47 protein-coding genes and 1 pseudogene (2 of these 48 running past the window's edge) are annotated in these 57,671 nt (G+C 44.7%); 25 read left to right on the top strand and 23 right to left on the bottom strand.

Going from position 1 to position 57,671, the window contains the following annotated elements:
* Nucleotides 1-653: the 5' portion of a DEAD/DEAH box helicase gene (locus tag R7Q46_RS15075; RefSeq protein WP_031780833.1), read on the bottom strand. The gene continues 586 nt to the left of window position 1, outside the view; the window shows 653 of its 1,239 coding nt (coding positions 1-653); the start codon lies at nt 651-653; its stop codon lies off the left edge, out of view.
* Between the two features lie 264 nt (nt 654-917).
* Entirely contained in the window at nt 918-1,919 is a 1,002-nt protein-coding gene (locus R7Q46_RS15070) for an arginine deiminase-related protein (protein WP_005383547.1), read from the bottom strand.
* 404 nt (nt 1,920-2,323) lie between these two features.
* Here R7Q46_RS15070 and R7Q46_RS15065 point away from each other — a divergent pair, with 404 nt between their 5' ends.
* The gene (locus R7Q46_RS15065; RefSeq protein ID WP_005374597.1) at nt 2,324-4,174 is read left to right on the top strand and encodes an ABC transporter ATP-binding protein; all 1,851 of its coding nucleotides are present in this window, start codon (nt 2,324-2,326) and stop codon (nt 4,172-4,174) included.
* 592 nt (nt 4,175-4,766) lie between these two features.
* Nucleotides 4,767-5,474, top strand: a complete 708-nt coding sequence (locus tag R7Q46_RS15060; protein WP_005374596.1) for a DUF445 domain-containing protein — start codon at nt 4,767-4,769, stop codon at nt 5,472-5,474.
* A gap of 103 nt (nt 5,475-5,577) precedes the next feature.
* On the opposite strand, the gene R7Q46_RS15055 is transcribed toward R7Q46_RS15060, so the two are convergent.
* Both R7Q46_RS15055 and R7Q46_RS15050 read right to left on the bottom strand, forming a co-directional pair.
* On the bottom strand, nt 5,578-6,054 hold the full coding sequence (locus R7Q46_RS15055) for an Lrp/AsnC family transcriptional regulator (protein ID WP_005374595.1): 477 nt from the start codon (nt 6,052-6,054) through the stop codon (nt 5,578-5,580).
* 292 nt (nt 6,055-6,346) lie between these two features.
* Entirely contained in the window at nt 6,347-6,595 is a 249-nt protein-coding gene (locus R7Q46_RS15050) for a hypothetical protein (RefSeq protein ID WP_005374593.1), read from the bottom strand.
* Nucleotides 6,596-6,953: 358 nt separating this feature from the next.
* On the opposite strand from R7Q46_RS15050, the pseudogene R7Q46_RS15045 reads away from it, so the two are divergent.
* Both R7Q46_RS15045 and R7Q46_RS15040 read left to right on the top strand, forming a co-directional pair.
* Nucleotides 6,954-7,229, top strand: a pseudogene (locus R7Q46_RS15045) (GNAT family N-acetyltransferase); the annotation flags it as partial.
* Nucleotides 7,230-7,234: 5 nt separating this feature from the next.
* A complete protein-coding gene (locus R7Q46_RS15040; protein WP_054575372.1) occupies nt 7,235-7,669 on the top strand; it encodes a hypothetical protein in 435 nt (144 codons plus the stop codon).
* A gap of 91 nt (nt 7,670-7,760) precedes the next feature.
* Here the strand turns inward: R7Q46_RS15040 and R7Q46_RS15035 are convergent, their stop codons facing one another.
* The gene (locus R7Q46_RS15035) at nt 7,761-8,000 is read right to left on the bottom strand and encodes an RNA recognition motif domain-containing protein (protein WP_005374587.1); all 240 of its coding nucleotides are present in this window, start codon (nt 7,998-8,000) and stop codon (nt 7,761-7,763) included.
* Between the two features lie 148 nt (nt 8,001-8,148).
* Here R7Q46_RS15035 and R7Q46_RS15030 point away from each other — a divergent pair, with 148 nt between their 5' ends.
* The gene (locus tag R7Q46_RS15030; protein ID WP_213866655.1) at nt 8,149-8,682 is read left to right on the top strand and encodes a GNAT family N-acetyltransferase; all 534 of its coding nucleotides are present in this window, start codon (nt 8,149-8,151) and stop codon (nt 8,680-8,682) included.
* A gap of 124 nt (nt 8,683-8,806) precedes the next feature.
* Here the strand turns inward: R7Q46_RS15030 and putP are convergent, their stop codons facing one another.
* The 4 genes from putP to R7Q46_RS15010 all read right to left on the bottom strand — a co-directional run bounded on the left by putP (nt 8,807) and on the right by R7Q46_RS15010 (nt 15,506).
* Entirely contained in the window at nt 8,807-10,300 is a 1,494-nt protein-coding gene (gene putP, locus R7Q46_RS15025; protein ID WP_005374582.1) for a sodium/proline symporter PutP, read from the bottom strand.
* A 136-nt stretch (nt 10,301-10,436) separates the two neighbouring features.
* Complete coding sequence (locus R7Q46_RS15020) at nt 10,437-11,144, bottom strand: delta-1-pyrroline-5-carboxylate dehydrogenase (RefSeq protein ID WP_005392153.1); 708 nt, start codon at nt 11,142-11,144, stop codon at nt 10,437-10,439.
* A gap of 11 nt (nt 11,145-11,155) precedes the next feature.
* Entirely contained in the window at nt 11,156-14,287 is a 3,132-nt protein-coding gene (gene putA / locus R7Q46_RS15015; RefSeq protein ID WP_213866654.1) for a bifunctional proline dehydrogenase/L-glutamate gamma-semialdehyde dehydrogenase PutA, read from the bottom strand.
* Between the two features lie 406 nt (nt 14,288-14,693).
* A complete protein-coding gene (locus tag R7Q46_RS15010) occupies nt 14,694-15,506 on the bottom strand; it encodes an AraC family transcriptional regulator (protein ID WP_025768702.1) in 813 nt (270 codons plus the stop codon).
* Between the two features lie 972 nt (nt 15,507-16,478).
* Here R7Q46_RS15010 and R7Q46_RS15005 point away from each other — a divergent pair.
* On the top strand, nt 16,479-17,198 hold the full coding sequence (locus R7Q46_RS15005; RefSeq protein ID WP_081008340.1) for a PAS domain-containing protein: 720 nt from the start codon (nt 16,479-16,481) through the stop codon (nt 17,196-17,198).
* Between the two features lie 73 nt (nt 17,199-17,271).
* Here the strand turns inward: R7Q46_RS15005 and pdxH are convergent, their stop codons facing one another.
* Nucleotides 17,272-17,907, bottom strand: coding sequence for a pyridoxamine 5'-phosphate oxidase (gene pdxH, locus R7Q46_RS15000; RefSeq protein ID WP_005374570.1), 636 nt, complete (start codon nt 17,905-17,907; stop codon nt 17,272-17,274).
* A 115-nt stretch (nt 17,908-18,022) separates the two neighbouring features.
* Here pdxH and R7Q46_RS14995 point away from each other — a divergent pair, with 115 nt between their 5' ends.
* From R7Q46_RS14995 to R7Q46_RS14960, 8 genes are all read left to right on the top strand, one after another.
* On the top strand, nt 18,023-19,897 hold the full coding sequence (locus tag R7Q46_RS14995; protein WP_054578584.1) for a sensor histidine kinase: 1,875 nt from the start codon (nt 18,023-18,025) through the stop codon (nt 19,895-19,897).
* The gene (locus R7Q46_RS14990) at nt 19,890-21,113 is read left to right on the top strand and encodes a sigma-54-dependent transcriptional regulator (protein WP_005383565.1); all 1,224 of its coding nucleotides are present in this window, start codon (nt 19,890-19,892) and stop codon (nt 21,111-21,113) included. The genes R7Q46_RS14995 and R7Q46_RS14990 overlap by 8 nt, the downstream gene beginning before the upstream one ends.
* A 173-nt stretch (nt 21,114-21,286) precedes the next feature.
* The gene (locus R7Q46_RS14985; protein ID WP_005374562.1) at nt 21,287-22,678 is read left to right on the top strand and encodes an HlyD family type I secretion periplasmic adaptor subunit; all 1,392 of its coding nucleotides are present in this window, start codon (nt 21,287-21,289) and stop codon (nt 22,676-22,678) included.
* A gap of 114 nt (nt 22,679-22,792) precedes the next feature.
* Nucleotides 22,793-23,476 carry a transglutaminase-like cysteine peptidase gene (locus tag R7Q46_RS14980; protein WP_005374561.1) on the top strand — a complete coding sequence of 228 codons (684 nt, stop codon included), beginning with the start codon at nt 22,793-22,795 and terminating at the stop codon, nt 23,474-23,476.
* A 5-nt stretch (nt 23,477-23,481) separates the two neighbouring features.
* The gene (locus R7Q46_RS14975; protein WP_005374560.1) at nt 23,482-25,395 is read left to right on the top strand and encodes an EAL domain-containing protein; all 1,914 of its coding nucleotides are present in this window, start codon (nt 23,482-23,484) and stop codon (nt 25,393-25,395) included.
* Nucleotides 25,396-25,410: 15 nt separating this feature from the next.
* Nucleotides 25,411-27,525, top strand: coding sequence for a type I secretion system permease/ATPase (locus R7Q46_RS14970; protein WP_005374556.1), 2,115 nt, complete (start codon nt 25,411-25,413; stop codon nt 27,523-27,525).
* 493 nt (nt 27,526-28,018) lie between these two features.
* Entirely contained in the window at nt 28,019-28,612 is a 594-nt protein-coding gene (locus R7Q46_RS14965) for a mechanosensitive ion channel family protein (protein ID WP_258658510.1), read from the top strand.
* 135 nt (nt 28,613-28,747) lie between these two features.
* Nucleotides 28,748-29,338 carry a flavodoxin family protein gene (locus R7Q46_RS14960; RefSeq protein WP_318077579.1) on the top strand — a complete coding sequence of 197 codons (591 nt, stop codon included), beginning with the start codon at nt 28,748-28,750 and terminating at the stop codon, nt 29,336-29,338.
* Nucleotides 29,339-29,401: 63 nt separating this feature from the next.
* Here the strand turns inward: R7Q46_RS14960 and R7Q46_RS14955 are convergent, their stop codons facing one another.
* A complete protein-coding gene (locus R7Q46_RS14955; RefSeq protein WP_054576528.1) occupies nt 29,402-31,027 on the bottom strand; it encodes an ABC transporter substrate-binding protein in 1,626 nt (541 codons plus the stop codon).
* 141 nt (nt 31,028-31,168) lie between these two features.
* On the opposite strand from R7Q46_RS14955, the gene mpaA reads away from it, so the two are divergent.
* A complete protein-coding gene (gene mpaA, locus R7Q46_RS14950) occupies nt 31,169-31,879 on the top strand; it encodes a murein tripeptide amidase MpaA (protein WP_258480384.1) in 711 nt (236 codons plus the stop codon).
* Between the two features lie 19 nt (nt 31,880-31,898).
* Here mpaA and R7Q46_RS14945 read toward each other — a convergent pair whose 3' ends face one another.
* Nucleotides 31,899-32,750: an SIS domain-containing protein gene (locus tag R7Q46_RS14945; RefSeq protein WP_318077578.1), complete on the bottom strand. Its 852-nt coding sequence runs from the start codon at nt 32,748-32,750 to the stop codon at nt 31,899-31,901.
* 242 nt (nt 32,751-32,992) lie between these two features.
* Between R7Q46_RS14945 and murQ the strand changes: the two genes are divergently transcribed.
* From murQ to R7Q46_RS14930, 3 genes are all read left to right on the top strand, one after another.
* A complete protein-coding gene (gene murQ / locus R7Q46_RS14940) occupies nt 32,993-33,895 on the top strand; it encodes an N-acetylmuramic acid 6-phosphate etherase (protein ID WP_318077577.1) in 903 nt (300 codons plus the stop codon).
* Nucleotides 33,896-33,923: 28 nt separating this feature from the next.
* Nucleotides 33,924-35,378 carry a PTS N-acetylmuramic acid transporter subunit IIBC gene (murP, locus tag R7Q46_RS14935; protein WP_005500182.1) on the top strand — a complete coding sequence of 485 codons (1,455 nt, stop codon included), beginning with the start codon at nt 33,924-33,926 and terminating at the stop codon, nt 35,376-35,378.
* Nucleotides 35,379-35,526: 148 nt separating this feature from the next.
* A complete protein-coding gene (locus R7Q46_RS14930; RefSeq protein ID WP_318077576.1) occupies nt 35,527-36,600 on the top strand; it encodes a porin in 1,074 nt (357 codons plus the stop codon).
* 71 nt (nt 36,601-36,671) lie between these two features.
* On the opposite strand, the gene R7Q46_RS14925 is transcribed toward R7Q46_RS14930, so the two are convergent.
* Both R7Q46_RS14925 and R7Q46_RS14920 read right to left on the bottom strand, forming a co-directional pair.
* Nucleotides 36,672-37,337: a peptidase E gene (locus R7Q46_RS14925; RefSeq protein WP_046875642.1), complete on the bottom strand. Its 666-nt coding sequence runs from the start codon at nt 37,335-37,337 to the stop codon at nt 36,672-36,674.
* A gap of 37 nt (nt 37,338-37,374) precedes the next feature.
* Complete coding sequence (locus R7Q46_RS14920; protein WP_017635661.1) at nt 37,375-38,286, bottom strand: LysR family transcriptional regulator; 912 nt, start codon at nt 38,284-38,286, stop codon at nt 37,375-37,377.
* An 88-nt stretch (nt 38,287-38,374) separates the two neighbouring features.
* On the opposite strand from R7Q46_RS14920, the gene catC reads away from it, so the two are divergent.
* Nucleotides 38,375-39,034: a type C chloramphenicol O-acetyltransferase gene (gene catC / locus R7Q46_RS14915; protein ID WP_054575282.1), complete on the top strand. Its 660-nt coding sequence runs from the start codon at nt 38,375-38,377 to the stop codon at nt 39,032-39,034.
* A gap of 55 nt (nt 39,035-39,089) precedes the next feature.
* Here catC and R7Q46_RS14910 read toward each other — a convergent pair whose 3' ends face one another.
* The 4 genes from R7Q46_RS14910 to R7Q46_RS14895 all read right to left on the bottom strand — a co-directional run bounded on the left by R7Q46_RS14910 (nt 39,090) and on the right by R7Q46_RS14895 (nt 45,353).
* On the bottom strand, nt 39,090-40,769 hold the full coding sequence (locus tag R7Q46_RS14910; protein ID WP_167415796.1) for a DUF342 domain-containing protein: 1,680 nt from the start codon (nt 40,767-40,769) through the stop codon (nt 39,090-39,092).
* A gap of 251 nt (nt 40,770-41,020) precedes the next feature.
* On the bottom strand, nt 41,021-43,048 hold the full coding sequence (locus R7Q46_RS14905) for a tRNA(Met) cytidine acetyltransferase TmcA (protein WP_213866648.1): 2,028 nt from the start codon (nt 43,046-43,048) through the stop codon (nt 41,021-41,023).
* A gap of 105 nt (nt 43,049-43,153) precedes the next feature.
* Nucleotides 43,154-44,128, bottom strand: a complete 975-nt coding sequence (locus tag R7Q46_RS14900; protein WP_005374504.1) for a ParB/RepB/Spo0J family partition protein — start codon at nt 44,126-44,128, stop codon at nt 43,154-43,156.
* Nucleotides 44,129-44,135: 7 nt separating this feature from the next.
* Nucleotides 44,136-45,353, bottom strand: coding sequence for an AAA family ATPase (locus tag R7Q46_RS14895; RefSeq protein ID WP_005374503.1), 1,218 nt, complete (start codon nt 45,351-45,353; stop codon nt 44,136-44,138).
* Between the two features lie 1,238 nt (nt 45,354-46,591).
* Here R7Q46_RS14895 and R7Q46_RS14890 point away from each other — a divergent pair.
* Nucleotides 46,592-48,562: a replication initiator protein RctB domain-containing protein gene (locus R7Q46_RS14890; protein ID WP_005374502.1), complete on the top strand. Its 1,971-nt coding sequence runs from the start codon at nt 46,592-46,594 to the stop codon at nt 48,560-48,562.
* Between the two features lie 289 nt (nt 48,563-48,851).
* Here the strand turns inward: R7Q46_RS14890 and R7Q46_RS14885 are convergent, their stop codons facing one another.
* From R7Q46_RS14885 to R7Q46_RS14875, 3 genes are read right to left on the bottom strand one after another with little or no spacing between them, the layout of a single operon-like run.
* Entirely contained in the window at nt 48,852-49,319 is a 468-nt protein-coding gene (locus R7Q46_RS14885; RefSeq protein WP_047102478.1) for a hypothetical protein, read from the bottom strand.
* Complete coding sequence (locus tag R7Q46_RS14880; protein ID WP_318077575.1) at nt 49,319-50,251, bottom strand: ATP-binding cassette domain-containing protein; 933 nt, start codon at nt 50,249-50,251, stop codon at nt 49,319-49,321. The genes R7Q46_RS14885 and R7Q46_RS14880 overlap by 1 nt, the downstream gene beginning before the upstream one ends.
* 2 nt (nt 50,252-50,253) lie before the next feature.
* On the bottom strand, nt 50,254-51,102 hold the full coding sequence (locus R7Q46_RS14875; protein WP_005374497.1) for an ABC transporter ATP-binding protein: 849 nt from the start codon (nt 51,100-51,102) through the stop codon (nt 50,254-50,256).
* A gap of 361 nt (nt 51,103-51,463) precedes the next feature.
* On the opposite strand from R7Q46_RS14875, the gene R7Q46_RS14870 reads away from it, so the two are divergent.
* Complete coding sequence (locus R7Q46_RS14870) at nt 51,464-51,661, top strand: PA3496 family putative envelope integrity protein (protein ID WP_005374493.1); 198 nt, start codon at nt 51,464-51,466, stop codon at nt 51,659-51,661.
* A gap of 238 nt (nt 51,662-51,899) precedes the next feature.
* A complete protein-coding gene (gene ribA, locus R7Q46_RS14865; protein ID WP_017635221.1) occupies nt 51,900-52,961 on the top strand; it encodes a GTP cyclohydrolase II in 1,062 nt (353 codons plus the stop codon).
* 68 nt (nt 52,962-53,029) lie between these two features.
* Here ribA and R7Q46_RS14860 read toward each other — a convergent pair whose 3' ends face one another.
* The gene (locus R7Q46_RS14860; RefSeq protein ID WP_005383196.1) at nt 53,030-53,785 is read right to left on the bottom strand and encodes a substrate-binding periplasmic protein; all 756 of its coding nucleotides are present in this window, start codon (nt 53,783-53,785) and stop codon (nt 53,030-53,032) included.
* Between the two features lie 68 nt (nt 53,786-53,853).
* Between R7Q46_RS14860 and R7Q46_RS14855 the strand changes: the two genes are divergently transcribed.
* The 3 genes from R7Q46_RS14855 to R7Q46_RS14845 all read left to right on the top strand — a co-directional run bounded on the left by R7Q46_RS14855 (nt 53,854) and on the right by R7Q46_RS14845 (nt 56,914).
* Nucleotides 53,854-55,752, top strand: coding sequence for an ATP-binding protein (locus tag R7Q46_RS14855; RefSeq protein ID WP_042522309.1), 1,899 nt, complete (start codon nt 53,854-53,856; stop codon nt 55,750-55,752).
* A gap of 100 nt (nt 55,753-55,852) precedes the next feature.
* A complete protein-coding gene (locus R7Q46_RS14850) occupies nt 55,853-56,062 on the top strand; it encodes a DUF3283 family protein (protein ID WP_005374484.1) in 210 nt (69 codons plus the stop codon).
* Nucleotides 56,063-56,197: 135 nt separating this feature from the next.
* Nucleotides 56,198-56,914, top strand: a complete 717-nt coding sequence (locus tag R7Q46_RS14845) for a YebC/PmpR family DNA-binding transcriptional regulator (RefSeq protein ID WP_005374482.1) — start codon at nt 56,198-56,200, stop codon at nt 56,912-56,914.
* A 72-nt stretch (nt 56,915-56,986) separates the two neighbouring features.
* On the opposite strand, the gene rodA is transcribed toward R7Q46_RS14845, so the two are convergent.
* A protein-coding gene (gene rodA / locus R7Q46_RS14840; RefSeq protein ID WP_065275570.1) for a rod shape-determining protein RodA crosses the window boundary here: on the bottom strand, nt 56,987-57,671 show its 3' portion. It continues 398 nt past the right edge of the window; 685 of the gene's 1,083 nt are visible here — the last part of the coding sequence; the start codon falls outside the window, past its right edge; it ends in the stop codon at nt 56,987-56,989.

Here is a 57,671-nt window from a genome sequence, read left to right as displayed (position 1 = left end):
ACGAGGTACAGCGTTTCAGCAATATCTTGGTTGGTGCTGTTTTCTTGATGCGCTGCAACTTGCTTTGGTGCCTGCATAAGCAGCTTCGCTTTACCCTTCAACTCATCTGAAAACGTTGCCGAGAACATTGCGGTTTGACGCTGGTTTGAAATCAGCCCCGCAATATTTTGCACGTCAGGCCAAAAGCCCATATCCAACAGACGATCCGCCTCATCCAACACTAGGTAATGGATATTGCTTAAGTCTAAACCGTTGTTTGCCAGATCAACCAAACGACCTGTCGTCGCGACAAGGATATGAGGATTTGTCGCTAGCGCCTGCTGTTGTTGCTCTTTATCAACGCCGCCACACAAACACACTGCGTTGAGTTCAAGAACTTGACCAACTTGGTTAATTGCTTCACTCACTTGCATTGCCAGCTCACGAGTTGGCACAAGAATCAGCGCTTTTTGCTCTGGATTGACACCCAGCTTTTCCAACAAAGGCAAACCATAAGCAAGGGTTTTGCCGCTGCCTGTATTTGCCAAAGCCAATAGATCTTGACCAGCCAACAGCTCAGGAATGGCCAACGCTTGAATATCGGTCGGTTTCTTGAAGTCTTTTGGCAGGGCGTGAATCAGCTCAGAACTCAATGAGAGAGTAGAAAATGGCATTAGCGAAACCTTGTACTTTTGGTTGAAGAGGCAATAAAAACAATGAAGATGCGGTAAAACGCAGGCGCGGACTTTACCACAATCTGCTAGGTGAACCATCCTATTTTAGGCGCTTAAACCAAGCGTCGCCTACGCAAATCTTCAGAAAACTAAAAAGCGCAAAAAAGCCGTTAGTCTGTACTGCCACAGAGCTAACGGCTAAAAACCCTTGAAGAGAACGCTTCGTCAGCCTTTCACTGCGGCTGAAAAGAAATGTGCAGTTTATTAAAGCACAGCTTTACGATTCGGTAAGAACACTTCACCCAACATGCAACGAACCGAACCACCACCAATAGATTCTATGGTAGAAACGTCGAATGGCAGCAATTTACCGTGCGTTGCCAATTGGTTTCTTTGTGCTGGTGAGAATGCATCGTACGCCGATTGCGACATCGCAATCACCTTGTCGCCGTTGATCGTTTCCAGTTGCAGAATGTTACCGCAGAACTGGTTCATCTGTTCAAGCGAAATTGAGATGACTTGCTTGTCTTTGGCGAGTGACTTCATTACAAAACGACGCTCAAATTCTGGGATCACTTCGTCACAAATCACGCAAAACTGTTCGCCAACCGCCATCATCACATTGGTGTGATAAATCGGCGCACCAGACGGCAAACGAGTTTGGAAAGAAATCACTCGTTCATAGCCAATACGATCGGCGTAATCTTCTAAAACCAGACGATCACAACGTTGTGAGAGTGCGGCATAGACCGTTTTATTTAGGTGGTCAAACACCATCACACCCGTGCTTTCTAAATACGCTTGCTCGTCAAGATATTCAGTTAGACTGCTGCGTCGATGAACTTCTCGCCCTGCTTGCGCTAGTGCTGCCACAAGCGCATCGGGACGTACTTCTTTTTGACGGTTTTCACAGGCCATTGGAAAGGTGTACAACGTGCCATCTGGCGTAGTGCTAAACCAATTGTTTGGAAATACCGCGTCTGGCGTCGCAACATCTGAAGTTGGATAATCAAACTCAACAACTTGAACGCCCTCTTGACGCAGCGTTGCAACCATACTCGCGAACTCGGCCATTACTCGACGTGAGACTTCTTCTTGGCTGAGTGACACTTTATGTTGGAACTCATTATCTTGTGCGGTTTCTTCATTAAAACGAAACTCTTTCGGTGGCACCATCACTACGCAGTTTGCGGTTTGGCGCTGAGCACTTTGCGTGCTTTCTTCTTTCCCATTAGCAAATTGGGTCACTGATTCGTGTAATAGCATCCAATATATTCCTTATCACTAGAATGAGGAGATTGTAAATTTATTGTTAACTTCAGTTTTGCTGTTTTGACAATTAATTTAATTGCACAAAAGTGTTTTTTGCTGCATTAAGTTTATTTTTCCCTAAATTTTATTGTCACTTTGCAGGTTTAAGATTTTATGGCACCGTGATGAACATGATAAGAATTCATCATAAGAATCAGAACCATAGACAATCACACTCATAACCAACTAGTTACATTTAAGACACAATCGGTTAGACTATTTTTTCGCCCCTCTCGTCAATCGGTCTGCTTTATCGAGGAGCAGGCAAAAAACTCTCATACACGCGGTTTCGTCCAAAGCAGCGTGAATCGATGGATTTAGCCACCCCAAATGGCACTGTTTTAACTTTAGGATGAGTTATGTTTAAACGATTTGAAGGCTTTACAGAGCCGTTCCCCAAATCTACACCGGATCAGCCTCCTTCAGGGATGTTCGCTTTTCTGCGTTATTACACTCGTGGTTATGAAAAGCCTTTGATCATCATGTCTTTGATGGCCACAATTGTGGCTGTTGTTGAGGTAATGTTGTTTGGCGCCATGGGACAATTGGTTGATTGGTTGTCTACCAGCAATCCAGAAACGTTCTTACAAGACAACAAATCGGATTTGATTTTCTACGGAGCCTTATTGCTGGTTGTCATGCCTATATTGGTGATCTTGTACTCGTTGCTCGTTCATCAAACGTTATTGGGCAACTACCCAATGTCTATCCGCTGGCTTGCACACCGGTATTTGCTCAATCAAAGCTTGAACTTCTATCAAGATGATTTTGCAGGTCGAGTCGCAACGAAAGTCATGCAAACCTCATTAGCTGTGCGCGAAACCGTGATGAAAGCTATGGATGTGTTTGTTTACGTTACGGTTTACTTCACCAGCATGATCATTATGTTAGCGACGGCAGACTGGCGTTTGATGATCCCAATGATCGTCTGGCTACTCGCTTACATCGCTATCCAAATCTATTTTGTCCCTAAGCTCAAAGACGTCGCTTCAGCGCAGGCCGATGCACGTTCGACAATGACAGGGCGTATCGTCGACAGTTATACCAATATTCAAACCGTCAAACTGTTTTCTCATAGCCAGCGCGAAACCCAATATGCCGAGCAAGGCATGAAAGGATTTTTGAATACGGTCTATCGTCAAATGCGCCTAGTGACCGGCTTCGACGTCGCTGTAGAGATCTCAAACTATATTTTGGTATTTTCCGTTGCTGCTTTATCGATTTACCTGTGGTTGGATAGTGCCATTAGCGTTGGCGCGATTGCGATTGCTGTTAGTCTTGCATTGCGCGTAAACGGTATGTCTATGTGGATAATGTGGGAAGTTGGCGCCCTCTTTGAAAACATGGGAACCGTTGTCGATGGAATGAAAACGCTCTCTAAGCCTATTGATATTAAAGATAAACCAGGCGCAAAAGACTTGGTTGTCACTGAAGGAGGCATTCACTTTGATAACGTCAGCTTCCATTACGGTGAGAACAAAGGCGTGATTAGCCATCTCGACCTCAACATCAAACCAGGAGAGAAAGTAGGCTTGGTTGGGCGCTCCGGCGCCGGGAAATCGACTTTGGTGAACTTGTTACTTCGTTTCCACGATGTCGAAGACGGCAGCATTAAGATCGATGGACAGAACATCTCAGAAGTTACACAAGACTCTTTGCGCTCAAAGATCGGTATGGTGACCCAAGATACTTCTCTGTTACACCGTTCAATTCGAGACAATATTTTGTATGGCAATCCAGATGCGACAGAAGAAGATTTGCTGAAAGCCACTAAGCAAGCGCATGCCCATGAGTTTATCGAAACTCTGACCGACCCATTTGGTAATGTCGGATACGATGCGCAAGTTGGTGAACGTGGTGTGAAACTGTCTGGCGGCCAACGTCAGCGTATCGCAATATCTCGTGTGCTACTCAAAGATGCACCATTGCTGGTATTGGATGAAGCAACATCGGCTCTGGATTCAGAAGTCGAAGCAGCGATTCAGGAAAGCTTGAATGAATTAATGCAAGGGAAAACGGTTATTGCTATCGCTCACCGATTATCGACCATCGCACAAATGGATCGCCTCATCGTGCTAGATAAAGGCAGCATCGTTGAACAAGGTTCTCATCAAGAACTCATTGCGAATAACGGCATTTACGCCCAGCTTTGGGCGCATCAAACTGGCGGATTTATCGCTGAAGAACTAGACAATCAACACGCTTCTTAACGAGTGATAAGCTCAATAAAAACGGCGCTTTAAGCGCCGTTTTTTATTTTAATCCATGGCTAGACGCTCATATAGCCATTGTGGTTTCTCATATATGAAACACTCTCCATGATAAAGCTCACACTTTTTCTGCTAATATACCGCCTCGTTGCGTATCCATTGCAATGAACACAATACAGAGTATTGAGCCGTCTTCATTTGTCATTTCACTTTTTGAGAAACAGCTATACTCAATAGATGGCTTAGTTATTATATTAACAATAAGGTAATTAGCTTATGTGTAAATGTGGTTCAATGCAGATCGTACAACTCAAACCAAGTTGGGCTGACAAGCTATTTGGCTACTCAGAAAGATGGAAATGCCAACTTTGTTGTAAGATCTACCGCATCTAAAATTAAAAATAGAATCTTAGTTTTTCTAAGAAAAAGCAGTGGCCCGACAATGATTGTCGGGTTTTGTTTTTCTGAGCATTCATTTTTTGTCCCTTCTCTACAAGACTACTCATCACGGCAAAACCTAGCATCTTAATGTGACTTAGGTATAGAATCAGGCCCACTTATTCTTTCCGATATTCATATATAACTGGTCACTATGAACAAAAGTTTGCTAACGAATGTCCTCGCTATCGCTTTGATGGCTGGAGGTCATCAATTACAAAACGACTATCTTTGGTATGCAGGGCTGTTTGCGTTCTCAGGCGCCATCACCAACTGGCTTGCCATCCATATGCTGTTTGAGAAAGTGCCTGGATTATACGGTTCTGGCGTGATCCCAGCGCGATTTGAAGAGTTTAAACTGGCTATCAAAAACCTGATGATGGAACAGTTTTTTACTGAAGCGAACATTGACCGATTCTTGAATAAAGAAATGGCGGGCGGTGTGAACATCGATCTTCAACCAGTAATTGAGAAAGTAGATTTAAATCCAGCATTTGATTCCCTAGTGGAAGTAATTGAAGGCTCTCAGTTTGGTGGCATGCTAGCGATGTTTGGCGGCTCGGAAGCGCTACAACCCATGCGCCAACCTTTCGTCGAAAAGATGCAAGAATCCATCATTGAGTTGAGCAAGAGCGATAACATCAAAGAAGCACTGAAAGAGCAATTCGAATCTCCTGCAATGATGGATGAGATAAAGCAGAACATTGAAGGTATCATCGATCAACGTTTAAGCGAATTAACACCGGCATTAGTTAAAGAAATGGTGCAAAAGATGATCAAAGAACACCTTGGCTGGCTAGTCGTTTGGGGCGGTGTTTTTGGTGGTTTAATTGGCGTCATCAGTACCTTTATCGGGGCATAATCGCTCACCGATTTATTAAAAAAGGAGCTTCGGCTCCTTTTTTAATCGAGAAAAAGTAATATACCAAGCCACGCTAAATAAGGAGGCTCAACACATGCCTCGCCTAACCAAGGAGCTCGGGATTAACACCAAATCCCGTTTTATGTTCTTCTATGACCACTTCACTACGAGTTTGAATCACGCCCGGAAGCGTGCCTAACTTGCTCGACATAAACTCCTGATACGCTTTCATGCTCTTAACACGAACTTTTATCATGGTATCGAAATCTCCAGAGAGCGAGTAGCACTCTTCAATTTCAGGCATCAATTCCACCGCTTTCGCAAACTTTTCAAAAATAGAAAAACTGGTTTGGTCTAAACGAATATGGATGAATACTTGCACATCCAGCCCCAACTTTTCCGCATTCAACTCCGCATGATAACCATTGATATACCCTTCTTTTTCTAGCCGCTTTACACGATCAGAACATGGAGAAGTCGTTAAGTTAATCAGCTTTGCTAGTTCTACAACCGGAATTCTGCCTCTCGAATGAAGCACTCTCAAAATATGTAAATCAATCCGGTCCAATTGATAACTCATTAACCCACTTCCTTGTAACCACTTAGAAAGCATCACATTAATCGTTGCTCAAACAATTGCAAACCATCAAATGCACAGCATGTGAAATTCAGCAGAGAATAACCAGAAAACAACGAAGGAGGGAAAGAGCTATGATTATTGCCGCTCACTTAGTAACCGTGATATGAAGAGAAAAAGCAACCTAGCGGCTCCCGCGGAGTCGCAAATTTGAAAGCGCATGACACGCCTGTATAGATATGTCGTTCGGGCAACACTGCCCTATTTAGCCATTAATCATGGCTATCACTCAGAATTAGAGTGCGGCCGATGTATGCCGTGTAGGATGTGGAACAACCTCTCCAATTGCACGATGATTACAACAACGGCAGTAGTATTGAGGCTCCATCTCGTAATAATGTTCACCTGATACAAATTTCGCCATCAGCTGTGTAAAACTCACCATTTTGCCTGTTAACGAGTCAACAGACTGAGGCTCGCAACGCTTCATAATCACTTTATGTTGCGTTGATTTTCTACAAGCTGCGCAATATATATCCGGCATTTCTCTTCTCCCTACTTTTTCGTCCTACTGACAATTGACATATTTTGTTCAAAATAATTCCACAATTAAAAAGCTCCTTTAATTTTTTGTGCCCTATCTTCAAAAAATTGAACGAAAGTATCAAAAAACTGAGACATTGGTCAGACCTCAACTTTTGTACCATCAATATGAGCAAACGTGCTTATGTGTGTAATAATACGACACATTACACATAAGCAATTGTTCGGGCTTATTATTTAGTAAGGCGCATGACAACTTTACAGCTGGCTAGATCGAGCTTTCGAGACGCCTTGTTATCTCGATTTACCCCGCAAACCAGTTGCTAGCAGCTATAGCCGTCTCATCAAGGAAGAAATGCATGACGATACAACCGATTCTCACTACCGAAAGACTCGTCCTCCGGCCATTCAATATCGATGACTGCCAACAAGTGGCTTTACTCGCTGGAGATAAGCGAATTGCCGACATGACAGCAAACATCCCTCATCCTTATGAGCGACCGATGGCGCAAGCATGGATAGATAGGCACGATCCGATGTATCAGCAGCATCAAGGCGTGGCGTACGCTATTACCTTGCGAAACACTGGGGAGTTACTTGGTGCAGTGAGTTTACCGCGTATCGAAGAGGGATATGTCGGATGATCATCCATGAAACTTCACAAAATCTGCCCAAGAACAACCCTTTCTTGCTAGGAACTGTATTGTTGTCGCTGTTCTATTTTTCCTACCTAGCAGACAAGGTCGTCGAGTTTGGACTCGTAGCACTCACAATAATAGGATTGAAACTGCTCTCAACGTACTTCACGCGCCGCGCGTTCAATCCTAAAACGCTAGATATCGATGCAAGCACCAACACCTTGAAGTACCGCCAGGGCTCAACGGTTTACTTCCGTCTACCTCTTGATGACATTGTCAAAGTCCAAATACAGAAAGAGTTCTTCTCTAGCAAAAGTTTGATGCTCTACACAGTCAACGACGCTTACCAAGTGCCGAATTCAGACAATTTCGATTCTCTACAGTTAAAGGATTTAATGAAACAACTTGAAGAGAGAATTGATGATCAATCTCGCTAAAACGAAAAGAGAAGACATTCTAGAATGTTGCCAATTTGGTCTCTAAATAGAAAGACAAAAAAGCCAGCAATAACGCTGGCTTTTCTCTGTGTTAGTCTTGTGCGACTTTCACGCGAATTTTGCTTTTTTCTACGTTCGTCAAATTCAGGGCTTCAAGAGCAGAAATGGCTTCTGCTTCGTCCGGCATGATGACAAAACCGAAGCCTTTCGACAAACCCGTGTCTTGATCAAGCACTAGCGAACACAGTTCTACTTTGCCGTACGCTGAGAATAATTTGCGGATATCTTGCTCGGTCATGTGACGAGCCAAGTTTCTTACTAAAAGTTTCATAATGAACCTAGTTGGTTTGATAACGGTTCGATTCTCTCAGTTTCTCTCTGGCAAACCAAGTGAATAATATGACGGCGTTGACTAGATCATTCTAAGTACATCTGTTTAAATGATTTTCCGTTCATTTTTCACCCATAGGAGAGTCGGCATGGAAACGAAACGTCTCAAACTCATCCCTGCTTGTTTAGAACGAGCCGAAGAGGCGCATCAAGCTGTCGTTCGTAGCCAAAAAACTCTCGAAGTCTATCTGCCGTGGGTGCCTCATGTGCTGACATTAGAAGCGATGATAGAAGGGACAGAGAAAGCCATCGCAAACTTTGAAAACTTCGAAGAAGAGCTGCGTTACTACATGATTGAAAAGGAAAGCGATCGCTTACTGGGTGCGGTCGGCCTGATGATTCGAGATCCCGACGTACCATCCTTTGAGATAGGTTATTGGTTAGATAATGCTGCCGTTGGCAATGGTTATGTTGCCGAGGCTGTGCTCGAAGTTGAGCGCTATGCGTTTGATGACTTGGGCGCCAAGAGAGTCGCAATTCATGCTGATAGCACCAACCAAAAGAGCCGGGCTGTAGCCGAGCGCTGTGGTTATGAGTTCGAAGGAGAGCTCAGAAACGAACGTCTGACTACATCGGGAGAGTTGAGTAACACCGTTATTTACTCCAAAATTCGTCGCGACTAACACTCCAATCTAACCGAGCAATGCTAAGCTCTGATCTCAAGCTACCACCATTAACGTTAATTAAGTTTCAGATAAAACAAAGCCCGCTAAAATAGCGGGCTTTGTGTTCATATACGGGAAGTTACTAGTCTAGTTCAACCAGTTTTTTCTCGAACGACTGGTGTTGGTCTAACACGTCTTGCGCAGCACCACCCGTTGCTTTACTTACCACAATGATAGCAAGCGTAGAGAAGATGATGCCCGGTACGATTTCGTACACATCAAACCAACCGCCAGTTAGCTGCTTCCAAACCACGATAGTGATACCACCAACAAGAATACCTGCTAACGCACCGTTACGGTTCATACCGCTCCAGTAAAGGCTAAGTACAACCGCAGGACCAAATGCCGCACCAAAACCAGCCCAAGCGTAAGATACAAGACCAAGTACTGAGCTATCAGGCGTCATCGCTAGGAATAGCGCAACAAGCGAAATAACGATAACACCGATACGACCAATCATTACGATTTCTTCAGAAGACGCTTCTGGCTTGAATACTTGCTTGTAGAAATCTTCTGCAAGCGCTGAAGATGAAACAAGGAGCTGTGAGTCAGCGGTACTCATTACCGCCGCTAGGATTGCTGCTAACAACATACCCGCAACGACAGGGTGGAATACTGCGTTAACCAATAGCATGAAGATCTTCTCACCGTCCTCTAGTTGAGTACCCGGATGACCCGTAACCCAAACCAGACCAACAAGACCAACAAGCATTGCACCAACCATAGATAGTGCCGTCCAAATCACTGCGATACGACGTGCAGTCGTTAGATCTTTGTTTGAACGAGACGCTTTAAAACGCGCTAGGATGTGTGGCTGACCAAAGTAACCAAGGCCCCACGCCGCTAGAGAGATAATGGCAATCGCAGACAATGGTTCGCCTTTCGCGTCATTCCATAGCGTTGCAAGTTCTGGGTTGATGTCATGTAGATCAGAACTTAGCTGACCTAAACCACCGTCCATTACCGCTATAGGAACAATCATTAGCGCAGCCGCCATTAGCAGACCTTGCACTAAGTCAGTCCAAGATACCGCTAGGAAACCACCGAATAGTGTGTAAGAAACGACACACACCGTACCGATGATAACAGCGTAGGTATAATCTAGACCGAATACCGTCTCAAACAGTTTGCCCCCTGCGACCAAACCTGAGCTGGTGTAGAAAAGGAAAAATAGAAGAATGAAAAACGCAGAGATTGTCTGAATCAGTTTCGACTTATCGTTGAAGCGACGTGACAGGAACTCTGGCAACGTTAGCGCGTCAGTTTGGATACTGTAGGTACGAAGGCGTTTTGCACTGATGAGCCAGTTTGCCCATGTACCAAGAAGTAGACCGCCGGCTAACCAGAAGGCCTCGATACCCGCAGCGTACGCATAGCCAGGCAAGCCTAGCAGCAACCAACCACTCATGTCTGAAGCACCTGCAGATAATGCAGCAGGCCACGGACCTAGGCTACGGCCACCTAGGAAGTAGTCAGATGAATTGGAAGTCCTCTTATACGCGTAAACGCCAATAGCAACCATAATCAGTAAATACGCCACAAAAGTGGACGTGATAGCAAAGCTATTTTCTATCATTAGATAGTCCTCGTTATAATTATTTCCTTCCTTGCCTGCCCTGATATTTTACCGTCTCAGCAATACATCAGAGTATAAAAAACCAATCTGGACCGGCTCTCAGTCCAGTTACTCCAGATTGGCATTACAAGTCAGGTTAGTGAGTTTCGTTCCCCAACTCGAGTAGAGTTGCGTTACCACCCACCGCGGTAATATTTATCGTTCGAGTGCGCTCAGTAATGAAGCGCAACGAGAGATGAGGATCATGAGCCAATTTCGGTGACTCTAAATCCGTTTCAGAAACTAAGCCGACGATTGCACCGTCACGCTTAGCTAGTTGAAGATTGAGCGCATGCTCAATCTGTGAACGCCCAACATAACCCACACTACGTACATCGCTCTCAAGCAACGGGGCAGACGCATCGTACGCAACAACCTGGACTAAGTTAGATGGGAAGTTTGCCAACGCTACAGCTTGCTTAACCAGTTGGTTTAGCTCTGCATTGTCACTGCAAACGACCACACTGTTGCCTGCAATTAAGGCACAGGTGATCATCGCAAAAGCACTGTATAACGCATTATCAGCAGGCTCGATGTTGTTTTCACAAATCACCAAAGCCACACCACGTCCTGCGGCATACAGTTCGTTAGTTTCCCCTGTAGGGCCAACTAACTGGTGAGTTTCTGCAAGAAGAGCTGATGCTTGTTGCAAGTGGTAAGAAACCACCTTGGCAACGGTAGACTGCTGCCCTTCTAGTGCAGATTTAAATGCCAGAACATGCTCGCATTTGTAATCAAAATCAGTCAGATTCCACTGCTCCCACGCAGAGAATGCATCTTTAAAATAGGTGATCTGATGAACCATAATGCGACTCCTTATGCGTTTTCTGCTTGAGCAAGAAGATGTTGAGTAAAGCGGAATAGGTAGTGTGGACCACCAGCTTTCGGGCCAGTACCCGACAAGCCTTGACCACCAAACGGCTGTACACCAACCACAGCGCCAACTTGGTCTCGGTTGATGTAGCAGTTACCTACTCGTGCATGTTTCTCAATCCAACGGTACGTGGTTTCGTTACGGCTATGGATACCCATCGTCAAGCCAAAACCCGTTCTGTTGATCTGCGCAACCACGTTCGGTAATTCAGACGCTTTAAAGCGAATAATGTGCAAGATTGGACCAAATTGTTCTTCTTTCAGCACATCGATGCCCGAGATTTCAAACGCACTTGGTGAGACAAAGTCACCATGCTGGCACGATTCATCCAGCTGTAGCTGAGCGACTTTAGTCTGTGTTTTGCTCATTTGCTCAAGGTGAGCGAGGAGTTTTTGTTTTGCATTGCTGTCGATAACCGGACCAACATCTGTTTTGTGTAGGTAAGGTAAACCAACATGCAGTTCATTCATCGCACCCTGAATCAGGTTGATCATACGGTCTGCTACATCTTCTTGTACAAATAGAACACGAAGGGCAGAACAACGCTGACCAGCAGATGCAAACGCCGAACGAATCACATCACGCACCACCTGCTCTGGCAATGCAGTACTGTCCACAATCATTGCGTTTTGGCCACCTGTTTCCGCAATAAACGGAACTGGTTTCGCGCTGCGCTCCGCGAGCGTGACGTTAATGCGTTGCGCCGTTGCCGTTGAGCCAGTGAATGCCACACCAGCAATAGCATCATGAGAAGTCAGTGCATGACCGATCTCAGCGCCGCGACCAGTAAGTAACTGAATCACACCTGCAGGGAAGCCAGCATCAAGCATTAGTTCAATAGCGCGAGCGGCAATTAAGCTTGTTTGCTCAGCAGGTTTTGCAACCACTGTGTTACCCGCAATCAGTGCTGCCGTCACCTGACCAAGGAAGATAGCCAACGGGAAGTTCCAAGGGCTAATACACACAAACACACCAAGACCTTCACGGCTAGAAATGCGTTTCACACCATCAAAGCCTTCTAGCTCAAATGGCTGTAGGTTTTGCGCTTGTTTCGCGTAATAACGACAGAAATCCACCGCTTCACGAACTTCATCAATGCTATCGTGAATCGTTTTACCCGCTTCTTTGTGGCAAATCGCCACCAGCTCAGCTAGGTTTTCTTCCATTAAGTCAGCAAGCTTTTCTAAACAAGCCGCTTTTTGCTCAACAGGAACGGCTTTCCAATCAGAGAAAGCAGTTTGCGCCGCATCAATTGCAGCGGAAACGTGATCAAGAGTTGCAAATGCCACTTTGCCGACTTCAATTCGGCGATCGTATGGTGCGGTGATGATCTCAGCCGCATTTTCCTTGATCATGCTTTCGGCAAAGCGCTCACCATTGATCATCGGGCCTGCAACCCACTGATTGTCCATGAAGCTTTCGACCTGCGCTTCAAATGGCTTCGCCTCACTGTCGATATCAATGTTGACGCCGTATGAGTTCTTACGCTCAGGGAAGATGTCGGCAGGTAATGGGATCTTGTCGTTGTGTAGCGTGTCAAAACCCGTCAACACATCCACAGGGTGATGGGTCAACTCATAAATCGGACAACGCGCATCAACTAGACGGTGTACAAACGAGCTGTTCGCACCATTTTCAAGCAGACGACGAACCAAGTACGGAAGAAGATCAGCATGGCTACCGACAGGAGCATAAATACGTACTGGCTGACCGTACATTTTCATAACATGGTTATACAGAGAATCACCCATACCATGCAGGCGCTGGAACTCGTATTCTTTGTGCTCCGCCATGACAGCAATTGCCGTCACCGTGTGAGCATTGTGGCTTGCAAATTGTGGGTAGATATTACCGCGAACACCTTCGCTAAGTAGGAAACGAGCACAAGCTAGGTATGCAACGTCCGTCGCTTCTTTGCGAGTGTATACTGGGTAATTTGCATAACCCGCTTGTTGAGACCACTTGATTTCGCTGTCCCAGTACGCGCCTTTAACCAAACGCAGAGGAATAACGTCACCTTGCTCTTTTGCGAGTGCATTTAGCCACACCAAGACTGGTAGCGCACGTTTTGAGTAGGCTTGAATAACCAAACCAAACTTGCCCCAACCTTTCACAAGATCGCTACGGTACACTTTCTCAAATAGCTTCAGAGAAAGCTCAAGGCGATCCGCTTCTTCTGCATCGATTGTGATTGCAACGTCGACTTCAATTGCACGTTTCAATAGCTGCATTAGTGAGTCATACAACTCTGTCATTACACGTTCTTCATTTGCGACTTCGTAGCGCGGGTGTAATGCAGAAAGCTTGATGGAAATCGAAGGCGCAGGGCTGGTGTCGTTACCGTAAGTCTCGCGACCCACCGCTTCGATCGCCATTAGGTAATCTTTGAAGTACTTGTTCGCGTCCGCTGTAGTTAACGCCGCCTCACCCAACATATCAAACGAGTAGGTGAAACCTTTGTCGCGCATTGGACGACCGTTCTTCTGCGCTTCTTCGATCGTGCGACCACGAACAAACTGGTGACCCATGATCTTCATTGCCTGATACATGGCTTTACGAATCACAGGCTCAGAGAATTTATTTACCAGACGGTTTACAGCCTGACCTGGGCTCTGGGTGCCTTGCTCACCAAGACCAACCACTTTACCTGTTAGCATGAGGCCCCATGTTGATGCGTTAACAAACACAGAGTCAGAGTTCTTCAGGTGAGATTTCCAGTCTGCGACACTCAACTTATCTTTAATCAAAGAATCTGCTGTCGCGGCATCTGGGATGCGCATTAATGCTTCTGCAAGACACATCAGCAAGATACCTTCTTGAGTATCTAAGCTGTATTCCAGCAATAAAGCATCAATCATCTGGATTGACTTCTTATCGGCACGAATGGCTTCGATAAGGTGGGTCGTTTGGGTAGTGATCGCCGATTTTTCATCCTCTGTCGGCGTCGCTAGTGGCAATAGTTGCTCTAGCCATTGAGACTCGTCCACCATATATAATGGCGAGATCAGTGACCACAACTTATCAAGCGGCTGCCCGATAAATTCCGGTGTCAACACGTTCGTAGCTGTAAACATGTGTGTTCCTCAATCTCACTCCTCGAAAACCGCTTCGAGGATTATCAATGGCTGGCAGTGTATTTTGAGGCCGATAAGAATACTTGTCAAAAACTACGACATTTTTGCCAAAAACTCGCTTTTATAACAAAACATCCACATAGTCACATTCAAATAGGTAATATTTTGTGTTGTAAATTTTAATTTTTTCATTGCATTCACAACAAAATATCAAGAATATCAATAAGATTTTTGTGAAGAGCTCGTTCTAAGAGAAAATGTAGGATCAAGTGGCATATCAACCACTGCAAAGAACAGAGAATTTAAAAAAACGAGAGATAGGTCACGTGAATAAAACATAAAAAAACCATGCATAGTGCATGGCTTTATTCTGATTGATGATTATTTGACCTAAAAAAACGCGTTGTTATCCAACTTGTTTTTTATAACGGGAAGGTGATATTCCCTGTAAGCGAGTAAAAGTATGAGTAAAAGTACTCTGGCTTGAGAAGCCAGTAAACTCGGCAATTTGCCCTAAAGAAAGGTGCCCTTGCTCGATTAATTCACGAGCCATGTCGATACGCTTTCCGAGAACATATTGATGAGGTGTAATCCCCATCTGCTCTTTAAACAAGCAATGGAACTGACTTTCCCCAAGAAACACTCGCCCGGCCAATTGAGCCACACTAATCTTATGACTCAGGTGCTGCTCAATGTAACGATCAATCGCCTCCAAATCAAAGCGCGACTCTTTTCGACTGGTCTCAAATGCCGAGATATGGCGCTGCATTAATGCAATCACAGTGTCGTTACACGCACGACTTAACAGCAGGTCATCCGGATGGTTTCGCATTTCCTGAACCAACATCTGTATCAGCTTCTGAATTTGACTATCTAACTGGAAGTAGACATGGTCTCTCTCCAGGTTATTGATTTTTTGAAGCATTTCAGGATCATCATTTGTCGGTTTGGGCATATTCAGCACCAAAATATCCGATTGATTGATGACGCCACCGAAAGCATGATCAGAGCATGCGGTAACCACACAACCTTGACCAGGGCCGACAAGATTACCTCGCCCGCGCACTTCAAATTCGGCTTGCCCTTTTAAACCAATCACGATCTGCGTATAAGAATGATCGTGGCAATCCATATAAGACGGAAGTGTGATCAGCTCCGCCGGCTTTGGCAGCATAATCTCTTGATATGAAAGGATTTTTTGGTTATCTGAGTCACTCATTTTAAACAGTCGTCTTTACACGGTCAGCTTACGTCTTCGCATCATATACCTTCTTTGTTGGGTTGCAACTTTTACCCAACTCAATCGACAAGATCAAATCAGCATGATTAAGTTCATTTACATGATCATAGTTCCGGAACGATGATCATGCGAGGTTAATTTACGGTCAGTGAGCAACCAATTTTATTAACAAAAACGGATAGATAGGCAACACCTTACGTATACATAATCAATCAATGTAAAGATCCTTATTACCGAACAATCCGTTATTTTGTAAAACATCGTGCTCCATATTAGATAGGTCGTCCCTGAAACGGATCGAAACCCACGCTTAAACTCAACATAGAGGGATTTCCCCCCTTACTAATATGCTTCTGATTCAATACATTAGTTATCGAGCTTTAAGATGCATACGATCTAAAGCTCTCGGTATCTCATTGATACCTCTAACTTACTTAGCAGACCCTCGCTAGGTAATTTAGAACCTCTTCTACACGTCGACAAGATTATATCTTGTGTTGCCAGCCCGTCTTCAGGCTGGCTTTTTTTTCGCTTCTCAACAATGAAAACAATGGCATAAGCTGATATCATAGCTTTTGTCTCACTGTCCCTCTCATATGCTTAGGTGCTGCTCTTTCACTCACAAGTGATATGAACGTCAACCACACTACAACTGAGTTGTAGGAAGCATGATCAAGGACGATACGAGTTGTAAGCCGAACATTAGGCGGACATCCGTGAGCGCACATATCTGTAATGAAACAGACCATTTTCCCAATTAAACTCTTCGTTCCATTTCGTCGTTGTCTATGACTACCTGACGAAAACATCGAACACCATGAATTTAATTGGATTGAGCGCCAATCAACGAACGTGTTCTAGCAACGTAACTGCCTACTTGGCAACATCAATACGAGCCATATAACACGGACGTCTCTGTATTGGTATAAGCAGTATGTAGTGAGTCCTTTTGTGAATATTTCAGTCGATACCATAGAACAATCCCTCCTTAAACAGCTACCAGGTTGTTGGGGATGCAAAGATAAAGATTCGGTATTCCTATACGTAAACCAGGAATACGCAGAACTGTTAGGGCACACATCGCCCGAGGAGTGCTTGGGTAAAACTGATTTTGATATGGCCAGCCCAACCACTGAATGCGCGCAAGAATTTCAACGCCAAGATAAACACGTTCTCGAAACTGGCGAGTCACTAAAAATTCTGGATATCCACCCTTATCCAGATGGCCGCTGGCGAGCACATATATTTACTAAAACACCGTGGCGAGATGACAATGGCGACATTGTAGGCACCATTTTCTACGGAAGAGAACTCACCGACACTGCCGTGATTGAAGTCGGGTATTGGGTTTGTCGTGCTATCAGTACCAACCCAAATCAACAATCCATCTTTCGTTTCTCTGACTTACAACCAAAACCAGAGAAGCTCACATGTCGCGAGCAAGAAACGCTTTTCCTCCTGCTCTACGGCAAGAAGCCACAATTCATCTCTCAGGTCATGGACATATCAACAAAAACCGTTGAAGGTCACGTCGCACGCTTACGTAATAAGTTTGCAGCGAACAGCAAGAACGAACTAATAGATAAAGCAATGGAAGCAGGCTACGGCTCTGTTGTACCCAAAACGCTGCTTAAGCATCAATTATCGGTTGTGTTGAATGGAGAGCGATAATTCGCATCGCTTCCACCTACAAAAACACCGCCCCAATTCGGCGGTGTTTGTTTATTCATGAGGGACCATAAGCCTATGGCGCTAAACGATCAATGTCCCAACTTCCATCATGCTGGGAGAAAAGAAAACGATCGTGAAGGCGATGTTCGCCACCTTGCCAAAATTCGATGCTCTTTGGTTTTACGCGAAAGCCACCCCAAAAGGTTGGTACTGGTATTTCACCCTTAGCAAACTTCTGTTTTAGCTCTAAAAACTTACCTTCCAACACACCTCTGGCAGAGATACGGCTACTTTGTTTGCTCGCGATTGCGGCCAACTGGCTCTCTTTAGGACGAGAAGTAAAGTATTTCATATTCTCTACGGCGGTAAGCTTTTCAGCCACACCAGTAATATGAACTTGGCGCTCTAACGGGTGCCAAGGGAAGTGCAAACTAATATTGCTGTTATGCTCTAGCTGCTGGGCCTTGCGACTGCCTAGGTTGGTGTAAAACACAAAACCATCTTTGTCGACGTTTTTCAATAGAACAATGCGTTGAAACGGCATGCCATTTTCATCAACCGTTGCAACTGTCATCGCAGTCGGGTCCGTTAAACCCGCTTCAACTGCTTGCTCTAGCCACAGATTAAATTGATCAATAGGATCAGCTTTCAAATCTTTACGACGCAGCCCACCTTTGGTGTACTCACGACGAATATCAGCAAGTTCCATCTTTACTCCTTCACTCGTTTTTGTCGATTGTGCTCCCGATACTGAGGAAATACAAGGACATCATTGTGCTTGTTATCGTTGCCGCTCACAGCATCACAGTGCGTCATTTGATACCATGACACAAAAAACCAGTGAGCCGATCGTGAACTTACTCAACCCCAAAGCCCTACGTCATTTTTTACTGCTACTGTGTGCCGTCGGCATTTCAGGGCTTGCGCTTACTCATCATTACGCAACTCAATACCAACATGATCAATGGCAACAAAAGCTAGAGAGACAAGCCGCGCAAGTGTCACAAGAAGTGGACTACGAACTGGCAAAGTTTGAACAGATACCAAACCTATTAAGTCACGACCCAAGACTACTCAAAGCAGTAGAGCGCGGAACGCCCTCTCAAGAGCTCAACCTACTGTTATCAGATTGGTTGAAGCAAAGTTTGGCCGATACGATTTACGTTCATGACCGCACCGGGTTAGTCATAGCCTCAAGTAACTTTCAGCAAGAAGATACGTTTGTTGGCTCTAGCTTTAGCTATCGCCCCTATTTTAAAAATGCGCGACGCGGTGAGCCCGCTCAATATGTTGGATTAGGCGTGCGCTCGAATAAACGTGGGTACTTCTTCTCATCTCCGCTGTGGGTAAATGAGGAAGTCGTTGGCGTGATCACAGTAAAAGTGAACTTGGAGCAATTAGAACAGCGCCTTTCGCAAACCACGACTGACGTACTCATTACAGATAAACACAATGTCGTGTTTATGAGCAATTTACCAGACTGGCGCTATCGTGCACTTTTCCCACTGTCATCGAGTGCAATAATTGAACTTACCGAAACGCGTCAATATGGCGATACCTTGCCCGAATATTTTGGTGAGTTGACGGCGCACAGTGGTGTCACGGAGTTTGATGACAATCAATTGCTTCTATCACCGAATTACCTCGCATACGCAACACACTTATTGGATAAAGGGTTTCGCGTCGTTGCCTTAATTAACCACAACAGCGTTCTTGCCGCCGTTTTACAGGCCGATATCGTCTTCCTGATCTTATATGCGCTCATTGCTCTAATTGCATTAGCGTGGTTCCAAACCCTAGTTAACAAAGCACGCCTTGCCCATCTCAATGTGAGCCTAGAAGAAAAAGTAGTGCAACGGACACTAGTTCTGAGTGAAGCCAACCAAAAACTACAACAGACCATCCGTCAATATGAGCAAAGCCAACAAGAGCTTAAACAAACACAACAAGAACTGACGCAAGCCGCGAAATTGGCACTGTTGGGCGAGCTATCAGCCAGTATTAATCATGAGATAAATCAGCCACTTTCCGCACTAAGAACCTATACCGAAAACTCGCAGCGTTTGTTGGCAATGGAAAAATACCCAATGGTCGCCGACAATTTGGGCAAAATGCTGACACTTAATGACACCATTTCGGAAGTCATTGCCCGCTTAAAAGTCTTTACTCGGAAAGCCACGCACGATTCACACAATGAAATCTCAGTACTGCACGACGCGGTACATACTGCCACCAGCATTTTGAGCAACAAGCTTATTAAGCAAGGAGTAACACTAAAAGTTCCGGCCATCGACTATGATGTGAAGCTGGCCATTCACAGCGTTGAATTAGAACAAGTGCTGATCAATCTCTTCCACAACGCGGCACAAGCGATGGAAAACCACTGTATCGATCCGCAAATATCCATTGCTGTTCAGTGTCATGATGACAGTTGCGACATTCTTGTTTCCGATAACGGACCAGGGATGTCAGACGAAGCCCTAGCAAAAGTGTTCGACCCATTTTTTACGACTAAGCCGGAGGGTCTTGGATTAGGTTTAACAATCTCCAAGCGGATTATAGAGAGCTATCACGGCTCCCTCTGTGCCTATAAACATCAGAACACAGAACAACAAGCAGGAGGGATGACCTTTATCGTGACGCTACCAATAGTCAATCAGAATAAACGTACCCCAGAAGTGGAAAACGACCATGAATAACCCAGTTTTCTTTGTTGATGACGAACCACACATTCGTGATGCCGTGTCTCAAGCCCTGCTGATTGAAGGGATAGACGTCACCTGCTTACCAAACGCAGTAGAAGCCTTACGCGTAATCGACTCAAATACACCTGCGATTATCATTACCGATATCCATATGCCCGTGATGGATGGCTTGGAGTTTATGCGAACTTTGCGAAGCAAAAACGATCACTTTCAATTCATCGTACTTACTGGACATGGAGATGTGAAAACCGCGGTAGATGCGATGAAAAGCGGCGCGTACGACTTTCTAGAAAAACCGTTTTCAACGGAACAGCTCATGAAATCGCTCAACAATGCCAGCGATAAACTGAACTTGTTGCAAGAAAACATCTGGCTTAAGAAAGAGCTCGACATGCAAACTCATGTTGGTCCGAAAATGATTGGTCACAGTAAGGCCATGGTGAGCATTCGTCGCGCCTTGATCAGTGCGCCTACAAGCCAGCCGCTCATTTTTGTAGGTCAAGATGGTACGGGTCGGCGACTCGCTGCACAATTTGCCCACGACATACATGCAACACCAGATAGTGAGCTAATCGCCGCTTCTGGTGAAGACCTCTATGAGCTTTCATTAGAAGCGCTCGACAAAGCCATACACCGCTTAAGTGAAGGAAAACGCCACTGCAGTTTGTACTTACATAGCGCAGAGCATGTATCATTTGAACAATGGGAATACTTGTTCAAGCACCCGAAACTTGAACGTGTTTTTGGCGCGACCACCCAAGCCGAGCCACCTCTAAAATCCCTGGCGACTCTAATTCACTTACCGACGCTCGATGAAAGAAAGGAAGATATAGGGCCTTTATACAAGCACTTTGTGCGCCACACAGCGAGCCGATATCAGTTACAGCCGCCACATATCAGCCTAGAAGAGGTCAAACACCTCACCAGTCTCGAATGGCCAGAAAACGTTAAGCAGCTACGCCAATTTGCTGAACTTCGTGCCCTCAAGCCAGATACTTTTAGAATGGAAGATTGGAACAGTGAGAAAAGTCTTGAAATTCAGAGTATGACTCAGCGCACAGAATACTTTGAATATTGCTTGTTATTCGATGCATTGCAAAGACATCGCGGCAGACTCAAAGAGGTTCAACTAGAATTACAGGTATCACGCAAAACCTTGTACGACAAACTAAAAAAACATCAGTTGGATAAAGCCAAGTTCAAGGCGTAATAGCTATACTCCGGCGCTAATTATGCTTTTGTTTGATTTAGAAAGTGTAAGAAAGCTCATTTGAAGAGAGAATAACCCTCTTCTCATATTTTATTAGCCGAGCATGCTGACACGATCGGTTAATAATAATAAGATCAAAAAGATAATCCGTAATTATATAAGCAGGGACTGTGATGAGCCGAGATAACTACAACAAACTCAACGATGAAGAGTTGGATTTTGTTGATGACAAAACTGCAGCATTGCTCCTCAATACCCCCAACAGCGCGCGTTTTATGCTTTGGGTTATGGTGCTATTTTTCATTGCAGCAATAGGTTGGGCATCTTGGGCTGAAATCGACAAAGTCACGGTTGGTCAAGGCAAAGTGATTCCCTCCTCACAGATACAAGTAGTCCAAAACTTAGAAGGTGGCTTAGTCAAAGAAATCTTGGTCAAAGAAGGTCAGTTGGTTGAAAAAGGCCAACAGTTACTGCTTATCGACGACACCCGCTTTCGCTCAGATTTTCGTGAACGTGAGCAACAAGTTGCCAACCTTACCGCATCTGTGCTGCAACTATCCGCTTCTATTAACAGTGTTGCCGTTAATCGTGATTTTGAAACGGAAAACTGGCGTCAAAGTGTACTACTTGATTACGGTAAACTGACCTTCCCACCAACCTTGGAAGAGACTCGACCTCAACTCACACAGCGTCAAAAAGCAGAATATCGCGAAGATCTAGATAATTTACGCAACCAACTTTCTGTTATTGACCAACAAGTGCAGCAAAAGCAGCAGGACTTGGTAGAGATCCAAGCACGAGTAAGGAACTTGCGTCAAAGCTACCAATACGCGAAAAAAGAACTCGATATCACCAAACCTTTGGCAGACGAGGGCGTTGTTCCTCGTATTGAACTGCTCAAATTACAGCGCCAAGTCAACGATACCCGTCGTGAAATGACGTCCAGTGAGCTCAAGATTCCCGTATTGCAATCAGCGATTCGAGAATCCATGCTCAACCGTATTGATGTTGCACTCAAATTCCGCTCTGAACAGCAAGAGAAACTCAACAGCGCCCAAGACCAGTTATCTGCTTTGGTTGAATCAGCGGTGGGCTTGGAAGATAGAGTAAACCGAACGGTTGTGAATTCGCCAGTAACAGGCAAAATCAAAACACTGAACATCAATACTGTCGGTGGTGTTATCCAACCTGGTATGGATATCGTCGAGATCGTACCAACAGAAGACACACTATTGGTAGAGGCGAAAATTGCGCCAAAAGACATCGCATTTTTACGCCCAGATCTTCATGCTATCGTGAAATTTACAGCTTACGACTTCACAAAGTACGGCGGTTTAGAGGGAGAGTTGGAACATATCAGCGCGGATACCACTCAAGATGAAGAAGGCAACAGCTTCTACATTGTTCGTGTACGCACCGAAAAAACAAACTTTGGTCAAGATGCAGATTTACCAATCATTCCAGGAATGACAGCATCGGTCGATATCATCACAGGGAAGCGAACCGTTTTGGAATATCTACTTAAGCCTATCTTAAGTGCCAAAACGAACGCCTTGAAGGAGTAAACCACATTAAGATACTCGCGATAGGGAGTATTGAGCGATAAGTGATTAAATAAAAAGCACTTATTTCTCACTGACGAACTCTCTAGAAGAGTATACTTGTGATACGAGTCGAATATGCGATCCAATTTGCAGCGTAAAGTTACATTATTAATCAGCTTAAGTTGTTTGTCGTTCCAACTTGGTGCGCTGAACAGTAAAGAACAACGATGGGTCAATACGGTCACAGCGGTGTACGGCGAACGTGCGGGATTGCGCGTAAATACATGGCGAAAGAACCTCGACTTATTTAAACAATTAGAGACTCATGAACAGCTCGCTGGCGTTAACGACTTTTTTAATCAGCTGTATTTCGTTGACGACATAAAACTGTGGGGAAAGACAGATTATTGGGCTACGCCACTCGAATTTTTAGGGAGTAACGCAGGAGACTGTGAAGATTTCACTATTGCTAAGTACTTCTCTTTACTCGAGCTAGGAATACCAGATTCAAAGATGCGGTTAATATACGTAAAAGCCATCGAACTGAATCAGTTTCACATGGTATTAGCTTACTACCCTACCCCAAGTTCTGAGCCGCTCATTCTCGATAATATCAATCCTGACATTGTCCGAGCCTCTAAGCGTAGCGACTTGCTACCGATATACAGTTTTAATGGTACAAACCTGTGGTTGATGAAGTCATCTGCTAGCACTGGAGAGCTGGCAGGGAAAGCATCACGGTTGAGCCTTTGGAATGACTTACGCTCGCGCGAACGTAAGTTGCAGTTAAATAAACCTAAAATTAACTATGACGAGTGAGAAACATGACCCTATATAAGAAGCTTGTGGTGGGGATGGTTACGGTCTTTATACTCTTGTTGGCATCAGTATTCGTAATCCAATTCAACACGACTCGAGACAGCTTGGAGCAACAGCAACGTTCAGAGGTCAACAACACTATTAACACCGTAGGTTTGGCACTGGCTCCTTACCTAAAGGACAAAGATAAAGTCGCGGTTGAGTCCGTGATTAATGCTCTATTTGACGGCAGCACCTACTCCGTTGTTCGTCTTACAGCATTAGATTCTGACTACCAGATCGTGCGTACTTACCCAGTTAAACCAAGTACGGTGCCACAATGGTTTATCGACATGAATCTATTTAAAGCGATTCACGATAAGCGTGTTGTGACCAGTGGTTGGATGCAGCTCGCCGAAGTAGAAATCATTAGCCACCCAGGCGCAGCTTACGAGCAGCTCTGGCAAGGTTTTATTGGGTTGCTGTCTGTATTCAGTGTCATTTTTCTGGCTGGTTTAGTGGCAATTTCATACATCCTACGTCGCTCGCTAAAGCCGTTAACGGCCATCGTAAATAAAATGCATGAAATCGCGAATAACCAATTTGGTGAACCGCTTGCTCGTCCAAGAACCAAAGATCTTATCGCGGTGGTAGATGGCATTAACATGATGTCTGCTCAAATCGAGCTATCATTCAAAGAGCAAGCCAAAGAGGCGCAACGTCTGCGTGCTCAGGCTTACCTCGATCCTATATCTAAATTGGGTAACCGCTCATTCTACATCAACCAAATCGACCAATGGCTTGCAGAGCAAACGCAAGGGGGTATCGCGCTACTCCATGCTGAATACATTGGGGACATTTACGAGACCAAAGATTACCAACGCGCAGATGCCCACGTTAAAGAACTGTCTCAACGTTTGAAAAACACCATTGATGTACCGGGTGCCACGATTGCTCGCTTGTCTAGTGATGAGTTCGGCTTGCTTTTCCCTCATATGGATGAGAGCGAGTTACGCATTTTATCGGACAGCATCGTCAATTGTGTGAACGGCCTAAATACTGACCCAACAGGCTTAGCAAAACCTAAAGCGTCACTAGGGGTTGCACACAGCAAAGATCAGAAAACGCGTTCTGAAATCCTCTCGATGGTGGACAACGCACTATCGAAAGCCAAAGCGCAACCAGACAAGCCATACGGCTTCATTGGCAGTGATACACCTTCTAGTTTGATGGGTAAACAGCAATGGAAAGCGTTGGTTGAAGAAGCCATTCATAGTGATTGGGTTAAATTCCGTTTCCAAGCTGCGAAAAACACATGGGGTAAAGTATTCCACAACGAAGTATTTTCAAGCATCGAAAAAGATGGTGAAACGTATCGTGCGAATCAATACCTATTCGCACTAGAACAGTTAGACGCCACCAACATCTTTGACCAGTATGTCATTGAATCAATGATTAAGATGCTAGAAAATGGTGAACTTAATGACCCAGTCGCGATTAACATCGCGCAAAGCAGCTTGTCTCAACCATCGTTTATTCGCTGGACAACGAGCATGCTAGAGAAACACGCCAAAGTAGCCTCTAAGCTACATTTTGAAATTCCAGAGGAATGCTTTATCGATCAGCCTCACCACACAGCACTGTTATGTAATGCCATTCGCCAATCAGGTGCTGAGTTCGGCGTAGATAACTACGGACGTAACTTCCAATCTTTGGAATACATCCAAGAGTTCCGCCCGAACTATGTGAAGCTCGATTACCTATTCACACACAACTTGCACGACGAAAAACAGAAATTCACGCTAACGTCGATCTCTCGTACTGCCCACAACCTTGGTATTACGACTATCGCATCGCGTATCGAAACTCAAATCCAGTTGGATTTCCTCACTGAACATTTTGTTGAGGTATTCCAAGGATTCATCGTCGACAAGGAATAAAAAGGTTTATCAACGATGAAAGACCCTTTACTGAATTCGCTCATCTACGTTAGCCGTTACTATGGGTTAGCTAACTCGCCAGAAGCGCTAGTCAACGGACTACCGCTATCTGACGGTAAACTGACCCCATTTTTGCTACCAAGAGCAGCGGAAAGGGCCGGATTGGTTGCCAAGGAAAACCGCGCAGAGCTGGAGAGCATCTCCAGCCTAATTCTGCCGGCAATCTTAGTTCTTAAAGGCGGTGACTCTTGCGTTCTCAACAGCATCAATATGGAGAAACGCGAGGCCGAAGTCACCACCCTAGAAAGTGGAATGGTGCCGATCTCTATTCCATTAGAAGACCTACTTGAGCAATACACTGGTCGGTACTTTTTAGTTAAAAAGCAATTCCGTTTCGATGAGCGCTCTCCCGAAGTGCTCAAAACCAACGAAGGCCACTGGTTCTGGTCCACCTTGTGGCAGTCAAAACGCATCTACCGTGATGTTTTAATCGCATCACTTCTCATCAACCTCTTTGCGGTTGCCGCTCCGCTATTCACTCGCTTGGTGTACGACAAAGTGGTTCCGAATCTTGCGTTTGAAACCCTATGGGTACTAGCAAGTGGCATCTTTGTCGTGTTCCTGTTCGACTTCATTCTCAAGTCGCTGAGAAATTACTTCATTGATGTGGCGGGCAAGAAGTCTGACATTCTGATTTCATCCAAACTGTTCAGCAAAGTGATGGGGATTAGAATGGAATCGAAGCCGCCTTCGGTCGGTGCCTTCGCTCGCCATTTACAAGAATTCGAATCTATTCGAGAGTTTTTTACTTCAGCGACCGTCAGTGCTCTCATTGATTTGCCTTTTGCCATTCTGTTCTTAGTGATTATATGGCTAATGGCTGGCGATCTTGTGTATGTACCGATGGTGGGCGTGGTCATTTTGATTATTCACTCGCTACTGATACAAGGGCCGCTGCGCCGCTCCATTGAGGAGGGTTCACGCCTAGCATCGCAAAAATATGCCAATTTGATAGAGAGCTTGGCTGGGTTAGAAACCGTAAAAATGCTCAGTGCGCAAAGCCAATTCCAATACCGCTGGGAAGAGGCAGTTGCGCACATGGCGAACTGGAATATAAAAAGCCGACGAATTACGGATAGCATTCAAAACGCGGCGGGTTTTGTGCAGCAAAGTAGTAACGTAGGGATGATCATCCTAGGCGTTTACTTGATTGCAGAAGGCGACTTAACCATGGGTGGTTTGATTGCCGCAACCATGCTTAGCGGCCGCGCGATTGGTCCTTTGGTTCAGTTATCCTTACTCTCTACGCGCTACAACCAAGCGAAGTCTTCTATGACAATTATCAATCAAGTCATGGAGATGCCGGATGAACAAGAAGAAGGTAAGCGTTACATTCACCGCCCAATAGTACAAGGCAAAATTGAACTTGAACGCGTGACCTTCCACTACCCAGACTCACCGGTGGCGTCGATTCGAGATTTGAGCTTGACCATTAACCCAGGCGAAAAAGTAGCGATCATAGGCCGTATCGGTTCGGGTAAAACCACGTTAGAGCGTCTCATCATGGGCTTGTATCAGCCGACGGAAGGTCATGTTCGCATTGATGATACCGACATCGCACAACTGCATCATGTCGACATTCGCCGTAATATTGGTTGTGTGCCGCAAGATTCGAATCTGTTCTTTGGTTCTATCCGCGACAACATTACGCTAGGTCGCCCATTAACCGATGACCGTGACGTACTAGACGCAGCGAATCGTGCCGGTGTTACTGCGTTTACGCAATCTGACCCAGCGGGCTTAGAACGCCAAGTTGGTGAAGGTGGTGCAATGCTTTCGGGTGGTCAACGTCAAGCAGTCACGATCGCTCGTGCATTTTTGGGTCGTCCTCCTGTTCTACTCATGGATGAACCAACCAGTGCGATGGATAATCGCTCAGAGATGCACATTAAACATCAATTAGCACAGTTGAAACCTAGTGAAACGCTGATTCTGATTACGCATAAAACGTCTATGCTCGACATCGTTGATCGCGTAATTGTGATGGAGAAAGGCAGCATCATCGCAGATGGCCCTAAAGCGCAAGTGCTGAACGATTTGAAACAAGGCAAAGTGCGTGCGGTTAGCTAGCCTGAATTCACATTGATAAAAGACAAGGGCCCCGTTTAACTTGTGTTTAACGGGGCTTATTTTATTGTGAGCCCGAGATAATTAAGTTCTTCAAGCGCGACCCAAACGAGTACAAGGCCAACAATCACGAATAAAATCATAATCGCCTTTTCATCTTCTTCCATTTTTCAACGCCCTAAAAGCTATTTCAATTAATACACCTTAGGTTATCAGGACAAAAGTCATATTCAGCTCGTTTATAAGGAACTAGCATCATAGAATGTCGGATATGGGATACAGCTCAAAGATTGCTCTTTTCAAAATCACGTCAGCTTTGGTTGAATATAAGTAATACAGCCAAAGAGTTCGCAATGCTCACTAAGTCTTTGATTAACCAATATAGTACTCTGTGGTACCTCAACACAGAGACAAATGGTGTAAAGAAAAATTGTGATTACTTACAGCAAAAAATCAGCTATAAAAGCCGCTTTCTAGATATCGTCGAGATGAAGAAATGAATGATTGGATCCAATTAGAGCAAGTGAGCCAGTATTTCACTATGGGCTCCCTCGGTTACAAACTATTGATGGGCATTTTTGTCCTGATCGCGTATCGCATCCTGAAGAGGATTGTAAATCGAGCCATCCTAAATTTGGCAACAACGAAAGGTGTAAAAAAGGCTCGTTTGAGTTTTATTCAGCGCTGTTTCAATGTCGCGCTGCTATTTTTGACCGCCTCTATTTTTGCCATTGCCACAGGTATTGGCTATGGCGATGTGTCTTTGTTCCTATCGTCCATTTTTGCCGTATTAGGTGTGGCGTTTATTGCGCAGTGGTCAATTCTGAGCAACATCACTGCCAGCTTTTTGATCTTTTTTGTCTTCCCATACCGAGTGGGTGACCGAATTAAAGTCGTAGATAAAGATGAAGACATCTGCGGTGAGATTCAAGAAATCAGTATGTTTCACGTGTTAATTAAGCACGACAACGGTAACTTGATCACTTACCCAAACAACCAGATTTTGCAAAAAGCAGTGCTAAAGCTGGCGAAAAACAAGCCAGAGCCAAGTAAAGCAAAATCTCGGATTTATACTCGCAGAAAGAAATAACCCACTAAAAAGCCGATGTATCTACATCGGCTTTTTAATGCACTTCTTTTTAAGTTTTAGTGTTGACCTCAACTTAGCTTGAGGTTTTAGCCTTAGTCGCACGATTAAAAATCAACAATGAAAAAAGGAACCATTGTGTCCAAAATTGCGATTATTTATTTCTCTAAAACCGACGTTACTGGTCAGCTTGCTCGCGCGATTGCCGCAGGTGTTGAACAACAAGGCATTAAGCAGCAAGATGAATGTGAAATCCTCTCTCACCGAATTGAAGGCAGTGAGATTATTGAGGGACGTTTTGTGAACCCTAAACTAATGGATGAACTTGCTGAGTGTGATGCGATTATCTTTGGCTCACCGACCTATATGGGCGGTGTAGCAGCGCAGTTTAAAGCATTTGCCGATGCAAGCAGTGAATCTTGGTATTACCAAAAATGGGCGAGCAAAATCGCGGCTGGCTTTACCAGTGGTGGGGCAATGAATGGCGACCAATCTTGCACATTACAATATCTACAAACGCTCGCTAACCAACACGGCATGATGTGGATCGGGTTGGATAAGATCAGCAATTCTGGGGAGCAAAACCTGAATCGTTATGGTGTACAAGGTGGTATTGTTGCACAAGGTGATGAAGGTGGTCAGTTGCATGTGCATGCTTCTGATGTTGCAACAGCGGAGTATCTTGGCAAACGAGTCGCTATGCTCGTGAACAAGCTCTCCACTCGCTAACAATAAAAAGAAGCCCCGTAAGATACATCTTCGGGGCTTCATATTTATCGCTTGTTTTGAGCGCTACTTCTTGATGTAGAGGTCTTTCGAGTAGATACGACCTTCTACGTTGTTCTTGGCAAAACCGCCAACCGTAGGACGAACCAAACGCGCTTGCATGTAGTAGTAAATCGGTGCGATTGGCATATCCGCCGCCAACAATTGCTCGGCTTGATCATAGAAACCTTGGCGCGCTTTCTCATCGGTTGCGGCCAATGCACTGTTCATCGCGTTGTCGTACGCTTCATTGCTGTAACGTGCAAAGTTACCCGAAGAACCTGAGCGAAGTAAGCTCAGGAAAGTAGACGCTTCATTGTAATCACCACACCAGGAAGCGCGCATCACATCGAAATTGCCTTGTTTACGCGCCACTAAGTATGACTTCCACTCTTGGTTTTCTAACTCCACGTGTGCACCGAGATTTTTTTGTAGCATCGACGCTATCGCAACCGCGATCGATTTGTTTGCCTCACTGGTGTTGTACAGCAATTTAAAATCGAGCGGCTTGTCTTGGCTGTAACCCGCTTCTTTTAACAACTGACGCGCTTTCTCGTCACGTTGTTGCTGACTCCACTTACTGTATTCAGGCGGCGTCGCATCAAACCCTGCGGTGTACTGATGCGCAAAAGTATAAGCAGGAAGGTTGCCCACTTGCGTGACACCATTCGTAATCACATCGCGCATGATGGAGTACGACACCGCTTGACGCACTCGCACATCATCAAATGGCGGACGAGTGGTATTGAACGCGTAGTAATACGTACACAATAATGGCACTACCGTGTAAGCCTGCTTGTAATCTTGTTTAAGCTTCTGCGCCATATGAGTCGGCACATCGGACGTGATATCCAGCTCCCCTGCCGCATAGCGATTGATCGACGCGTTTTGGTTTTCAAACGGAATGTAAGTCACTCTGTTTAGATGCGTATCTGCGCTGTCCCAGTAACTTGGACTCTTAACCAGTTCAATGCGTTCATTCACGACCCACTTATCCAATGTGAATGCACCGTTGCTAACAAATTGGTCTGGTTCGCTCCACGGCTTGTCGCGGTTTTCCACTGTCGCTTGATGCACTGGCATCATGGACGTGTGCCCAGTCATAGCAACAAAGTACGGCACTTGACTGTCCAACTCAAAACGTAGGGTGTATTTATCCACTGCCTTGATACCGAGATCGTCCAAAGGCTTTTTGCCCTCTGCTACATCGGCGATGTTTTTGATCTTGGTGAGTTTGAGATACCAAACATTTGGAGAAGCGGTCTTCGGATCTACCGCTCGGCGCAGTGAATAGACAAAATCATCCGCTGTCACAGGCTCGCCATTCGACCATTTCGCGTCTTTGCGAAAGTGAAAAGTAAAAGTTTGGTTGTCCTTGGTTTCCCATGATTCTGCCACACCGGGAATAATGTTTCCGTCACGATCTTGAATCACAAGCCCTTCAAATAAGTCACGAATCACATGCATTTCTGGCAGACCTTCGGCTTTCGCTGGGTCAAGCGTCGCCGCCTCTGCGTCATTCGCACGTACTAAATGCTGTTCTGCGGCAAGTTGAATGCCTTTAGGTAAGGTCTCCGCAGCAACTGATGTAGCAAGAAAAGGGGTGAATAAAGAGGAAATCAGCAACGCCGTTGAATGTTTTTTAAAATCCATATCGTTTTTCGTTCTCCTAACGCGTCTTGTGAAGCAAGTGCCACAATTAACATTTCAACCGTTGACGAGTTTAAACGGTTCAGTTTAGCTAGGTGTAATTAGCTTAGATATTGATACTACTTCATCAATCAGGAGATTACGGTGAGTCTAATTCCAAGAACGGAAAGAGCGGCATTTTTAATTCGGCCAACATCATACGGTCAATCCGTGCTTGGTGCGCCATTACTGTATTTTCCGGCTCAAGTCGAAAGTGCTTCACGAGGTTTGATTTTGGCAGGCACTCACGGGGACGAGACGGCCTCGATTGCAGGTTTGTCCTGCGCGCTAAGAAGCTTGCCTGCTGAAAACTTACGACATGATGTGATTCTGTCAATGAATCCTGACGGCAACCAGCTAGGCACACGCGCAAATGCAAACCAAGTGGATCTCAATCGCGCGTTTCCAACCCAAAATTGGACTGAGCATGGCACAGTGTATCGATGGAGCTCTCACACACCCGTTCGAGACGTACAGGTGAAAACCGGCACTAAAAACCAACTAGAGCCTGAAGTTAGCGCGTTAATTAACTTGATTGAACTGCGCAAGCCAAAGTTTGTTGTGTCGTTTCATGAACCGCTTGCGTTTGTGGATGATCCCAAACATTCCGACCTTGCCAAATGGCTCGGCGAGCAGTTCCAACTGCCAATCGTTGACGATGTCGACTACGAAACACCCGGCTCATTCGGCACTTGGTGTAGTGAACGTGATTTACCTTGCATCACGTTGGAATTGCCCGCGATTTCTGCCGATCTCACCATTGAAAAACATCTCTCTGCTTTTATTGCTTTGCTGAGGCACGATCCGGCTCTCTAGTCCGCTGTTAAACAAGCGATCATGTGAGGATCTGTTTGATGTCGGTACTGATATCGCTGATCAACTGACGGGCACTGTCGTCTCTTTGCTGAACCAAGATGATAAACAGCAAATCGGTGATCACGTTTTGCGCGGTACGCGAAGCAATGGATGAGCTGCGATGTTCCGTTTCATTGGCAATCGTATCAAACGTAATATCGGCAATACCGCGCAAGCGACTTCTTCCAGGCGCAGATAACGCAATCACCTTCGCGCCCTGCTCTTTTGCCGCTTCTGCCGCGACGAGAATTTCTTTGCGCTCACCCGAAAACGAGATTGCGATCTGAACATCTTCTGGAGAGAGCGTGCGGGCAACAGCAATCTGCACGTGGCTGTCTTGTTCAGAAAGCGCCGTAATACCAAGTTTAAGCAGTTTAAAGCTTAAATCCTTCGCGGTCAGTGCAGAGCCCCCAATCCCGACCACTTGCACTCGACGCGCTTCACTCAACCATTTCACCGCTTGGTGACACGCTTCGTAAGACAGCGTATTGGTGGTTTGAAACATAGCGTCGGTTTTCGCTTTCACCAGTTTCTGTGAAATAACCGCAATGGGGTCGTCAGCCAAAATATCACTGTGCAGCGGTGTCGACTGCATCGCATGCTTACGGCCAATCTCTTCATTCAGAGCTAACTTAAACTCGCTGTAACCTTTAAAGCCGATACGCTGAGTAAATTTCACAATGCTCGATTGACTCACTTTTACTTGCGCCGCAAGTTCTTGGCTGGTGAGCAGCGCCGCCTTTTCTGCGTTTTCAACAATCCAATCGCCAACCAAACGACCACTTTGCGAAAGCTGAGTACGCCTCGTGACTATCTTATTGATAACTGACACAACAAAAACCTCAAAAATTTTAAATAAATTATTCCAAATCAGAAATAATAGGCGTTTGATTTAACCTCCTGATTATTCTAACCAAGACAGTTAATCCCGGACGTAATAGACGTATATTTTCTCTCATTATTCCAAATTTCTCCTGCATAAAGAATAACCTCAAGTGTGATTTTTATCACCAAACCTGAATATTTTATTCCATAAAATCGCCCTCAGATTGAACATTACGAAGAGTGCAAAACATGAAAATTGATTTAAGCAGATTGGTGACAGAAAGCCGTAACCCAGCCAGTGCCGAGATCGATACGCTTTCGACCATCGAGATGCTGCAAGTCATTAATGAAGAGGATCAAAAAGTCCCGCTCGCGTTAAAAGCGGTGCTACCACAAATTGCAGAGACAGTTGACGCAATTACCCAAGCTTTTGCAAATGGTGGCCGTTTAATTTACATGGGAGCTGGTACGTCAGGTCGCTTAGGCATTCTTGATGCAAGCGAGTGTCCTCCTACCTACGGCACGCATCCAGATATGGTGATTGGCTTAATTGCTGGTGGACATCAAGCGATTTTAAAAGCGGTAGAAAACGCAGAAGACAACGCGAAAATGGGTCAAGACGACTTAAAAGCGCTTCACCTCACCAAGCATGACGTGGTTGTAGGCATAGCTGCAAGTGGCCGCACGCCTTATGTGCTAGGTGGTTTGGAGTACGCTAAATCCATCGGAGCTACGACCGCATCTATCGCCTGTAATCCAGAATGTGCCATGGCAAAAGCGGCCGACATCGCGATTCTGCCGATAGTTGGCGCAGAGGTTGTCACTGGATCTTCTCGCATGAAAGCCGGCACCGCACAAAAACTGGTGCTAAACATGCTCACGACAGGCGCAATGATTCGTAGCGGTAAGGTATTTGGCAACTTAATGGTGGATGTAGAAGCCACTAACGCCAAGCTCATCCAACGCCAAACCAACATTGTTGTGGAAGCAACCGACGCATCAAAAGAAGAAGCAGAGCGAGCATTAAATGCCTGCGGTCGCCACTGCAAAACCGCCATCTTAATGATTTTGGCCGATTTGGATGCCGAACAAGCCAAATCACGCCTCGCCGCGCACAACGGCTTTATTCGCGCAGCACTAAATAATAACTAAATAATCCGAGTTCTGAAGGATAGACCCTATGGCAAAAATAACTTCAAACACAGTATCGCAGTTGCTGTCCGCAGTGGGTGGCAGTAGCAACGTAAGCAAATGTGGTAACTGTATGACGCGTTTGCGTTTATCGCTCGCCAACAATGGCTTGGCTGATCAATCAGTTATCAAGCAAATTCCCGGCGTAATGGGTGTGGTGGAAAGCGATGAGCAGTTTCAGATCATTCTCGGTCCCGGAAAAGCTCAACAAGCGGCTGAGATGATGAATCAATTGATCGACAGCTTAACCTCTGGTGACAGTGAAGAACCAGATATGCCGCAACAAGATCTTTCTGCCGTCGCAGCCGAGCAGAAAAAGCAGATGAAGAGCAAACAAACCAGTGCGGTTCAGCGTTTTTTAAGCAAGTTTGCCACTATCTTTACGCCGTTGATCCCTGGTTTTATTGCCGCTGGTTTGTTGCTAGGTTTTGCGACGTTATTGGAACAAATGTTTGTTCTCGACCAGACACCAAGCCAGTTTATGTTGGATTTGATCGCCTACATGAAAGTCTTTGGTAAGGGTCTGTTTGCTTTCCTAAGTATTCTGATTGGTTACAACGCGCAGCAAGCGTTTGGCGGCTCTGGTGTTAATGGTGCCATTCTCGCCTCTTTGTTTGTGCTGGGTTACAACCCAGAGGCGACATCCGGCATTTACTCTGGCATGAACGAGTTTTTCGGCTTTGCGATTGATCCGCGCGGCAACATTATCGGCGTACTTTTGGCAGCGATCATCGGTGCACAAGTCGAGCGTAAGGTTCGTCAATACATGCCTGATGATCTGGACATGATCTTAACGTCCGTTATCACTCTATTGATCATGGGTGCGGTAACCTTCTTGATCATCATGCCGATCGGCGGCGAGCTGTTTAAAGGGATGTCTTGGTTGTTCCTCAACTTGAACGATAACCCATTAGGCGCTGCAATCTTGGCAGGTTTGTTCTTAATTTCTGTGGTATTTGGCATCCACCAGGGTTTTGTTCCAGTGTACTTCGCATTGATGGAAGCACAGGGCTTTAACTCACTATTCCCTATCCTGGCGATGGCAGGTGGCGGTCAGGTTGGCGCGTCAATGGCGCTGTATTTCAAAGCCAAAAAAGACGCTCTACTGCGCACTCAAGTTAAAGGCGCTATTATTCCGGGTCTTCTAGGCATTGGCGAACCATTGATTTACGGCGTGACATTACCACGTGTAAAACCATTCGTTACCGCTTGTATTGGTGGTGCTGCGGGCGGCTTCTTTATCGGTTTAGTTTCTTACCTTGGCTTACCAGTTGGTCTTAATACGGTGTTTGGCCCATCCGGTATCGTGGCGATTCCTCTCATGACATCTGAAAATGGCATCTTCCCGGGCATGATGGTGTTTGTTGCTGGCCTGCTTATCTCTTACATCGTCGGCTTCCTCGCGACTTACTTCTTTGGCTGCAAAGACGTCGATTTAAGCTAAATCATTCTTCCCCTATAGGAATGGACTAGCTCGCGCCCTTGGCAAACAAGGGCGCACCCTCTCTCTACTTCACGACAATTTTTCTTATTCCGTTACTCGGAAGGGGCTTTGTCGTACCTAAAACAATAGAAATGAAAGGTCGTTAATCATGAAAAAGCACATTTTGACTCTACTTCTCCCAACATTGATGGCATCAAACGCAATGGCAGCGCAGCTGTATCAAGCGGAAGATGGGTCAGTTTTAAATATTTACTCTCGTCTTGGTTTCAATGTCACCAGTAAAAATGATGAGCACGGCGATGCAAATGGCGAGTTTGATGGCCGTATTGGTTTAAACGGTTCACAAACCATCAACGAGTACGCGTCGATCATCGGCCAAGCGCAATACCAAGTGGGTGCCGCTGAATACGCAAACCAAGTAAACGACAAACCGTCTCTGACCGCACGTTATGTATGGGCGGGTATTGATGCGAAAGATTATGGTCGCATTACTGGTGGTCGCGTGGCATCTGGGTTGATTATGTTTACCGACATTGGTGATGTGTTCGCCTCTTCCGATGTTTCTATGGCGCGCCAAGCGAATAAAGTCGACAAAACCGCAACGCAAGTTTTCCGTCAAGATGGCACGCTGCAATACCAAAACAGCCTAGGTAATGTCGATTTTTCTGTCGCGTACATTTTAGGAAACAACACTTCTGAGCTCGACTACGGTTACAACGCTGCACTGCGTTATACGCTAGACATGGGGAATTTGGGTACCTTGGCACCAGTGATAGCGATGCAGAAAAATAAAGGTGATGCACGTGAAAGCAACGACACCGATTACACATTCTGGGGCGCAGGTACGCGTTACTACCTAGGTGATTTGATGTTGGGTGCGTTGTACTCGGAAGATGAACTAGAGGGCCATTACTCACAACCCAGTACCGACAAAGTGATGGAACTAACGGCGGTTTACAGTGTAAATGACAAATGGGTACTACGTGCTGGTTATCGTTCTTTAGAAAACAGTGATGGTGACGAGCTAGAGCTGAAAGATGCAACGCTAGAAGTGCAATACAAACTGACGCCTCGTTCTTCTATCTACACAAACTACGTTGATCGTAACGGCTCGCGTGGCTACAGCAATGGACAAGAAGTCTCATTTGGCGGTGCGCACGCAGACGAAAGCTACTACCACTTAGGTCTGCGTTACGAGCTGTACGCACGATACTTAATGTAAGTTAGCTGAATCCATGAGCTTCTTCTGTGTCCGGTCAGTAGTTATTGCCTTTAATGCTGATTTGAAGAAGCTCACCCTCGTAATATGTTTTCTTCGTTACCTGTTTTGACCAACACGCCTGCATCAGGAAAACTGGTGACAGTAGCTAACAATTTTCCATCGACAAAGTGCAATGCCGCATAATCGTGAATGCCATAACAAGTGATGCTCGGTTGAGAACGAGCAAAGGCTTGGAAAACCTCGAACTTCTCACCTACATGAGAAAAATGCGCCGCAGCCAAACCGTCAATTAATCCAAGACAACGCATAACTTGGTATGCTTCGGGATCACTGTCTGTCACCGCAAACTCAAACCAACAAATTGCACCAGCGCTCATGCCACAAATGATGATGCCTTGTTCATAACACTGCTTGAGTATTCTATCGATTCCCCATTCGCGCCAAATGGCCAACATCGAACGCGTATTACCGCCACCGACGTAAATGATGTCTTGTTCAAATAGCGTTTCTTTCCAACCAGCTTCAAACTTAAACAGCGGAAAATGGGTCACGTTTTCACTAAGCTTCGCATCGTAAAAACGTTCAATCACTTCATCGGCATCTCCCGTGGCTGTAGGTAGAAAACAAATGTTTGGATTCTCCTTACCAGACAAAGACAAAATGTATTGATCGAGCGGGCTCGGATTCTCTCCCATCATCCAGCCCCCACCGCCAATCGCAATACAGTGTTTTCGCATTCCTTTGCTTCCTCAATTGTTGCTAAGTTTGTTGTCGCTATTCGCCGACAGAATATATGTTCCTAAAGTGATCAATGAACGCTCGCGTTCTTCTTGGTAAGTGCTCACGTTTTGGGTAAAGCAGATAAAGCGGCAAAATCGCATCCGTTTGCCATTCTGGCAGCAAACTCACGAGTTTTTCTTTTTGTGCAGGGTCGAGTTTAGCCAGTGCAAATTCATCTAACATGGCTACACCACAGCCAGCCAAAGTAGCATCCAACATGGACTGGACAAGATTAAAACTCAGCGTACTTTCTAACTCAATGCTGCACTGCTGTTGAGTTTGCTTATGCGTAAACGTCCACTTATCTAACACCAAGTCGCGACTTTTATAAAGGATGTGCTCTAAGTCACCAAGCTCCTCTGGCGTACTTACATTTGGTTTATCAGCTAAATACGAGCGATGAGCGATCGGTTTACAGTGTAAAGTGCGTAGCTGATGGCCGACGTATCCCTCTGGAGGAGTATCGGTAAAGTAGAATGCGATATCAAACCCAGCCTCAATCAAGTCGAGAGGTGTCTCTGTGAAGATCACTTCGACGCTCACTTGTGGATGTTGCAATCGAAACTCGATCAATGTTTGGCTGAGTAACGCGGCTCCGAAAGAAGCAGACGCCGCTATTCTCAATTTTCCCGATACGATCTCGTTTGCCATGACTTGCTCATTGATCTGCTCAGCGCCTTCGAGCAGTTGCTTTACCTGCTGATAAAACCGCAAACCATCGTAGGTCAAATTAAACTGGCGCGTAGTTCGCTGAATAAGCTGCACCGACAATATGTCTTCAAGCTGTTTAAGTTGCCGACTTACATGCGCATTCGAACAATTCAGGCGCTTTGCTGCGCCAGCAATACTTCGCTCCTCGCACAAAGCGACGTAAAGTGGTACGTAGCTGAGCCATTTTATTTCCATACAGTAATTCTGAATCTCTAAAATCAAACTACTGGAAATAATAGAAAGCCTCTAAACTCTGTACAACCTAAATTTGAAAGGATGAGTTATGAGTGTTTTCGACACGTGGTTAAAAGGTCAAGTCATTAAAGATCACATCACTAATACCAATATCATCGTTGGCGATTACAGCTATTACTCGGGCTTCTATCATCAAAAAAGCTTCGAAGAGCAAGCGGTACGCTACTTGTTGGGTGACCCCGTCACACTTCAAGAATGGCAAAGTAGAGAACCCGATAGCATCGACAAATTAATCATTGGCAAGTTTTGTTCCATCGCTTCTGGAGCCACCTTCATGATGGCAGGAAACCAAGGTCATCGCATTGACTGGATTTCGACCTTCCCCTTCTCTCCTGAAGAATTTGGAGAAGGCGTACAAGACGGTTTCGAGCGTGCCGGAAACACAGTGGTGGGAAATGATGTTTGGATTGGCAGTGAGGCGATGATCATGCCCGGAGTAAACATCGGCGATGGAGCCGTCGTCGGAGCACGCGCCGTAGTGACGAAAGACGTGCAACCTTATTCTGTGGTGGTTGGAAACAACCAAGTCGTACGTCAACGATTCAGCGATAAAGAGATTGAAACTCTACTCAATATCCAATGGTGGAACTGGCCAATAGAACACATTAAACAAGCAATGAAAGTAATGTGTAGCAGCCAAGTGGGTGCGCTTGCGGACTACTATCAAGAGCACATTGTCGATTTGTAGATAAAAAAAGCCCACACATCTTGTTGCGACGTGTGGGCTCAGTGAGTAAGAAAGCTTAAACCGCAGCGACGTCCTCTTCTTCCAAGTTCGCCGAGACTTTAATTTCGTATTGATTGAAACGGAACGAACAACCGCCATGAGTGCGCTTTGTCGTTACTTGTTCGTCGCCAAACTGCACCGTCACGCGAGTGAATACACGCTCTTTGGCTTCGACAATATTTTCTTCTAACGCGACTTCAAAGTCATGTTCCGTTTGTTCTAGCTTTTGCTTTATCGCTTCAAGCTGCTCGTTGTTTTGTGTTTTCATCACGTCAATCTGAGCTTGTTCTTCGTCGGTACGTTCGGCTTTAGGACGTTTCTTAAATTCGAGCTCTTTACGAATCACATCCATCGTGCCTTCTTGAGCGCGTTTGTATTGTTCTTTAAGCTCAGCTAATCGCTCCTTAAATGCAGAATAGCGTGCGAACGCTTCTACCTTAGTGGCGGTGTCGCCTTCTACGCCCAATTGTAAGCACACCACTTTGCCACCGACTTTTGCATCTCCGCCGCTGAGCGTGCCGTTCCTACCGTTCGCGTCTAGCACCGTCAGATTGCGCCCACAAACAATATCGTTATTCATGCTGTGCACCGCCAACTCAATATCTTCGCCGGCTTGCAAATCACAATATTGGGCGTAGCTGGCACGAATCGAACCTTTGGCTTTGACGTGACAACTCTTTGGCTGGCCATCACTCACGGTGTGGCCAATGATCCCTTTACCAACTTGGATGTCGTCTTGCGCTTGTACGTCAGCCGATTCAATGAAGCCGCCTACAGTAATAGAACCCGTCGCTTTAACAATCATGCCAGATTCAATGTTGCCACCGATAATCACATTCCCTTTGAATTTCACGTGGCCTGTATTCACGCCAACGCTATTGAGGCAGAGTGCGTTATCAACTTCGATGGTTTTGTCTTTAATCAGAGGCGTACCGGATACCGATGCAATCAATAGGTTTGGGTCTTGCTTGCTTATCTCGGTGCCCTTGCCTGGCTTCATTGGGCTGTCTTTTCCGGCTTGTGGAGGAATCACTCGCCCTTGAACAGTAAAACCAGGCGTACCTTTGGTCGCAGGCGTGCGGCGCATCACCTCATCGCCTACGTCAACCGCGATAGTTTCACCGAGGTTACGTAAATCAATTTTGTCGCTAGCAGATTGGCCGTCTTTGGGTTTGAGGATGCGTTTGGTGATGTCTTTAACAAGAGGAGTAAAAAGAGCGTCTTTGCCTTTGATAGGTTGCTTACCAACCGCTACAGGTTGAGAAAAAGTTTCGCCGGGTTTGAGCTGAGTGCTGACAACCAACACTTTCTTCAAAGCCAGTTTGTTGATGCCTTTCGAAACTCGCGCTTGAGCAAGGGCTTGAACAATCTCGGGGCCACGTAAACCTCGGCCTCCGTACGCGCCGACAACGTTCATACTGGCGAGCATGTCATTATTCGATAATTCAACCTCAACTTGCGCGTTGCGTTTTTCCGCAATGACGATGCCTTCGTAGGCCTCGGCTTTACGTTCTTTGGCGCAGTTAATGAATCTCACGACTTCCCCCTCAACAACAAACATCTTTTCAGCGTTCATTGCGACGAGCTGCTCGTTTAATTCATTTTGATTTAGCTCACCACCGAGGTCCACTTCTCCCGGAAGACGGGCTATCACCTTGGTCTTATCTTCAGATAACTCAAGACACAGCTTCCACATACCCTTACCACTTTGCTTCCCATCAACACTTTCAGTCTACCCAAATCCGTTTTCTGAACAAACCTCGCATTTCTTATTATAGGGCTCACGTCACTAAAGAAAGTAATCCATCAATAACGGTTAAACAGATATTAAGAGAGCATTTCGATTTAACCTAAAGCTCAATCAAAATACACGCCGAAATAAAAAGGAGCTGGATTTACAGTGTAAAATCAGCTCCTAATAATTTCATTTACAGTGTAAATTTCCCTTTAGTGTTTACAGTGTAAATCGTTCCAAATGTGTCTTACTTCGTCCCTTAACTGCTGCTCAACTTGCCTTCTTCCAGGTAAACCAAATTGCTGAGCACATTCAGTCCAACTACGGTTAAGAAAAAGCTTACTGATCATCAAGTCGGAAGCGGAGTTCAAACCTAAGTTAAGTAACCACTGCTGAAGCCAAGCAGACACGGACTCATAACTGTTACCACCATCAGCATAGCATTCAATTAGTAATAACTTAGCGGGATGAAGTGGACTCATTCCCAAAGGTTGCGGTAATAGAGCTCGAAAAATAGAGGCTTCTAATTTTGGATAGACGTCAGCCACATTGTTAGACAACATTTCTTCAAATAGCGCCTGAGATTCATCGACCCAAGCCGTCTGTTGGGAATCACAAGGTTTGACCATCAAGACTGAATAACAACCGCTAGCAGCATCGCGCATTGACCCTAAACGAATTGCACGGAAGTTCGATTGTAGCCAGAAATGGACCAACTCTTCCGTCGCACCGAAACTCGTGGATAAGTAAGCAATGTGTTTAGCCGCCATTTGATCAAGTTGCTGCAGCATTTTTTGACCGATGCCTCTTCCTTGCAATTCCGGATGAACAGCAATTCTCATGACTCGCAGCGTCGATAGATTCGCGACATTCGGAAATCCTAGGTGGTTTGCAATCGTAACTGGGGCTAAGTGTCCTTTAGGACGACGCTTACCAAGCTGAATTTCTTCAACCAATTCAGCGTCAAGCCCACCCTCTTCGACCGCTAATATTACCCCCACAACCGCATTATCTTGCTTAGCAAAATAGAGCTGACTGTTGTCGTCTTGCAAAAGGTGAATCAAATCATTCGGCGAGGTCTGATAATGAGCATTCACCAAAAGAGCGAAGCACTCACGCAGCAAACTAGGCTGCGATATCAAATTTTTCTTATCGGCTTTAGAAAGGGAAATTGAGTCGACCTGTTTAAGTTGATGGTGCGTTAACTCCGCATCCAACAAAAACGCGTCATAGAGCCATGATTCAAGCGCATCATTCATGCTCCAGCGGATGGGCTGTGTCATGTGCCATGTTTTCATTCCCGAACGCTGTTTCTGAAGCCAATCAACAAATTTAATCGTAAAGCCCCGGCCACAACCTTCATAACCGTGAATAGTCGTAGAAAAAACGAGTCGATGATAATGTTCGGTAATGCTTTTGAGCATAGGAACTGGAGTTGCAGCCGCTTCATCGACAAGTAACAAATCACATTCAGGTCGACTCAATAATAGTTCATCTGGAGCAATAAATTGAATGGCTCCCTGCCCTGATTCTAATCTGTCCTTCTTAATACGCTGTGCGCTAGGGAGTAAACGTAAAGCATGTTGGTAAACAGGCTCAACGGCTTTTATAGATGGTGCCGTAATTAAGATTCTAAGCGGCTTCTGCTGTAATAAGTTCGCACACGCAATTCCGAGGGCACTTGTTTTTCCACGTCCACGATCAGCGGTCAAAATTAATGGTCGCTTTCGATGTCCTGTCACCACCTTTTCAATTAGAGAAATGGCATGTTCTTGTTCCGTGTAGTGGCTTTCTTTTTCTGCTTGCTTGATGTCTGGAGCCGTTGGCAATGGTTTGTCTTGCTCAATAACAACGAGCTTCTCCCATTGTTTGTGCATCCATTGCTGAGCAAAATTCGCATTTTGTCGCAGCTCAGTAATGACAATAAGAAAACCGCCGCCAACCAATGAGCCAAGCGCGGCGGTAAAACTATTGGCGTCAAAGCCATTTCGAGCATCAAACAATAGAACGTCACACTCTCTGCCTAGCAACATGTGCCCTTGTTTAGACGAAACACTGGATACGTTTTTCAAACCAAAATAACCAACAGAAAACCAACGTTGATGGCGCTGCGTTTTATGGAACTCTGACATCAACGCATTTTGCCAAGAAGCCTCCCCTTGAATGACAACACCAATCCTTTGGAAAGATTGGTGAGCTTGATGTTGAAGTGATGAAAGGAAATCAGATTGTGTCTGCATTTTGTCTATCCAACGTTGAACTGACGCAATGGTATCACATCTTTAATTTGACGCTTCTCAGATATAAAAAAACCGCCCGGAGGCGGTTGATTCAATCATCATTTGTTATTGCAGTTTGGTTTGTACAAACGCAAGAATCTCTTCCATTAAGCTGTCGTCAACTTTCTTCAAGTTCAACGCCAGGCTGCTACCTTTTCGGCTATAGCTTGCTCGACCTTTAACTAAGTCGACTTTTTCCGTCTTCTTACCAGGTTTTGCTGGTGCAAGTTCAGTAATCCAATTTTCGATGCTTTCCGTGACTTCTTTTGTCAGACGAGCAACGCCTTGAGCAGTGCTTCGCTGCCATAAAAACCCTTCGCTAGAGCGACATTTATCTAACAGCTCTTGCTGCTGCTCTGGCGTTAGCGTTGAAAACTGTTTGTGCAGTTTCACGATTGTTGGGCGACCGAGATCGCCAACATTCGGATACGCTTGAAGCAGTTCTAACGGTAATGCTGCGGCTTTTAAAGCGCCACTTACCAACGCTTCACTGCACTGGAACATTTTTGCCAATGCTTTCTGATCCTCAGCTTCACCACTATCAAGCTTAGCCTGCATCTCTTTCCCTTTTTCATATAAAGAGAGCGGCTTGTGAGCATTTGCCACATCAGACAAAAACTTAGCATGGTCAGTATTAATGTTGTCAGCAACATAAACCAAAAAGTCTTGTTCAGCGAGGATACAAGACATGCGACGACGGCTACCATCTAAAACTTCAATCTTGCCATCTTCAGTTCTACGACCCACTGCTGGATATTGTTGGCCACGCTCTTTGAGTGTGACTAAAACATCAGATAAAGCATGTTCGTTTAAGAACGATTGCTCACGAGCGTTATCAACAAATACTGTTGTTTCTGTCGCAACTTTATTTGCAGGAATACGCACAAGTTCAAACTGAACAATATTTTCACCTGCAACTGCTAGTTCAATCGTTTGAGCTTTCTCTTTTGCCGCAGTTTGCGCCTCTTGCGGAGTCACAACACGACGCTTATTCGTTTTGCCAAATAATTTCGCGTTTAATTCAGACGTTTTCAAAGCCATTTACTTATTACCCCTGATTCAATGACGGCCAATTAGAGTGCAGCACACGCTCTAATTCCAGTGCGCTTTTATGAACAGCGTCTTGCGCGGTGGCTAGTGTCTTCTTACCGCCTTCAAAATCGCTTACTGTCAGATCAAATACTGTGCTGTAGGTATCGGCACAGGTTTCAAACGCACGGCTACGAGGAATAGTAGCCATCATAACTTGGTCACCTAGAAGATAGTTCATTTCAGTTAAAACAGAAACTTGCTTCTTATTGTCGTCCTCAAACATGGTTGGCATCAAGCGAACAAACTCAAGACCATTCCAGTCCTCCGGGAACATTTCATATACCGTAGGCAAATGCTGGAAGAAGTTTACTGTTGAAGCCCAGTCCAGACGCTTAGCCGCACAAGGAATTAGCAAGGCATTTGATGCATACATTGCATTCCATACTAATGGGTCAACGTGTGGACCGGTATCAATCATAATGATATCGAAGTCATCAGCAATTTTATCAATCAGTTGCTCTTTCAGCAGACGGACGATATCGAGTGATGGGTCTTCAGATAGCGTTTGCCATGCTTCCGCATTAAACATCGCGTCTTCTGGAAACGCTGAAATCGACTTTAAGTTCGGATATTGCGTTGGCAGCAATACGTTTTTACGTAAAAATTCACTGTCAATTTCCACACCATCAGGCACGTTACCCAACATAATGTCTACCGCAGAATAGATATTATCATGCTCTGCCATGCTGATTTGCGGGTTGAGGAATAAACGTAGCGAGCCTTGTGGGTCTAAGTCGATTAAACAAATACGGTATCGTTTATCCAAATTTAGCGCTAAACATGCCGCTAAATGAACCGCGGTCATTGATTTACCTGTACCGCCCTTTTGGTTCTGCACATTAATAATCCAAGGTTTGTTACCTGAATTCTTTTTACGCTCATGAAATTTAGGCACTTCAGCCGCATCCATGAGCATGTGTGCTTCTTCTAACGTAATTGAATAATGATTCGCGTTGTTTTTGGTAAATTGATGCCCAGCGGCTTCCATTTTACCAATCGCGTCGTCGAGCTTACGGCGAGTTAGACCAGAACGGGTTTCCATCATCGCTTTCGACATTGGTGGGAAGTAGTTATCGCTTCGCTCTTCTAAAACAATTTCAATACGGTCAGCTTGAACCTGCTGAGTCAGCTCCGCTAACTCAAGAAGGTTTTCAATCGTTTTTTCTCTTTTCATGCCAAATTCCGTTGGAAGGATTTATAATTGCAATTGTACAGCAGTAAAGACCAAAAACAACAAAAAGGTGCACGAACATTTTGAATTACCATCACATAAAAAAACACCCAAATCGACGCTTTTATGATTTATGGTCAAAAAGATAACTATTTTTAATCAAATAATCTTCTCATAAGTGGACACCTAAACTTAAAAATAAAAATTGTTACAGCGTCACTCATTTACAATGTAAATCAATTTTCTACCGGAACGATTATAATCTTAAGCTAAATTACGGGTTATGTTAGACCAACCTAATTTAAACGATAAATAGTAAGTAATATCGGAACAATAAAGACCTGAACACCTTGATCATGTCTCCGAGCAAAATAGGGCAGTTCCAGCGAAACATCTATGGAAGTATGATCAAGGTATGCTTATGATCATGCTTCCGTGTTAATAAGCAAATCCGAAAGCATGATCATGGAAAAATAGAGCAGAGTACGGTGTAAACACGCAAATAAAATAAGATCCATTAATCGGAAATATGATCAAGCCTTAGAATCTCTCGGAAGCATGAGTTTTCTTCTCTGATTTACGGTTGAGTGCAGACAGAATGGGGGATTGAGCAGAAATTGACGTTATAGAAGCCGGAACAATGAAATTGCTCAAGTTGCTATGATAAATCACGCTCTCATGATCATGCTTCCTGTAAATAAGCAGAGACTAGGATTTACTTCTAAATATGAGCGACTTGAATGTATTTTAATCAGATGAGTGATATCTCATCAATATGGGCGCCAGAACGATAGATATATTGGCTCTTGATCATCGATCCGAGTATAAATAACATCACCAATGCACAATATAATCATCGTGAAGATCATTATTAAATACTGCATCTGTGGATAACCTGTAAAAACATCATGATCATCGTTTCAAGACTCTTTTGATCATCTTTTCATAACCTTAATGATCATGCTTACGAATAAATATGATCATGCTTTCAGGTTATTGTTGATCATACTTTCAGACTTCTTATGATCATAGTTCCGAAACACATGAAAATAATAGTCTTATAGAACAAAAGCTTAGCGAGAGATTTCAAGCCAGATCATTAGATCATATAATCAATTAAGATCAGATTAATCAAAAAGATCAGTTATTTAAAAAACAATCTTTTTTCTTTATTTATGATCTGTTTTTCTTTATTCTTCGGAACCATAGCACAACTACGGCTAGTGTGATCTGGATCTAAAATGACGGCTGATGAAAAAATTCTGATTAAAGCACCGAGAAGCCACAAAGATGGCCATCTTTTTGAGGTACATGAATCCTCTGCGGATTGGGTAGAGCAGTACCAACATTTCAAAGGGGTGACCAAAAGCATCTTAGAGTTGCTTAATCTAATCTCATTACGAGGCTTCAGCAGCAAGGATGGTTTGGTTTCAACCACAGAGATTGTGGAAGCAACAGATGGGCAACTCACACGTGCAGCTCTGCAACAACGTTTGCGCGCGGCAGTAAATATTGGTTTATTTACTCAAACTCCAGTGCGTTTTGAAGAGGGACTTGCTGGTAAAACGATGCTACATAAATTTGTGAATCCCAATCAGCTTATATCTGTGTTGGGAGCAACAAGTCTTGTTACCGACAAAGTTCGCCAGAACGAGAAACAAAAACGTTCGAAAGCATTGGCTCAGACTCAAGTAAACAAACGTTTGTTGAATGAGCACGGGTTAAACACACCTCCCACGATGAAAGATGAAGCCGATCAATTTGTTGTATCTCCAACAAATTGGGCTGGGATAATTGACCAAGCACTTGCGCCACCAAGAACTCGAAAAAGTTATCAGAAATCCATGGTGTCGATCTCTGGCACAAAAGCCGTTATTGAGACGCGATCATCCAAAAATATCATGACTGTGGATGATCTCATGACCCTGTTCGCTCTCTTCACGTTAACGGTTCAGTATCATGATCATCACAAAGATCAGTATCAGCTTGATGCGGCTCACGTACCAAACAAAACGCCGCTATACATCACTGATATTTTGTCGCTCAGAGGCAAAAAAGACAGTGGCCCAGCTCGTGATTCCATTCGCGATAGCATTGATCGCATTGAATTCACTGATTTTCAGCTCCATGAACTTACTGGACGTTGGCTAAGTGAAAACATGCCAGAGGGCTTCAAAAGTGATCGTTTTCGTTTTCTTGCACGAACCATCACAGCCTCTGAAGAGGCACCTGTGGAGGGAAGCGATGGTGAAATTCGTATCAAGCCAAACTTATATATTTTAGTTTGGGAACCTTCGTTTTATGAAGAGCTGTTAACACGCGATTATTTCTTCTTGTTTCCGCCAGAGATCTTGAAACAACATACGTTGGTGTTTCAACTGTACTCTTTCTTCCGTAGTCGCATGGTTCGTCGTCACACGGATTGCATGCTACTGAGTGAGTTAAATCAGAAGCTTGCACGTAACATTGAATGGCGTCGGTTCTCAATGGATCTGATCCGTGAGCTGAAACGCTTGTCAGACGGCAAAGGGACAGACGATCTTTTTGTGGTGAACTTATGGGGCTATCACTTAACGATCGAAACCATGATCGAGAATGATAAAGTGATGGATTACCAGATCGACATCAAATGTGACGTCGAAGAGGTGCTGCGTTACTCACGTGCTCGTACAACCAACGCAGGCAAGCGCAACATGGCGCCTACGCTGCCAAACCCGCTTCGTAATGAGATGGTAACCCGACAGCAGCTTGAGGAGCTCTCAGGCATCATAGACGGCGAATTTGAGCCCATTCAACGCAAAGCACCGTCTCCAAGAGGAAATTTAGGGCGACGCGTGAAGCAAAGAAAACATTTGGTAGAGATCAATGCTGATGAGATCACCATTACTCTATCTAAATATACCTCACCAGAGGCTCTAGAACGCAGTATAACGGCTTTGTCTGCGATGACAGGGCACTCGTATGCCTCAATCAAAGAAGAGTGCTCAGATTACATAGAGAAGCTCGATTGGCTAAGGGTAGGGGATGAGCCGATTCCTTATGAGACATTAAGTAAAACCGTCGAGCTGTTTAACACCCAGAACGATGTTAAGCATCTTACCATCGAGCGCTTGATTGCGGGGTTAGCGGTGCGTCGGAAAGTTTGTCGTCAAATCTTCGATGGTCACATGGATGAAATGGTATTTCGTGCCTTGGATGAAATGGCGATTTAAAAGTGTCGCTTGATGTGTATCAAGCTATAGGTGTGATGTATCGGTTTGAAATGTAACAATGTCTTTCGATGATAAAAAACAGACTTAACTCTTACAAACCACTGACATTAGAAGCCAAGCCTAATACTACTATTTATCCCGAATAGACAACCTTTTGTCCTTTCTGATGATTAATAGATTGGCTCATATTGTTACATTCATTCTGAATAGACTTCGCGAGTTTCTCCTCAGGAAACTCGCTTTTTTTTGCCTAAAATTCCGCTAATTAAGCCTTGATCATTTTTCCGGACTAATGAGGTAAACCTTGATCATGCTTCTTGGGTTCATTCCAATGTAATGAACGCATCAACGCAACATGTGATTCGATTAAGCTATGGGCTTGTTCCTGCCACTTGTTTTGATCACACTGCTGATTACAAAACTCTAACGCCACAACGGTGAGATGCTGAAGTCGTCTCAAACACCAATCTTTGATCAGAATATCAGTCGAGACTTGGCATGCTGCTTGTTCAAGCTTTGCACTCGTATAAAGCAAGGTTTGATATGCTTTCTGAGGGTCTTGGTAGCTTGCATGTTGAAACACGCGTAAACATCCATCCAACCAGCAAGCAATCGCTTTACTTTGAAGATCACTCAATTCGGGTCCAAACACGTCATCAGGCACCTGATATAAGATCGTTTCCAGTTTTTCTACTTGATCATGTTTCCGCTGTTCGTACCACATGGCGATTTGATCTTGCCAAGTACTCAAATCCATTACGCTGCCTCAGTCCATTGTTTTACATAGTGATTTGGCCCTATTTGATCAAATTCGTCGACAATTATGCTGCTACGTTGACGAATTTCATCGGCATCTATCGAATAGTTTGGCTCATTTTTCACTAAGTTACCAAAAGGTAAGTCAGGATCAGGAACGGCAGAAATCAACAGCTTAGTATAAGGATGCTGCGGATTCTTAAGTATTGAATGAGTGTCGCCCCATTCAACGATTTGCCCTTTGTACATTACTGCGGTTTCTTCCGCGATGTAGTGCGCAGTCGCCAGATCATGTGTGATGTATAAAAAACCAATTCCCAGTTCTTGCTTCATTCGTTGCATTAAATTCAACACTCCCAAGCGAATAGAAACATCCAGCATAGACGTAGGCTCATCCGCAAGAATGATTTGCGAACCTACCGCTAAAGCCCTTGCTATGTTTACTCGCTGACGTTGCCCACCACTGAGTTCGTGAGGGAACCTATTCAATGTCTCTTCAGGTAGTTCCACCAGCTTTAGAAGCTCTTCCAAGCGGGCTGGGATGTCGCGCTCGTTTTTGACTTGTTTATGAATTTTTAAAGGACGTGTTAGGTGATGGCGAATGGTATGAGTTGGATTGAGAGAGCCAAACGGATCTTGAAACACCATTTGTACTTTACTGCGATATTCTTGTAGAGCCGATCGTGACGTGATCTCATTTATGTCAGTGCCATTGAAAAGGATCTCGCCTTCCGTTGCAGGATAGACTTTGGTTATTAAACGAGCGCAAGTACTCTTACCGCAGCCTGACTCTCCAACCAAAGCCAAGGTTTTTCCTGCGTACAGATCAAAAGTCACTCCTTGAAGCGCACGAAAGGTTTCCTCTTTCGCTAAACCACCGCCCACTTTGAATTCTTTAAGCACATTTTTCATTTGGATGATAGGCTGGCTCATGGTTACGCTCCTTGTAACTCTGGTTGTTTGTGGACGTCATGGATGTTTGGGAAAGAAGCCCATAGCTTTTGCGTGTAGGGGTGTTGAGGATGATTGCGTATATCGTATGCTCGATTGACTTCGACGATTTCTCCGTGACGCATGATTGCAATTCGATCACATAGTTGGCTCATGAGTGCCAGGTCATGAGTGATAAAGAGGACTGAAAAACCGAACTCATCTCTAAGCTGATAAATTTGCTGTAAAATTTCTCTCTGTACCACTACATCTAATGCTGTTGTGGGTTCATCCATAATGATCAGTTTTGGATTTAGAGACAAAGCAATGGCTATCACCAAGCGCTGACGCATTCCTCCTGAAAATTGATGAGGATATTCTGCTAAGCGTTCTCGAGGAATATTGACCAAGTCCAACAACTTTTCTGCTCTATCTTTTGCTTGAGCGTTAGTGAGGCCTTGATGGTGTCGTAACACATCTGCAAATTGCTCTTGTATCGTTAAGACAGGGTTGAGTGAGTTCATCGCGCTCTGGAACACCATGGCGATTTCACTCCACCTTAGAGCGGTCAGTTCAGAGTCTGAGATACTAAGGATATCTTTGCCATCAAACCATATTTTACCGCCAGAAATGAACGCTGGCGGCTTATGAAGACGATTTATTGAGAATGCAATTGTGCTTTTACCACATCCAGATTCACCGGCAAGACCAAATACTTCGCCTTTGCCGATATCAAAGCTGACGGACTTTACCGCATTAAAATCACCATTATCAGTGATGTAATCGACGCACAAATCTCGGATCTGGATGACCGGGTCATTGTGGTATGCATGACTTAAGTTAATACCATCCATATAAACACCTTACCAATCTAAAAGATAATTATTATCATTATCAGGTGTGGCGGTTTTTAGAAAGTATCAAACTATGAATCAGTGAAGTGACTCGAAAGTTAGGTGAAACAGGAAGTGGTGTAATGCGTCGTTGATAAAACTAAAGAAGAGCAGAATTGAGAGCTAGATCAGCACACTTTTCGTAGGGGGAATTACTCAAATTTAATCGTAAATTTGTCCCTTGGCAAAACTTAAATGATGAATCTATTAAGGAGTTAACGAAAGGGCGGGAGGGGTCACATTTCCCTACAGTTTTTCTTACCACCTTGTTCCGGTTTTGCTATAGATTACGCATCGAAAACATGGTGTGTTCGGAGGAAATATGTCCATTAATTCTATCGACCATGACGAGATGACCAACATCGCTCACAAATGGGAATTACCTGATGAGGAAACCGTTGTGAAGCCAGAGAAAACAGTGAAATCAGCAGAAGCCAGAAGACGCATTGAAGCGTTACGTGAGATCCGTGAAAGTGGGTTGACCATTGAAGAAGCAAGGGAGCTTGGCTTGATACACTGATCGCCTCAGGTTGGTTTAGCAACCCATAGGGTAGTCGACGGACTGCCCTTTTTATTTTTTCACTCTATTACTCTCTTATTCAAAACCTCCATTTATCTGTCTTGCGCCTCAAAAGCACGAGTTTCACACTCACGTCCCGTCCCGAAGAAGTTTGACAATCTGACCTTGTGTTACTAGATATATCAGTAGCGATATGCTTTTTGTTGATTATCGCAACCACAAAGCAAGGAGCGCAAGTATGGTTGATCAAATCCTTTTTTATGAGCCCGATGAGCCCCACGGTTTTCTCTCAAATTTTTGCCATGCCCCAGTCAATATCTCCTCCCAAACTTGGCCCACCAGCGAACATTATTACCAAGCCCAAAAGTTTCTCGATGCTCAGTTGCAAAGTAAAATTCAGCACGCAAGCACCCCTGATGAAGCGTTTGCTTTAAGCCGTAAATACGAACACTTTGTCAGAAGCGATTGGGACGATATAAAGTTGGCTGTTATGGCTTTCATCGTTAGGGAAAAGTTTCTACAAAATCCACCATTAGCGCAGCAATTAATGAGAACGGGTAACGCTTGCCTAACAGAGCATTCTCATAAAGATGCCTTTTGGGGAGACGGGGGAGATGGTAAAGGAGAAAATCATCTAGGAGAGATTCTGATGAATGTTCGAGCAGAGCTGAGACATGTTGAGCCTTACAATCTCGTGAAGTTTATCGATAAAGCCAAATTGCCCACCCAGTGGGGCACATTTATGATGTACGGCTTTATTGAAGCCGCGACAAATAAAGAGCATCTTGCTCTGGTCTATGGTGAGCCAACAAAAAGTGCAGCTCCACTTATTCGGTTGCATTCGGAGTGTCTTACCGGAGATGCTCTATTTAGCACGCGTTGTGACTGTGGTTTTCAGCTTAATAGAGCGCTACAAAACATCGTCAAAGAGGGATGTGGCGTGCTGCTTTATTTACGTCAAGAAGGGCGTGGAATCGGCTTGATTAATAAAATTCGTGCCTATCACTTACAAGATGATGGCGCAGATACCGTGGAAGCAAATGAACGTTTAGGTTTTGCCGCTGATATGCGTGATTACGCGTTCTGTAAAGGAATGCTAGAGCATTTGGGGATTGACGCTGTGCGTCTAATGACGAATAACCCACGCAAGCTCGCCGCCTTAAAAGCGGTTGATATTAACGTCATTGAACGAGTGCCATTACAAGAAGGGAATAACCCAAGTAATCAACATTACCTGCAAACCAAGGCGAGTAAATTGGGGCACATGTTTGATCCTAAGTTTGTTAACCACACTAAGTAAGTGCTACAGATTTTGCAGAAACAAAAACGCCAACGTATCATCGTTGGCGTTTTTGTTAATGAGTTTATTCATTGATACTTTTGAATGATTTCATCAATTTCCCCTGAGGTTTTTAATTCAACGAGTCGTGTATTAATGTAATTTTGAGTTTCTGGTTGCATTTGAGGTGAAAAAGCCAGGTAGATTGAGTAGTCAGGAATAACCGAGCTGAAAGGCTGTATCTGAAAATTCTCTAACGGCAAATTGAGTCGCTTTAAGTTGTAAAGGACTCGGGATTCCATCTCGACAAAAGCTGTATCTCCAGGGGTTCGGCTTATCACTCGGTATGCGGCGTTGTAGTCTTTCACACGCATTTCATTGACACTGCCATTTTCAAAGAACGGTGTTAAATTTGGATAATCAAACCCCAGCAGTAATACAATAGAACGACCATGCATCGTATCCATATTTTTGAATTCTAAAGGCTTCTCGCTACTCGACACCAGTACATGTTTTACAGTGTAAATGGGCTCCTCAGATAAATTTTCCGATTGCACCTTGCCCCAGTTCGGGCTGCCATAAGTTAACCAGTTTGGCTCAGCGCCTTCTTCCAATATGGAAATCATACGTTTAAATGGATAAGTATGATAATTCACTTGGTAATCCGACTCCGCGAAGATAGCGCTGACGATATCGGTCACAATTCCGGAGTGCATTTGTCCCTGTTGTTCAATTTGAAATGGTCGAGCTTGTTCAGCAATAACGTAATAGTTCACTTGATTTGCGGTCACATGAGAACTTACAACAATTAAGCTAAAAGCCAATCTAAGTAGAAGTCTTTTCATCGTATCCTCGATTATTATTTGTGCGTAGCTATATTTAGAGTAGCGCAAGTTTATCGGAGCGGTTTCATATGGATGAAAAAGAGCGATCTCAACGTCGTTTTAGTATCGGTAACCAACTTATGTTGGCGGTATTAACGTTGAGTTTAATCTTTACGGTCATCATTTCTACAGTGAGCTTATATCGAGTTTTTCACGAAGATTTAGCCCATTTAGATGTTGAATTAAAGCAGGTTGAGTCTAGCTATTTATCGAGTTTTTCTGCGAGTTTGTGGGTAGAGGATAGGGAGCTGTTGCTGACACAAGCTCAAGGTGCAATGCGTATGCCCTCGGTGGACTACTTACGTATTGCTAGTGAAGACGAAGTTATCATTGAATTAGGTTCGGCGCTTTCTGAGGATGTTGTCGAGAGAAGCTGGCCGATGCAGTATCGGGTCGGCGATAAAACGTATGATCTCGCGATATTAACGGTTCAATCGGATCTTAGCGCGATATATGAAGATCTTTGGCAGCAGTTCTTTTTTCTACTTACGACAGAAGCAATCAAAATTCTTGTCCTCATCATTGGTGTTCTTTGGGTAGCGTTTCGCTTGTTGGTCAATCCGTTACAATTGCTGTCTGGTGCGGTGAGCGATTTTCGTGGCGGTACAGTGCCGAGTAAAGTGACTCTCCCTAAACGATGGTGCTTTGATGAAGTGAGTGTTTTGGCAGAGAAATACAACCGAAGTGTTGAGAAAGTGAAAGAGCACCAGACTGAGTTAGAGGCTGAACGCGATAGGGCAGAAGTCGCTAATCGTAAGAAAAGTGAGTTTCTTGCCACTATGAGTCATGAGATCCGCACACCGATGAATGGCATTATTGGTGTGTCGTCGTTGCTCAATGACACCGACCTCGATCCCCAGCAAAAAGAGTTTGTAGAGATCATTGACAGTTCTTCTCACTCACTAATGACGATCATCGACGACATTTTGGACTTCTCTAAAGTTGAAGCTGGCAAAGTAGAGCTAGAATACACGAGCTATGATCTTCGCGAGCTACTTGACGATGTCATCAGTTTACATAGTGTCAAAGCCAAGCAGAAAAACTTACAGCTGCTCAGCGATATTGATCCTCACTTGCCAACGGAAGTGCAAGGTGATGCCACACGATTGAAACAAGTTCTGAACAATTTGTTGAGCAACGCGATTAAATTTACCGAGCGCGGCCATGTGAAGCTTCTTGTAGCGTTATCTCGACTTGATGGAGAGACCGCTCATATCCGGTTTCGAGTTGTGGATTCTGGTATTGGTATTGCGAAAGAGCACCAACAAGCAATCTTCGAACGCTTCCAACAAGCTGATGGTAGTACCACCAGAAAGTATGGTGGGACAGGGCTTGGTTTGGCGATAGCTGCACAGTTGGTTAACTTGATGGGAGGGGAAATACAACTAACAAGTGAGCTTGGGCTGGGAAGCTGTTTTGAATTTTCGATTCCTGTTGCTGTAATAAATGCGCAATCGACCTATACCGACCAACTTAATGTATTAGATTTCCGGAAAGCGGAAGACAACGAAATCAGCCCTCAAGATAATGATAAACCTTGGGTATTGGTTGTTGAAGATACCATCGTCAATCAGAAGGTAGTTCGCATCATGTTAGAAAAACTGGGTGTGCGAGTGAGTGTCGCCAACCATGGCGAAGAAGCATTGCAGCTGTGTGATCAGCAGCCTTTCGATTTGATTTTTATGGACTGCCAAATGCCTGTGATGGATGGGTTTATTGCTACGGAGCGAATTCGAAAAATGGGAGAGTGGGGGAAACACGTTCCAATTATTGCGCTAAGTGCCAATGTCATTAAAGAGGATCAGCAACATTGCTTCGATGTCGGGATGAACGAGTTCGTGGCTAAACCCGTTACCAAGACTCGATTACAACAAATATTCGAACAGCATTTACCAAAAGCACTGAAAATCAGCGCTGTGCCTAAATAGTTAACTTGAAATCGATCAAGTTAAGTGCGTTTCTATTCTGTAATTGTAACTCTGTGTGATATAGTGCCCGGCTAGTATTTAAAGTACCTTGAGGCTGTGAATGTCGTTTAATCTATCCCTATTGCCGCCTGACGAAAAAAACAAAATCGAACTGGATAAGCAGGCGTCGTTTTTGGTTTGGAAGCTCAGAGAGGCCAAATCTGGTCCTGAAGCAATAGAAGAACAGTTGTCCAAGATTAACGATGCTGATGAAAAGGCGTTTTTCCAGCAATCGGTCGAAAAGTACAAACGAGTAATGGGTGTCGCTTAACGCGAACCGTGGCAATGGTTCAATCCAATGCGACGAATGAGGTAACCTCCCTATTCCTTTGCTAAGCGAAATTGAAAAGGTTTCGCTTTTTGCTAAAATCCTTCGCATTAAATTTGAATTTAGAGAGACATCCCGATGGGAAGAAGTTTTGAAGTGCGCAAAGCCTCTATGGCGAAAACTGCAGGCGCGAAAATTAAAGTTTATTCCAAATACGGTAAAGAAATTTACATGTGCGCGAAAAACGGTGGTGGTGATCCAGACATGAACTTGTCTTTGAAACACCTGATCGCAAAAGCGAAAAAAGACCAAGTTCCTGCGCACGTTATCGATAAAGCGATCGACAAAGCGAACGGTGGCGGTGGTGAAGACTACACTCCAGCACGTTACGAAGGCTTCGGCCCTGGCGGTACTAGCGTTATCGTTGACTGTCTAACAGACAACGGCAACCGTACTTTCCAAGATGTACGCCAATGCTTTGTGAAAGTCGGTGCGAAAATTGGTGTTGAGGGCTCGGTTTCTCACATGTTCGATCACCAAGCGGTATTCCAGTTCAAAGGCGACGATGATGAAATCATCCTAGAAACGCTAATGATGGAAGACGTAGACGTTACTGACGTTGAGCTAGAAGACGGTGTTATCACTGTATTCGCACCTCACACAGAATTCTTCAAAACAAAAACTGCGCTTAACGGTGCATTCCCAGATCTAACGATCGATGTTGAAGAAATCACATTCGTTCCGCAAACTCATACGCCTGTATCGGGTGAAGATGCTGAGAAGTTCCAGAAATTCCTAGATCTTCTAGATGACTGTGATGATGTTCAGCAGGTTTACCACAACGCAGAGCTGTAATTAATTCGCTCATATCGTTGTAAAAAGGCTTCTTTAGGGAAGCCTTTTTTGATCGCTTTTTCTCAAGCAACGCTATGCGTTACGATATTTGGAATAACACAGCGACATGATTACACCAAAACAGATACCTTGAGTTAGCATCGCCGTGCCGCCATAGCTAAAGAAGGGAAGTGGGCTACCCATTACTGGCAACAAGCCACTCACCATGCCCGTATTGATAAAAGCATACAGAAAAAAGCTCATCGCTAATGCGCCACTTACCAGCCGACTAAAAAAGTGGTCAGACTGACATGCAAGCAACATAACGCGTGCAGTAATAAACAAGTACAATGCGAGTAAGACTAAACTGCCAACAAAGCCCCATTCTTCTGCATATGTCGAAAAAATAAAGTCCGTATGACTTTCTGGAATAAAGCCAAGTGTTCCCTGCGTTGCATTCATCCAGCCTTTGCCTTTCATACCGCCTGAGCCAATCGCAATCAAAGATTGGATGATTTGGTAGCCCGAACCCAGTGGATCGGACTCAGGGTGCAAGAACTGTGTTACACGGCTCTTTTGATAGGTTTCCATAACGAAGAACCATAAAATAGGTGCTAACGTTAAAATGCTCGCAATAAACCCGCAGATTATTTTCCAGCTCATGCCAGCCAAAAACAAAACGAACAATGCATAAATGATGGTAAAAACTGCACCGTCTAAATCCGGTTGTAGCGCGATTAACCCGGCAGGAATCATTGTAATAAGTAAGCAAAACGCA

It is taken from the genome of Vibrio sp. 811, from assembly GCF_033339195.1.
This window is presented reverse-complemented; position numbering and strand designations above follow the sequence as displayed.

Coding starts and splice junctions, on each gene's coding strand:
- R7Q46_RS15020 (WP_005392153.1), bottom strand. CDS start 11,144: ATGGTTCATCAGATCACCTATTTTAAAGATGCATTCTCTGCGTGGGAG.
- R7Q46_RS14900 (WP_005374504.1), bottom strand. CDS start 44,128: ATGGCTTTGAAAACGTCTGAATTAAACGCGAAATTATTTGGCAAAACG.
- putA (WP_213866654.1), bottom strand. CDS start 14,287: ATGTTTACAGCTACGAACGTGTTGACACCGGAATTTATCGGGCAGCCG.
- R7Q46_RS14930 (WP_318077576.1), top strand. CDS start 35,527: ATGAAAAAGCACATTTTGACTCTACTTCTCCCAACATTGATGGCATCA.
- R7Q46_RS14885 (WP_047102478.1), bottom strand. CDS start 49,319: ATGGATTTGAGTACTTGGCAAGATCAAATCGCCATGTGGTACGAACAG.
- R7Q46_RS15030 (WP_213866655.1), top strand. CDS start 8,149: ATGGAAACGAAACGTCTCAAACTCATCCCTGCTTGTTTAGAACGAGCC.
- ribA (WP_017635221.1), top strand. CDS start 51,900: ATGGTTGATCAAATCCTTTTTTATGAGCCCGATGAGCCCCACGGTTTT.
- R7Q46_RS14955 (WP_054576528.1), bottom strand. CDS start 31,027: ATGGATTTTAAAAAACATTCAACGGCGTTGCTGATTTCCTCTTTATTC.
- R7Q46_RS14980 (WP_005374561.1), top strand. CDS start 22,793: ATGCGATCCAATTTGCAGCGTAAAGTTACATTATTAATCAGCTTAAGT.
- R7Q46_RS15040 (WP_054575372.1), top strand. CDS start 7,235: ATGATCATCCATGAAACTTCACAAAATCTGCCCAAGAACAACCCTTTC.
- R7Q46_RS15010 (WP_025768702.1), bottom strand. CDS start 15,506: ATGAGTGACTCAGATAACCAAAAAATCCTTTCATATCAAGAGATTATG.
- R7Q46_RS15070 (WP_005383547.1), bottom strand. CDS start 1,919: ATGCTATTACACGAATCAGTGACCCAATTTGCTAATGGGAAAGAAGAA.
- R7Q46_RS14860 (WP_005383196.1), bottom strand. CDS start 53,785: ATGAAAAGACTTCTACTTAGATTGGCTTTTAGCTTAATTGTTGTAAGT.
- R7Q46_RS14845 (WP_005374482.1), top strand. CDS start 56,198: ATGGGAAGAAGTTTTGAAGTGCGCAAAGCCTCTATGGCGAAAACTGCA.
- R7Q46_RS14910 (WP_167415796.1), bottom strand. CDS start 40,769: ATGTGGAAGCTGTGTCTTGAGTTATCTGAAGATAAGACCAAGGTGATA.
- R7Q46_RS14965 (WP_258658510.1), top strand. CDS start 28,019: ATGAATGATTGGATCCAATTAGAGCAAGTGAGCCAGTATTTCACTATG.
- R7Q46_RS15060 (WP_005374596.1), top strand. CDS start 4,767: ATGAACAAAAGTTTGCTAACGAATGTCCTCGCTATCGCTTTGATGGCT.
- R7Q46_RS14990 (WP_005383565.1), top strand. CDS start 19,890: ATGAATAACCCAGTTTTCTTTGTTGATGACGAACCACACATTCGTGAT.
- R7Q46_RS14985 (WP_005374562.1), top strand. CDS start 21,287: ATGAGCCGAGATAACTACAACAAACTCAACGATGAAGAGTTGGATTTT.
- R7Q46_RS14975 (WP_005374560.1), top strand. CDS start 23,482: ATGACCCTATATAAGAAGCTTGTGGTGGGGATGGTTACGGTCTTTATA.
- R7Q46_RS15065 (WP_005374597.1), top strand. CDS start 2,324: ATGTTTAAACGATTTGAAGGCTTTACAGAGCCGTTCCCCAAATCTACA.
- R7Q46_RS15055 (WP_005374595.1), bottom strand. CDS start 6,054: ATGAGTTATCAATTGGACCGGATTGATTTACATATTTTGAGAGTGCTT.
- R7Q46_RS14855 (WP_042522309.1), top strand. CDS start 53,854: ATGGATGAAAAAGAGCGATCTCAACGTCGTTTTAGTATCGGTAACCAA.
- R7Q46_RS15035 (WP_005374587.1), bottom strand. CDS start 8,000: ATGAAACTTTTAGTAAGAAACTTGGCTCGTCACATGACCGAGCAAGAT.
- R7Q46_RS14970 (WP_005374556.1), top strand. CDS start 25,411: ATGAAAGACCCTTTACTGAATTCGCTCATCTACGTTAGCCGTTACTAT.
- R7Q46_RS14850 (WP_005374484.1), top strand. CDS start 55,853: ATGTCGTTTAATCTATCCCTATTGCCGCCTGACGAAAAAAACAAAATC.
- catC (WP_054575282.1), top strand. CDS start 38,375: ATGAGTGTTTTCGACACGTGGTTAAAAGGTCAAGTCATTAAAGATCAC.
- R7Q46_RS14995 (WP_054578584.1), top strand. CDS start 18,023: ATGACACAAAAAACCAGTGAGCCGATCGTGAACTTACTCAACCCCAAA.
- R7Q46_RS14905 (WP_213866648.1), bottom strand. CDS start 43,048: ATGCAGACACAATCTGATTTCCTTTCATCACTTCAACATCAAGCTCAC.
- R7Q46_RS14895 (WP_005374503.1), bottom strand. CDS start 45,353: ATGAAAAGAGAAAAAACGATTGAAAACCTTCTTGAGTTAGCGGAGCTG.
- pdxH (WP_005374570.1), bottom strand. CDS start 17,907: ATGGAACTTGCTGATATTCGTCGTGAGTACACCAAAGGTGGGCTGCGT.
- R7Q46_RS14920 (WP_017635661.1), bottom strand. CDS start 38,286: ATGGAAATAAAATGGCTCAGCTACGTACCACTTTACGTCGCTTTGTGC.
- R7Q46_RS14875 (WP_005374497.1), bottom strand. CDS start 51,102: ATGGATGGTATTAACTTAAGTCATGCATACCACAATGACCCGGTCATC.
- murP (WP_005500182.1), top strand. CDS start 33,924: ATGGCAAAAATAACTTCAAACACAGTATCGCAGTTGCTGTCCGCAGTG.
- putP (WP_005374582.1), bottom strand. CDS start 10,300: ATGATAGAAAATAGCTTTGCTATCACGTCCACTTTTGTGGCGTATTTA.
- murQ (WP_318077577.1), top strand. CDS start 32,993: ATGAAAATTGATTTAAGCAGATTGGTGACAGAAAGCCGTAACCCAGCC.
- R7Q46_RS14870 (WP_005374493.1), top strand. CDS start 51,464: ATGTCCATTAATTCTATCGACCATGACGAGATGACCAACATCGCTCAC.
- R7Q46_RS15050 (WP_005374593.1), bottom strand. CDS start 6,595: ATGCCGGATATATATTGCGCAGCTTGTAGAAAATCAACGCAACATAAA.
- R7Q46_RS14890 (WP_005374502.1), top strand. CDS start 46,592: ATGACGGCTGATGAAAAAATTCTGATTAAAGCACCGAGAAGCCACAAA.
- R7Q46_RS14925 (WP_046875642.1), bottom strand. CDS start 37,337: ATGCGAAAACACTGTATTGCGATTGGCGGTGGGGGCTGGATGATGGGA.
- R7Q46_RS14880 (WP_318077575.1), bottom strand. CDS start 50,251: ATGAGCCAGCCTATCATCCAAATGAAAAATGTGCTTAAAGAATTCAAA.